The sequence below is a fragment of the Pseudoalteromonas sp. Z1A8 genome (assembly GCF_011378855.1).
Lineage (GTDB): Bacteria > Pseudomonadota > Gammaproteobacteria > Enterobacterales > Alteromonadaceae > Pseudoalteromonas.
The window spans coordinates 57,672-106,985 of sequence record NZ_WTLB01000009.1 but is presented as its reverse complement, the minus strand read 5'-3'; the positions used below and the strand labels follow the sequence as shown (position 1 = coordinate 106,985).

The following is a 49,314-nucleotide window of genomic DNA, read 5'->3' as shown; positions in this document are numbered from 1 at the left end:
TCCATAAAACAACTCAACAAGCGCGGCGTAAAGCCCCGCCCACAAATAACACCACCCCGTAGGCGGGAGTTTACCTCGCGCAGGTCTTATCGCGGAATTTACCTCGTGCAAATAAAACATAAGCTAAAAAAAAGCGCGGCATAAAGCCCCGCCCACAAATAAAACGCGCCCCGTAATCTGTAGGCGGGAGTTTACCTCGCGCAGCTCTTGAGAGTTTACCTCGCGCAGCTCTTGAGAGCTTACCTTCATGCATCCATAAAACAACTCAACAAGCGCGGCATAAAGCCCCGCCCACAAATAACACCACCCCGTAGGCGGGAGTTTACCTCGCGCAGCTCTTGAGAGTTTACCTTCACGCATCCATAAAACAACTCAACAAGCGCGGCGTAAAGCCCCGCCCACAAATATCACCTAACCCGTAGGCGGGAGTTTACAATATACAACCCTGTAGGTACGAATTTGCTTTGCGCTCAAGTAATTTAAAGCCAATAAAAAACACTGTCTCAAATTGAGAACAGTGTTTTTAAATGACTTACAAATTGTAACTTTTATTTATAAAAATCTTTATACCACTTAACTAATTCGTTAACACCTTGCTTAACATCAACCTGCGCTTTATAGCCTGTCGCATTAAATAAATCTGTAGTGTCGGCAAAGGTTTTATAAACATCACCTGATTGCATTTCACGGAAGTTCTTTTTAGCTTCAGTACCGAGCTCAGCCTCAATAGCTTCAATAAACTTCATTAAATTTATTGGGCTACCGTGACCAATGTTATAAACCGAATAAGGGGCAGAACTAGATGCTGGCGAGCCAGTTTCTACTCTCCAATCAGGGTTTGCAGCGGGTATAACATCGGCTGCACGTACAACGCCTTCTACTATGTCGTCTATGTAAGTAAAGTCACGCCACATATCGCCATTGTTGTTTATGTCAATCGTGTCACCAGCAAGTATTTTTTTAGTAAAAATATACGGTGCCATATCTGGGCGACCCCATGGACCATAAACAGTAAAAAAGCGCAGCCCTGTTGTAGGTAAGCTATACAAGTGAGAATAGCTATGTGCCATTAGCTCATTCGCTTTTTTAGTTGCAGCATAAAACGACACAGGATGATCAACACTGTCAGTTGTTTCAAACGGTGTTTTTTCGTTTAAGCCATATACAGAGCTCGATGAAGCATAAACCAAGTGCTTAACTTTATTATTACGACACCCTTCAAGCACATTTAAGTGCCCTACTAAGTTAGAGTCTGCATAAGCATCAGGGTTTTCTATTGAATACCTAACACCGGCTTGCGCCGCTAAATGGATTACTTTATCAAACTGCTGTACTTTAAATAACTCGCTCATTGCTGGGCGTTCACTTATATCAAGCTTAATAAATGTAAATGCTTCATGGTTTTCAAACTGCGCTAAACGAGCTAGTTTTAAATTTACATCGTAATAGTCATTAAGGTTATCAATACCAACGACTACATGGCCGGCCGCTAACAATTTTTGGCATGTTGCCGCCCCAATAAAACCAGCAGCACCCGTTACTAAATATTTCATAATTTCCTAATCTTTAAGCTGATAAAGTTGAAAGTTGAAAGTTGAAAGTTGAAAGTTGAAAGTTGAAAGTTGAAAGTTGAAGACTAAAAGCCTAATCCCAAGTTTCAATAGTTTTCATTAAGGCAGATATCATCTTTGATAACTGCCTAGACTCTTCTATCCAGGTTTCTGCTGTTTTTGTATCAACCTCACCAATTTTTAAGGCAATATATATTTGTGAGCGAAGCTCACCACAGCTACCTTTAGAGTAAGAGAGAAAACGGCAGTAATCTTTAGCTGTCTTTCTCTCATAACCCTCCGCAATATTTGATGAAATTGATAATGCTGAGCGTGTAATTTGATCTTTTAAACCAAATTGCTTACTTGCCTTAAAATAAATAAAAACTTCACAAGCTAAATCGGCAGAGCGCTGCCATACATTTAAGTCCTCAAATTGCACAACGCCCCCTAATATAAATTCACCTTAGTTTTTGACTTATACTTTAGCCTTTAGTCTTTAACATTTAACCTTTCGTCTTTAAACTTTAGTCTTTAACCTTTAACCTTTAGTCTTTAAACTTTGTTTATTAATCGCTACCAAACAAATCGCGAGTATAAACTTTGTCAGCAATATCGCTTAGCTCTTCAACCATACGGTTAGATACAACAACGTCAGATATTTGCTTGAATTCATTTAAATCTTTAATTACACGAGAATGATAAAACTCATTTTCTTCAAGCACTGGTTCGTATACAACAACCTCAATACCTTTCGCTTTAATACGCTTCATAATGCCTTGAATAGCAGAAGCTCTAAAATTATCAGATCCTGTTTTCATTACTAAACGATACACACCAACCACTTTAGGATTTCGTTTAATTATTGAATCAGCAATAAAATCTTTACGTGTAGTATTGGCATCAACAATTGCACCAATAATATTATTAGGTACATTTGCGTAATTTGCTCGTAATTGTTTCGTATCTTTTGGCAAACAATAACCGCCATAACCGAATGATGGGTTGTTATAATGATTACCAATACGAGGGTCTAAACTAACACCTTGTATTATTTGCTTAGAGTTTAATCCATGTGCTTCAGCGTAGCTGTCAAGTTCATTAAAATAAGCGACGCGCATTGCTAAGTAAGTATTTGAGAATAACTTAATAGCTTCCGCTTCTGTTGAATCAGTAAACAGTACTTCAATATCTTCTTTTATAGCGCCTTGCTTAAGTAAATTAGCAAATACTGTTGCGCGATCACTTTGCTCACCAACAACAATACGTGATGGATATAAGTTATCGTGCAGCGCTTTGCCTTCACGCAAAAATTCTGGTGAAAATATTAAATTACTAATTCCAAATTTTTCTTTAATACTTTGCGTAAAGCCAACAGGCACCGTCGATTTAATGACCATAACTGCATTTGGGTTATACGCTATAGTCTCTTTAATTACAGCTTCTACAGTACTCGTATTAAAGTAGTTATTTTCAACATCGTAATCAGTGGGTGTAGCAATTATTACAAACTCGGCATTTTTATAAGCAGCTACTTTATCTATAGTGGCTGTAAAGTCTAAATCACTGCGCGTTAAAAACGCGCTAATCTCAGCATCTACAATAGGCGACTGCTTATTATTTAAAAGTGCTATTTTTTGCTCATCTATGTCTAAAGCAACAACCTCATTGTGTTGTGATAACAGCATGGCGTTTGAAAGCCCAACATACCCTGTACCTACGACAGCTATCCTCATATTTATTCCCTTTGACTATTTACCCAGTAGGCTATTAATAATACGCTGGCTTGATAAACCATCACCATACGGATTATGCGCTACACTCATTTCTTTATAAAGCGATGGATTTTCAATAAGTTCACTTACTGCATCAACTATTTTATCCACATCAGTACCGACTAACTTTACCGTACCGGCAGCAACTGCTTCTGGTCGTTCGGTTGTCTCACGCATAACCAACACCGGCTTACCTAAACTAGGAGCTTCCTCCTGAACACCACCCGAATCAGTAAGGATTAAGTATGATTTATCCATTAAAAACACAAAAGGTAAGTAATCTTGAGGGTCGATAAGCTTAACATTATCTTTGTCGGCTAAAAGTCGGTTAACAGGCTCTTGTACATTTGGATTTAAATGCACAGGATAAACAAAATTGAAATCAGGATACTTAGTTGCAAGTTGAGAAATAGATTCACATATACGTTCAAACCCGCCACCAAAGCTTTCACGGCGGTGGCCCGTGACTAAAATATATGGTTTATCTACTATGTGAGTAAATTTTACATTCATTTGCTGCTGAACACTTTCTTTGGAAAGAACTTCCTGCTTTACTTTTAATAATGCATCAATCACGGTATTACCCGTAATGACGATTGAAGAATCAGCAATATGCTCACGTAATAAATTATCTGCAGAGGCTTGTGTAGGCGCGAAATGCTTCGCTGTTAAGACGCTTGTTAATGTACGATTTGCTTCTTCTGGCCATGGGCTATATAAATTACCTGTTCGCAGACCAGCCTCAATATGCCCTATATTTACTTGCTTATAAAATGCAGCCATTGATGCTGAAAATGTTGTTGTTGTATCGCCATGCACTAATACCCAGTCAGGTTTAAAGTCATCTAGCACATCACGTAAACCGAGTAATATCTTACTGGTAATATCGTAGAGATCTTGACCTGCTTTCATTATATTTAAATCATAATCAGGAGTAATTTCAAAAAGTTCGAGTACTTGATCTAACATTTCTCGGTGCTGTGCAGTAACACACACTTTAGATTCAATAGCAGGCTCTTGCGCTAACGCTAATACCAATGGTGCCATTTTAATAGCTTCAGGGCGGGTACCAAATACAGTTAAAACTTTCATTTACTTTCCTAGCAAAAGCCTGCGGACTAAATTCGGCAAGCTTTCTACATTTTTTAAATTAAAAAATACCGCGACTATCTACAACTGCTTTTTTAGCAACCAATTCAGGGGCGATAGCTTTAAATTGCTTATGATCGACTAAAACAGCTAGCGTATTACTCAATTCCAGTGCAGTTTCAAGACTTACCAACTCTACACCTAGTTCGGTTAATGACTCTGGTAGCTTATTTATATTAGGTTCTACTACCAGCACTTTAGCTATATTTTGTTGAGCCAACATTTTAGTAATATCAAGTGCAGGGCTTTCGCGCAAATCATCAATATCGGCTTTGAAAGCAATTCCTAAGCAAGCAACAACTGGTTTTTTAAACTGCTCAGCGGCTTCAATAATTTGATTTAATACATAATGAGGCTTGCTGTCATTAACTTCACGAGCTTGACGAATCAGCTTAGCTGTATCAGGCGCTGAACTCACAATAAACCAAGGGTCAACAGCTATACAATGCCCACCTACACCCGGCCCGGGGTTCAAAATATTAACTCTAGGGTGGCGATTAGCCAATTTAATGAGTTCCCACACGTTTATATCTAATTCATCACATATCATCGATAATTCATTTGCAAAAGCAATATTTACATCTCGAAATGAGTTTTCTGTCAACTTAGCCATTTCAGCAGTACGTGCATTTGTGAGTAAGCATTCGCCTTTTACAAATATTTTATAAAGTGATATCGCTTTCTCAGAACAAGCCTGCGACATACCACCAATAACGCGATCGTTTTCAACAAGCTCACGCAGTACATGACCAGGTAATACACGTTCAGGGCAATGCGCTATTTTTATATCTGCATTATCACCATGGGTTTGCGGAAAAGTTAAATCCGGGCGCGCTTGTTCTAACCACTTAGCAAGCTTCTCAGTCGCACCTACCGGTGAGGTCGACTCTAAAATAACTAAGTTCCCCTTTTCGAGCACAGGTGCAATTGCGTTAGCTGCAGACTCAATGTAAGTAAGATCGGCTTCGTAGTTATCTTTAAATGGAGTAGGCACTGCTACCATAAACGCATCTGCTTTTTCAGCTTGCGTAGTCGCACGTAAATTACCGGCTTTTACTACGCTGCGCACAACAATATCTAAGTCGGGTTCAACAATATGTACATTACCAGCGTTTATAGTATCAACAGCATGTTGACTAACATCAACACCAATTACATTTACACCGCGCGATGCTATCACCGCAGCGGTTGGCAAACCTATATAACCTAAACCAATAACAGATACATTTCTAAATAACATTAAAACCTCAAAATCTGAATTAAACAAAGTGAATTTGCGCGTATAAGTTACTATATTTTTTTTGTTAAATAGTAATATATATATTTGAGTAAATTACCTTGACGAAATAGGCGCGATGGTTGTGATAGCAATCTAAATAACCACTCTAAATTCAAGGTTCTAAAAAATAGAGGTGCACGTTTTACATTGTTTGTAAAAACATCATAAGTACCACCTACGCCCATAAAAAAAGAATCTGGCGCATACTTAATACATTCAAAAATAAATAACTCTTGTCGTGGAGAACCTAATGCTACACTAACTACCTTAGCACCAGACTTTATAATTTCATCAATAACGGATTGCTCTTGTTCTTTAGTGAAATAACCATCTTTATAGCCTACAACATCAACACCTAGCGATGTTAATTTTTCATAAGTTTGTAGCACTGTACTTTGGGTTGCACCAAGTAAAAAAACGGGTATTTGCTGCTCAACAGAACGAAGCATTAAACGCTCCCATAATTCACAGCCAGGAATTCTAGCAACTTTTGAACCTAAACGCTTTTGCATAACATAAGACACACCAATACCGTCAGGATAACGAAGTGTTGCATTTTGCAAAATACTCATAATATAAGGATCGTTTTTTGCGGCCATAATCTTTTCTGGGTTAATTGCTATACCCACGCCAGGTTGTATACCCTGAGTTGTCAAAATTGACGAGCTTATAAGTTCATCTATGGATTGGTAAGCAGCAACATCAATGCCGCCTATATTTACTTTATTTATCATTAAAGTTTTTCGCTTGTAACTTGGTGTACATATTAAATATTTGCTTTGCAACCACCGATAAACGATATTTTTGTGCTGTATTAGTTGCACTATCACTCATGCTTGCATATTGTTTTTCTGACATGCTTAAAATACGTTGTATTGCATTAATAGTACTTGAACAAACACTGCCGTCTTGATTTGGTATTAAAAAACCGTTTTTTCCATCTGCTACTTGCGTACTAGCGCCATCTGTTTGAGTGGCCACAACTAAAGCACCGCATGCCATAGCCTCACTCATCACCAAGCCAAACGATTCATTATATGATAAATTAATCAACATAGAACTTGAGTTATAAATTGTAACCAACTGCTGCGGGTTACAGCTATTAAAATATGAAATGCTCACATTTTTATTATTTTTAACACGCTCTATAAACGTATTATCGCCATCCCCTACTATTGCCACACGTATTTTACAAGGAAATGCGATTAAAATCTTCTCCAGTCTTTCAATTCCTTTATTTTTGTCAAGCTGGCCCACAAACACAACATCATACTGCTTCTCTTTAAAGCTACTTTTTTCATGTTTTTGATAAAAAACCTCATTCACACCAGCGCTTAATACAGTGCAAGGTACTTGCTTAAAAAAGCGTGCTTTTAGTTCATCGCTTACAAAAATTGATTCATCAACAAAATCAATACACTTTTTGTATATTCCACTAGGGGGGGAATAACTATAAATATCACTACCATGAAAAGTTACAGCAATTTTAACTTTCCAATTTCTTAGTATTTTGTAAGTAATAGCTAACAAAATATTAGGGAAGAAAAAATGAACATGAATAATGTCTAATTTTTTTACCGAAAAAATATATTTAAATAAAAAATGAAGTGCAAAAAGAGGATATCGAAATAAGCGCAATAAACCAGACTTCTTTTCTTGATCTAGATAAAAGTAATTCATATCTAAATCAGTATACTTTTTTAGGCTAGTATACTGGTTCATTATAAATCGCCCTGAATTAGGTTTATTTTTGCTTGGCCCCATATTAGACAGCAGTAGTACACGTATTGCTTTTTTCATTTTTTTTTATTTTCCATACGCTTGTTTTTTACGCCATAATTTGCACGTGATGGAATAAAATGGAACATTAGCCTATAAATCAATTGTATAGATGGAATTGTTACGGGGTTTGATAGTGGAGTATATCCTGATTCAACTTTGATTTTTTTATACTTTACAGCCACTTTGCTCCATATTTTTTTAAGCGCTCGGTAGCGAACCGCTTTAGCGTAATCTTGCTGTATAAAAGAATCAAAGATCCCCCTTGCAGCAAAAGGTGAAACAACAGTAAAAAATTGCGCAGCTAAAATATTACTGCCAAAAATAGTATATCTGCCACCTCTCCCATATAAAAACTCATAATAAGTCACTTTTTGGTAATCCGTTAACGCTAGGCTATCTGTACGTTGAACAAAGTCTTGCCACAAAATAGTAAATTCTTTATCGGTTAACTCTTTGTACCTTAAACGCATTAAAGTTTTTGCCTTAAAATTAATCACACTATAAATAAACGGAAATAACTTTAAAACTTCACCTCTTTTGCCTTTAAAATTTATATAAGTGCCACGCTGAAATAAATCACCTAAATAACCATCAAAAAATATTTTTGCTTGTTCAAAGTGTTGTGCTACAAAACTATAATTAGTTAATAGCCTTGGAATAGGGTTGAGTGTGCCAAAAGCCATTTCATCTAAAATAGCCTGCTCTTGTTCATGTAATGGTTGCTCACTATAATCAAAAGCTAAATACGTTTTAAAATCCTCACTAAAGCTGGCAGCTATTTCTCTCTCTGGTGAGTTATCTGGCCCATAAGTAAAGCCATATTTATAAGTGCCATTTGCCAATAAATACCTAGAATCAAGGCCGCTACTGATAGGTAATATTTTAGAGTGCTCTTGCCAAAGTGAAGTTAACTTTTTAACAGCGTCAGCTAATGAATCTAAAGGCTTAGCTTCATGAAATACGAAATAAGAGCGCTCACTCATCACTCCAACACAGCTCCCAGGGGTTAGCCTCTGCAAGCCATCAAAAAGAGTGTAATTACCAAACAAGTGGTTTTTCTTATTTAAAATACATTGCATGTCATGGTTGAGATGATGCGAATCATTTTTTAACACTTTAACGCTAGGGGCAACACGTAACTCAGTCGATAGCTTGTCGATAAAGTGCGTTGATAAACCAAGCGGATCGGTAAAAACAAACTCTTCGTGCTCATTTTGCCAAAAAAGCGTAAACACACCAGTCAAAACATTATTTAAAACGTCAATTCCTTGTGCCACTATATCGTTAGCTAAAAGAGTTAATGGGTTTAGCTGCTCTTTATAAATAAACCAGCCTGACATAATAAAAATATTATGCTCTATATGCTCATACGGTAATTGCGACCAATTTTCCTCGTCATATACAATGCAACCGGTGACTCTACACGCATGTGGAAAATCGAAAATACGGCTATTGTTTTTAGTCAAATAAAGTGACGACGGTAGTCGTTCTTTATCGCAATTAATATACATGCCACGCATCAAATGCCCCTTAATAATCCGAAGTAGTCATACTGACTGAAGAACGCTGCTGACGTTTCAATAAATAGTACTCAAGTGGCTTTTTACCAAAAAGACTGCCAAGTACCAGTTTCGCAAATACGCGCATTGATAGGGGTGACATTTTTAGGGCTTTAAAATAATGTGTTATTGCAGTAGTACGATTACCACTTCTTAGCTCAAAATCAGCAAGGCTTTCATATTGACGCGCAAGGCCTTTCTTTAAACCTAAACTTATATACTCAGCCTCATATTTAGCAATAACCGCCCTATGCCCATTCGCTTTTGAAATTGGGTTACACGATATACCATCATCCGCTAACTGATAGGTGATCAAAGGCTGCGCAATATGTATTGCTTTGTATTTTTTTGCTAGTCGAAGTAATAAGTCATAGTCTTGCATGCTGGGTAAGTTGCTATCAAAGCCATTAATTGATCGGATAGCTGTTGTTGATATAAGTAAAACGGAGGTACAAATCCCAAAGCCTTGCTTTAGCAGAGACAAATAAAAATCATCATCGCTTACACAAGTAAAATACCGCTTCCAGCCTTGATATTCTAAAAACATATCTGAATAGCAAATATCTGCATCGCTCGAATTTAAAGCAGCCACTTGAGTCTCTAATTTTGTATCAACCCATAAATCATCATCGTCTAAAAAAGCAACATACTCACCTTTGGCTGCATCTAAACCTGTGTTTCTAGCTTGGCAAGCGCCTTTATTTTTATCGTGGCGTATATAATGAATGCGCTCATCGTTAGCGTATCCAGCCATAATATCAGCTGTTAAACGTCTGTCTTCACCTGAAGGGTCATTATCATCAACAACAATAATTTCCAAACATGAATAAGTTTGACTTTTAACACTTTCAATCGCTTTTAATAAAGCCTCTGCGCGCTTAAAGGTAGGTATTATAACTGTAACTAATTTATTCATATTTAGGCCTAAATAAGAGGGTACAACTATTTATTACGGTATCCATCATAATAAATAACTTCGGTGTTCCAATAGTGCTTAAACATCACAAGGTAATCAAAGCCACGCCTCTCTAATGGGTGGATATGTTTATCACCTTTATAAAAAAATTTACTTTCGTTTATTAGCACTACATATGAAAAAGCAGCTATATGAAAACCCATCAATAAAAACAAAAACACGCCTGTGATCGACTTAGGTTTTATATATTGCAAAGCAAAAAGTAGCATTGGTGCGTAAAGTAAGTACAAAGGTAGAAAAATACGATGCAACTCCTCACCTATAAAAAACAGTGCCACCGAGCTGAGTAAGGTTAAGTAACTCATCATGTTAAACAACCTTAAATAAGCAACATTATTGGTTTTTAAATAACCGGGTAGTGCAATAAGGTTCACAACAATAAAAAACAACAACGAAGGAAGCTTTGAAAAATTAGGTTCAAATACTAATCGCGTCAGTATTTTATTCACCATATAATTATTAACCACAGAGCCGAGTACTTTAATGCTAACTACGCCCACTAGAGCCACTAATATAAACCCTAAAAATATGACAATAAGTTGTGACGCACTCCAGCGGCGAGTTAAATGTTTACTAAAAATAAGTAAAGGAAGTAATAAAATAAACGTAGAAAAGTGAACAAGCCCCCCTAAAATAAAAATAAGGCTGCCATGTTTTTTATTTTTTTGCGCATACCAAACTCCCATAAGTAAAATAGGAACTGCCATGCATGTACGTATCAAGTGCCACTGAAACTGAAAAAATTTATAAAACAAAATAATCAGTAAAAAACATAATAGCGGGCTTGGTCCATCAACTAACTTACAAAATTTCCAGATTAATCCATAAGTGATTAATACGGATAAAAAATAATATGTAAAAATATCGTTATCGGTAAACCAGGCTACAGCCCAGCTATAAAATCCAAATAAGGCATCACCATGCTTAGCATATAATAATGATACGCTAAGCATTCCAGAGAGTTCATCATAGCGATCATAAGCCATTAAATATGACGGCATATCGTCAGAGCCACCCCACAAATAACCTATAAACCTTGAGGCTATTAACATACTTAACGATACAGAAATAACACCAACTAACAAATTATCTAAACGCGTTTTTTTTACGGCAAATGCATACAAAAAAAGCCCAAGGACCCACAAAATAAACGGTAAAAATAACCAGCCTAAAAGCAATAGGCAGCTAGAAATGTATAACTTAGCGTTTACTTTGTTATATACGTTTAAAGTATTTGTATCATTACTACTATTCAATATGTTAACTCGCAAGTTCATATATTAAGAACGTGCATTTGAGGACTTATTCTCACGAATAAAGTGTATAAGCAATACAGTAATACATATAAAAAACACCGAAAAAACAGCTCCTAGAATACATATAACAGCTCTGTTCGGAGACGACTTTTGCTCTTCAACAATAGGGCTTTCTATTACCTTAAATGCAAACTCTTTTCTCACTTTGGCAAGCAGCATAGACTTTGTTTGCTCTTCAATAATAGTGTAAAAAACGTTTTGCATTTCAGCTATATTGGTATTGGCTAATTCTTCATTGAGATATTTAATACTTTCTTTGTTTTCCGCTATTTCGCGCTCTCTTACTGATTTATTAATTAGCGTAACGATGTTTTCGACATACGTTTTAGCAATACGCGGATCAATATGCTCATACGAAATTTCAACCAATCCTGTTACTTTGTCTTCTTTAACTGTTAGTTTTTTTACAAAATATTCATACGCTTCGTACAAAGTCGGCTCAAGTGTCTTTTGGGTTTCTTCGTCAACTAACCACTTACCATTTTTATAAATAGTATCATCAAGCTCAAGTTCCTCAGTATCTTTGTCCCACTTTTTTGCTGCAAATAAGTTTACTTTTACATTATTTTTTTCGATAAATTTATATAAAAAATCTTTTGATTTAATTATTTCTAAATAAACAGCTGTTTTGTCACTTGAGCCGCCTAAATTAATACCGGCTACGCTAGCTAACCCTCCAAACTGGCCTGCTAAAGAAGATAAGCCACTGCTTTGCTGCTCTTGCTGAGGAGAAAGTAACACTGACGATTTATACATATTAGGAAGCGTTAATGAATACGCCAAAATACCTGCACAAGATAAAAAAGACAGCACAATAATCAGCCACTTTTTGTTCCATAAAATTAGCCATAACTCAACAAGGTCAAGTGCATTACTATTGTCTGAGTTTGGTGTTGGAAACTGATTTAAATTTTGAGACATTAATGTGTTCCTGCTGCCAGTTTTAAAAGGTACTGACCGTAACCAGTTTTATTAAGTGCGTGCCCCTGCTCCACAAGTGCATCTTTTGTTAACCAATCTTGCGTATAAGCAATTTCTTGTAAGCAAGCAATTTTAAAGCCTTGTCGTTTTTCAACCGTTTGAACAAACAACGACGCCTCCATTAAGCTATCGTGAGTGCCGGTGTCTAACCAGGCAAAGCCGCGCCCTAATACTTCAACTTTTAAATTTTTATCTTCTAAGTATGCTTGGTTAATTGCTGTAATTTCTAGCTCACCGCGCTCAGAAGGTTCAACTTGCTTCGCTTTTTGTATTACCGAGTTGTCATAAAAATACAATCCAGTAACAGCATAATTAGACTTTGGATTTAATGGTTTCTCTTCAATTGAAATACCATTAAAGTGTTCATCAACCTCTACCACACCAAAGCGTTCAGGGTCGTTTACTTGATAAGCAAAAACGCATGCTCCTTGCTCAATTTTTGCCATCGCTTTTAATTTAGGTGAAAAATTAGCACCATAAAAAATATTATCGCCTAAAATCAAGCAAACTGAATCTTGGCCAATAAAGTCCTCACCAATTATAAAGGCTTGAGCTAATCCTTCTGGTTTTTCTTGAATTGCATACGTCAGATTTATACCAAAATTACTACCATCACCGAGCAGAGCTTTAAATTGAGCCTGATCATGTGGAGTCGTAATAATCAAAATATCTTTAATGCCAGCAAGCATTAATACCGACAGTGGATAATAAATCATCGGTTTATCATAAACAGGTAAAATTTGCTTTGAAACTCCTAGCGTAATTGGGTGTAGTCTAGAACCACTGCCGCCAGCTAAAATTATTCCTTTCATGTGTTTTCTCCTAAACGTTCTCGCTGATAAGTTCCGGCTTGTACTTGCTTACACCAATCAAGGTTCTCTAAGTACCACATTATTGTTTTACTAATACCCGACTCAAACGTTTCTTGCGGTTGCCAATTAAGTTGACTATCTATTTTTGATGCATCTATTGCATAACGTCTGTCATGTCCTGGTCTATCTTTTACAAACGTTATTAGCTCTTTAAATGATGTTAGGTTACGTGGTTTTTTTTCAATAAGCTTATCCAGCTCTAAACAAATAGTGGTGACCACTTCAAGATTGGTTTTTTCATTATGGCCGCCAATATTATACGTTTCGTCCACTTTACCCTCGGTAGCCACTTTATATAGTGCGCGGGCATGATCCTCAACATATAGCCAATCTCTAATTTGTGAACCATCGCCATAAATAGGCAATGCTTTACCTTCTAACGCATTTAAAATAACCAATGGGATGAGTTTTTCTGGAAAATGGAACGGCCCATAGTTATTCGAACAATTAGTAATAACAACGGGTAACCCGTATGTACGTTGCCATGCTCTTACTAAATGGTCAGAACTCGCTTTACTGGCAGAGTATGGGCTGCTTGGTGCGTACGCTGTTTGTTCGGTAAACAGTGGTAAATTTTGAGAAGTGCTAGGTGTTAAGTAAGAGGTGTTTTCACTCTTCACACTTTCCGCTTCACCCTTCACATCATCAGGATGGGGTAAATCACCATACACTTCGTCTGTAGAAATATGATGAAACCTAAAACCAGCTTTAGCGGTATCATTTAGTGTGCACCAATACTCACGTGCCGCTTCAAGCAAGGTATACGTTCCTACAATGTTCGTTTGAATAAAGTCACCGGGACCATCAATAGAGCGATCAACGTGAGACTCAGCCGCTAAATGCATTATTATGTCAGGCTGATAGGTTTTAAAAATGCTATTTAGGTGCACTCGGTCGCAAATATCGCCTTTTACAAAAGTATACCGCTTAGAGCTATCAATGCTTTTTAATGACTGTAAATTACCTGCGTAAGTTAGCTTATCTAAATTAATTACTTTATGTGGTGTCTCGTTTATTAAAAAACGAATCACAGCACTACCAATAAATCCTGCGCCACCCGTAACAACAATAGTTTTCATTAAAAGCCTTTATCTCTACTTATTTATTTTTTGTTTACTAAATATAACGTGTAAACGCAGCAGGTTATTATCGCAAAATAATCTTGCGTTTACCATATTCGCGCGCACTTGAAATTTCACTGTAAGCGTTTTAAATAAAGCTCCACAGTTAATAAACTACCTATTTTTTCAGGTTTTACTGTATCGCTCATGGTAAAAAAACTATTCACAGTTTCATCTACAAACTCACTGCCTAATAACTTTTTAACTTCACTATTGTCTTTACATAAGGTTTTTTTCACAAAGTGTTTAAATTGTGGCTCTCTTAACCACGTATCATAAGCAACATAATGCCTTTTGGGTGTTACGTTTCGGTATAATTTACGAGCTAGCGCTTCAAAAGCAGAGCCTTTAATTAAACCTTTTAAGCGTTGCTTTACAGGGCTTCTTGCAGGCTCAACACTTGTTGATTGCAACGAAATCGGCTTTCCTGTTTGCTGCCACGCAATCGTTTTAAAGTAATCAGGGTAATAACGCAGTAACATCGCATGATAAAGCTTGCCGTTACGGCGATATTCATCAGGTAACGAATACAAAAATTCCACTAAGTCATTATCCATAAAGGGTTTTAAATTATGTAGTTCATGGCTTAGTAAATCACTACCAGCACCAATAAAGCGCACACCCCGGTTATAAATTAAAACAGGGTCGTCATTAGCGTGTTTAAAATAATCATCTGTTATATTGGCATAGGGAGTATGTTCAAAGTAACGCAGGGCTAATCGTTGCTGTTGTGAAAGTGATGATTTATCCTCAGCAAATAAATAACTACCACCAAAGGTAACATCACCTAAATAACCGTTAAGTAAATAATTAGAATCAGCTGAAATATTACTTACCGAACTTAACGCATGCATATGTAAAATGTTTTTTAAGCCATCGGTTAGCCATACACCCTGCTCACGTCCTTCAAACCAGTTATGCTCATCAATACTTACCAATTGATTAGATACACCCGCAAGCTGTGCTACTTGTTTTGCCAATACAGCATCATCGCAGCCTGCTTCACCAAAGGTATAGGTTTTTATTGTGCCTTTAAAATGCTCTTTTGCAGCGGCTAGTAACACGCGAGAATCAAGCCCGCCGCTTAACGTTATAGCAAGAGTTGGTTGCTTAATTGTTTTTAAGCAGCGCGAAACTGCATTATCAAATAAGGTATAAGCATCATCTATTGCCTCATCAAACGTTATTGTATTATTTGTTTTAATATCGGCCCAACTCCAATATTGAGCGGTGTCATATTGTAAAGTAGTCATATTAATAGTTGTTATTGAAGCTGGGGCTAAACGTTTAATATTACTAAACAAGGTTTGTGTACCGAGCATATGCCCTACATCAACAAACGTTTTAAGAGCATTGAGATCAATTTGTTGCTTATAGTCAGGGTTTAACACAAGCGCTTTAGGTTCGCTTGCAAAGCCTTTAACTAAATTATTATCATCCCACATATAAAGTGGTTTTATACCAAAGCGATCGGTTACCAGGGTTATTTTTTGTGTTTGTTTATCAAAAATAACAAATGCAAAATAGCCATTTAATTGGCTACATAACTCACTTAAGTTACCAATTAAATACTGATTAGCTATAAGCTCAGCTACATCGCCTTGCTGGCAATCAATAGCATTTATTGAATACACATCACCCCATATATCAACGCTTAAATTTTGATTATTAAAATGATGATGTGCAATATCTGCCGTTGTTTTTATTAGCTGTTGATATTGCCCTTCTATACACCAGCTACTTGAAACTTTACCTGCCACCTCTAATAAACAAGGGTGAGTATCGGGTAATATATTTTTACCAATAAAACCTACTATGCCGGGCATTTTACTAACCTCTAATAAACTTAAATACTTTAATTAATTGTGGAGCTATAGCAAGCACATACCCAACACAAATAAACGCAAACAAATATACTGCCGGTAACATTAATAAAGGCTGTACACAAATCAAAATAAACAACGACACCATAGCAAATGCCAACACTGCTGGCGCAAGCGACAAAGCTAACCGCCCAAACGACAAGCCGCTCACTGGTTTTATTAAATACACCCAATGCAGCATAAATAACACAACTTGCAATAACACCAGCATCTTAACCATTTCAACAATGCCCAACTTAATGCTAAACACAATAATTAACGGCCTGACTATCGTTATTGCAATATTCCACCAAAAACCGCGTTTAACTTGCCCGCTTGCTCTTAAAAGTACACCGATAGGATTCATCATTGAAATAATAAGCATATACAAAGCTAACCAACGTAATAGCTCAGCATGCTCAAGCCATTGCTCACCAAACGTTAGGTTTAAAATTAAGCCCGGAAACAACGCCACAAGGCTATATAAAGGAATATTAATTAAACTAAGCAAACGTAATATCATGCTATATAACAGCGCTAAACTGTGTGTATGTTGATGATTAACCATGAGCGGAAACGCGACTTTATTTACAACCGGGTTAATAAGCTGTAGCGCAGGCCTAAATACAAGCGCTTTTACATAAGCATAAATACCTAATACTTCTGCACCTAATAACTTACCAATTAAAAGCTGATCTAGCTGAGCACTCATAAAATTAACAAAGCTTTCACCTGTTTGATATAAGCCATATTTAATAGGTTCCATAATACTATTTAACCGTAAACGCGTAAGCTTGGGCCGTAAATGTGTAAAACCAATTAACAAGCAGCTACTAAGCATTACTGCATTAATTAACTGCGATATAACAACCGAAAGCAAACGAAAATCAAATATAAGCAACGTAATAAGCACAATAAAGCTTACTACACTGGCAACTACCTCTATTTTAGCAATGCTATTAAAGCGCATAGCTTGCTGTAATAAAGCGAGAGGCTGCTGGCCAAAACTACGAATTAAAAATACCGGCGATAACCACCACAACAATAACGTAAGCGCCTGCATATCAAAAAAAAGCGCCACAGGAAACGCCATTACAAACACCACAGCTGAAATAAACAACCCCAGCAGCACGTTAACGATATAAAGCTGATTAAGTTGGTCTTTAACTAAATTTTTATGGAAAATAAGCGCATTTGAAATACCCGCGTCACCAAAAATTTGGGCAAAACTCACCACCAACTGCACAATAGCCAATATCCCCAGCTCCGCGGGAGTTAAATAGCGCGCCAGTACAATTAATTGCGCCAGCTGTAATACACCTTTGATTATGGTTGAAGACGCCGTCCACGACACGCCACTTAATGCATCGCGTGCTACGCTCATATTATTTTCTTACTAAAAAACAGACCCATTAAGCTACTCATGCAAGTTTTGTAACATAGCTTGCCATTTAGGTGCCAAAGCATCTTCTGTAAAGTGTTGCTGCATTAAGCTTGCATTTTTGCTCTCTTGCTTGTTTGCTAAATAGGCAAGCTCGGTAAAGGTAAATTTGGTGAGTTTTTGCGTTTTATATATGTCAAAACCAAGGGTTGATAAATGACTGTAGCTCGACGTACCATCAAGTAAAAACAAAGGCTTGCCCATAAGCAACATAGCATAAGCTACGTAAAGCCCTTGCTGCCTCTGTTGGGCAAACACAGTTAAATGCACCTCATTTAATAGCGCGTCGTATTGCTGTTTACTTAACATTGTTGTAATAGCATGTACTTTATTAGCAAATAGCGCATTTGCGTGGCTAATCACATCACTAACGTAATTTGGCTCACCACCATAATTAAGCGGCATTACTATTTGTATGTTGCTGTTTGCTAAATGCGTTAACTTATTAAGTGCATCAATATGGTTATTGCTTGGCGCTGCTGAGTTACCTACCAGTATTTTTAATGGTTGCTGCTCGCTAAACTCACTCGGCGTTGTTGTGCTAGCTACTTTCATACCTATCAGCGGGTAAGGTAGTACAGCTACATTTTTGCGCCACAGCACTGTTTTCGCTAATTGTGCATCGCCCGGGTTTAGTGCAAACACCTTATTAAAGCGCCTTATTACTAGCGCATGCAGCACATGCACAATACGCTGCTTAAGTGTGCGCCCCGGCTTTGTGTGGCGATACAGCTCCCCCCCCCATAACACACAGCTACTGCGTTTTATAATAGGATTAAAAAGCAGTTTTTTCCAAATATGCATATCAAATAAACCATGAAACACCACATTATCGGCTTTATTTAAGCTGTTAAATAAAGTAAATAGCTCGTCATTATTTGCATACGTTATAAAGCCCTCTACAGGCTGCGCCGATTTAACCCAAAATTGCTGTGTACAACTAGGCTTACATTGCAGCTCAAAAAATTGCTGCATGGGTAGGTAGTGGTGTGGAGTGTCGGCAAACACATGAATAACTTGGCTCATATAGTTTTACTCATATAGTTTTACTCATATAATTGGCTCACTGCTGCTTGCTATTATAGTAATTTAAAAATGTAGGCACTAAATTTAGTAAGTGTTTACTGCGTGGTTTTATGTATTTTGCTGGTTGACCGGCGTATATACCCCACGCTTGTAAGTCACGGTTAACTAGGGCTAAAGCACCTATAGCAACCCCCTCTGCTATATTTACATTAGGTAAAACAACACTGCCACAACCTATAATAACATGCTTATTAAGTGTAACAGGACCGTGCTCTACGTTAGTAAATTGGCTGTTAATTGTAGGATTGGTTAAGTACTCCCCAGAGTAATCGTCGCTACTTGAGTAAATAGCCACCCGGGATGAAATATTACAAAAGTCGCTAATGATTATTTTACCCGCGCCAATCAGCGAGCTGTAAACCGCTATATGTACATGGCTACCAATAGTAATACCGCCCTCACCTGCACTCAATACGCAAAAGTCATCAATACGCACGTTATTACCAATACTTATTAATCCAACGCCATAAAGCGATGCTTTAGTAGAAATACGCACATTTTTGCCAACACTTAAAAACCCTAAATCGAGTAGTTGTTGCTCTGTATATATAGCCAATTAAAAACTCCTTTTAATTGTAAAACCTGTATTCTTTAACTAGCCTGTTTAAGCGCTGTAATTAAGCATTCGCAAATTTCATCAACGCCACCAAGCGTTAAATCGGTATACATAGGTAAGCATAAAATACGCTCACTAATGTTATTAGCTATAGGAGTGCTACCTTGCATACCATAGGCGGGAACCAATGATAAACTCGGATAAAAATAACGACGTGTTTGTACACCGCACTCAGTTAATGCTTTTTGCACCTGCACGAGTACCGCTTCACTATTGAGTAAAACAGGCATATAAGCACCATTATTCTCGCCACTGTCATGCCATTGTTGCAACTGCACCCCGGCAATAGCAGCTAATCGCTCGGCATAGCGAGCAGCCAGAGCACGGCGCTGCGCTGTAATGTGCGGCAAGCCTTTAAATACACTTAACCCCATGGCTGCATGCATTTCGCTCATTTTAGCGTTTATACCAACAAATTCAGGGTGTTGTTGTGCGTCAAAACCAAAATTAATAAGTTGTTTTGCTTTTAAATAGTCGGCTTTGTGTTTAAAAATAATAGCGCCACCTTCAACACTATGAAATAGTTTAGTGGCATGCAAACTCAATGTTGCAGCGTCGCCATAGCGCAGTACACTTTCACCGTTAAGGTTACTAGCAAAAGCGTGGGCGGCATCGTAAATCACTTTTAAGTTATGCTGCTTTGCAACTTGCTCAATGGCATTAACATCGCACGGATTACCAAATACATGCACCCCAACAATAGCGCTGGCTTGGTTGAGTTGCATGGTACTTGCTTTGGTTATATCTATATTGTAAGTGTTAGGGTCAATATCAATAAATTCAGGGGTAATACCTGCAAAGCATAACGAGCTTGCAGTAGCGGCAAATGAAAAGGGCGTGGTTAATACGTTATTTTTTTTATGGGTATCAATATTAAGTGCGGCAAAGGCTACTTGCAGTGCCAATGTCCCATTAGCAACTAGCAATAAGTGTTCAACATTAAAATACTCTGCCAATTGCTGTTCAAGTTGTTGTAAGCAAGGGCCATTATTTGTTAACCAACAACGTGCAAAAATAGTCTCTATATGTGCAGTGTAATCGTTTAATACTGGTAAAAATGGCTTAACAATGGGGTATTTCACTTTGAATGCTCACAAAACTAAACAGTGTCGCAGTGTAGCAAACAACAGGAGGATTGTGAATTTTGAATTAAACATTAAACATTAAACATTAAACAGTCGCATTTAAATTAAATATTATTGGTCAGCATTAAAAAAGCGAGCCTAAGCTCGCTTTTTATTATAAACCAACTGGTTTATGTAAAACTAATTACTTAGTTTTTACACGATCACCGTCAGCTTTAGCGTAGTAAACACCAGTTACTTCGATGTCATTAGCTGGAGAGTTAACTACAACTTTCACGTGTGCATTACCAGTAACACCACTTTCAGTTGCAAAAGCTTTAACTTCAGCAGAAATGTTAGTAGTTGCTTTAGGTGTAGCAGTAGCTGTTAAAGTTTTAGTGTAAGTTTTTCCACCAGCTGTAATATCTACAGTGATTGCACCAGCTACAGAACCAGTGTTAGAAACATTGATAGACTGAGCATACTGAGCATCAAACGGCATGAAAACGATATTTTCATCAAAGCCATTTAGAGTCCAAGCACCAGCAGAAGCTGAAGCGATAGTCTTAGTAGCAGCAGCGCCTGCAGCAGTGTTGTATTTGATTGCAGAATCAATAGTGAACATTTGCGTAGGTAAGATTGGCGCTTTAGCGTTTGCTTTACCAAGAACAGTGAATGTTGCAGTCATTGGAGCTACAACACCAGTAGCAACTACTGTGATTGCATCGCCAGCTGTGTTAATTGTTGGAGTTGCTAGTGTACCACCAGTTGCAGTGAATGCAGCAGCTAGTTCAGCAGCGTCAATACCTGCGTCGCCATCGCTTTCCATCCAAGAGAAATTACCCTTGATTACGTGAGTAGCACCAGTAGTAGTAACTGGATTCACAGAAGCTACTTCAATCTTAGGAGTGATTACTAGAGTATCAGTAGTGATTGAATCGTTACCAGTAGTAAATTGCTTACGCTCATTTTCAACGTCAATTACAGCATCAAGTTTCTTAGTAGCTGAAGAGCTGATTTGTGAAACTTTAGTCGCAAGAGTAGCATTTTTTGTGCCTGCATCAAGAGCAATACCAGTTGAAGTTGCAGCCGAGTATGCTACTTCAACTTTACCAGCAGCAGTAACGCTAGTAGTTTTAAATTCCATTCCAGATAACTCAGCGAAACCGTCAGTAAAAGTTACTGGAGAAGATGCAGCAGTAATACGGAAGGTAACTGTATCAGATGTTACTGATAGAAGACCTGCACTTGCAGAACCAGTCTCAGGAGTTAATGCTAGATCTGGAGCGCTTTCTACTGTGTCAAACTGAGCTCCAGTAACATTGAACTTAATAGTATCACCAACAGTGTATTCAGCAGCTAGTTTTACTTTAACAGGTGCAACAGCAACTGAAGAAGCGCCTACAGAGCCTTCTACTGATATATTAGAAGAGGTTACTGTAAGTTCAGCCGCGTTAGCAAAACCAGCAACACTTGTAAGCGCTAGCGCTAGTAAGGTTTTTTTAAACATTTTTTATTCTCCAAAAGTTTCATGAAACAGGAACGTTCATTGTTCCCTTTATAATTATGGCTGACCATGCACCATAGGCCGTCACCTAAGTGACTACTAATCAGACCAAGAGTAGTCTAAACATTGTTAGTTTATTGTCAAGCAATTAACTAAGCTTAAACTAATTGATTAATGTTACCGTTTTATGTACCCGTTTACAACAACAAATAACCCTTTAAAATCAAGAGGGTAAAGTAGTGGCAACAGAAAAGCATAGTTTATAATGTTCTTTCAAATTATTAATGATGTTATTTAATGTGTAGTTAATAATTTTATCAGCAAATAAATTTAGTAAATATCTAACGTAGTGTAAAAAGTTTATCTACCAACAGATAAATTACTATAAAAAATAAATTTAACGATGCTTAATTTGTAAATAATATCATAAAGAATAATTTTACATCAAAAATAACAACTTAAAAAGCGCTTAATTATTACTTTTTAGTTACATCATCAACTTTATTCTCATCTAAATTAAGCTCTGTTAAACTCATTTTGAACTGGTTGTATACACTTTCCCACTCTGCCGTTGAGTTAACAATACGTGGAGTAACCAATACTACCAATTCTGTTTTATTAGTATTATTGTCAGTGCCATCAAACAAACTCCCAATTAATGGTATCGTCGAAAAAAAAGGGACGCTGCGATCGCTCAATGTACTGTTTTCGCTAATAAGGCCGCCAAGCATTATTGTTTGACCATTACCGGCTATTACTTCAGTTTGTAGTGATCGCTCAAAAATAATAGGATTACCTTCGGCGCCACTCGCACTTGCTTGATTACTTATTTTTTGGGTTATTTCCATAAGCACTACCCCTTGGGCGTTTACTGTGGGGGTTACTTGTAGGTCAATCCCAGTTTCTAGGTATTCTACCGAGGTGCGCGAGCCATTTACTGGGTCGGTTACTATATCGCCCACTATAGGGATGCGGTTACCCACTGTTATGCTGGCTTGTACACCGTCGCGCACTGCAAGGCTTGGGCGCGATAGCACATTAACATAGGTATTTTTTTGTAATAAATTAAAGGTAAGGTTACCCCGTGCGCCACTTAACACATAACTTAAGCCTGAGTCGTTATTTTCGAGGTTGAAGCCGCCCTGCTTATTTGCCCCTTGGTTAGTTAAGGCAAATTCAACCCCTTGCTTAAACTCGTCGGTTAGGGTTACTTCGGCAATCATCATTTCAAGCACTATTTGCTTTGGCATTATGTCTAGGCGCTTAATCATCGGCAATAAGTTGCGGTAGGCATCGCCGGTGGTATAAAAAATAAGGGAGTTAGAGCGCGAGTCTACCACCATTTTCATACCTTCTACGCTTACAGACGCATTTTGCTTAGTATTACTGTTTGCATTATTTGTACGGCTATTAACTTGCTGGTTTTGACTCGCCGCTGACGTATTACCACTTAAGCTTTGCGATGTGCCTCCACCTAGTAACGCTTGTAGGCTTTCACCTAAGTCTGACGCTCGGGCAAATTCGGGGTTAAATACAAAATACTGTTCTTGATTACCATCTGCCGGTTGATCTAACTGTTTTGACCAATACGCAACGCGCTTTATAAAACGTTTATCGTTAGTAAAAAACACCAGTGTATTGGTACGCTCTATAGGCACTATTGAAACAGCCTGTTCATTTGAGCCGTTAATGCTGACCGAAATACCTTCTTGTTTCATTAAGTCTTGTAATTGCTTACTTAGTTCGTCAACCGGTGTAAAGGTTGATTTGTACAACCCTATAGAACGGTTTCTAAATGCAGGTTGGTCAACCAATTGCATAAATTCAAGCGCTTTGATTATGTCGCCGCGCTTGCCTTTAAACATTATGGCTTGTTGATCAAACAATGGAGTGGCATTTACATTAGTTAACTGCTTTATGGTGTTTGCCAATGGTGTTTGCATACCGGATTTAAAAGGCGCTAGTTGTACAATTTCGTTAGCTGAATTTGGTACATCTTCAGGATTTGCGCCATAACCGTAAACTAAGTTACTCGACACTCCGCCTTCCGATTTATGAATATAATAAACGCCATTTTGATAGCGAATAAGTATATTACGCTCTTGCAGCATTTGCTCACTTAGGGTAAACAATTTACGTTTGGTAAGCTCGTCTTGCAGGTTTAATGTTACTTTATCTTTAGAGTTATTTAGTTGCTCACCTAAAATGTAATTTACGTTAAGTAGCTCACCAAATACGTAATGCAGGTAGTCTTTTACTAATAGGCTGTCGGCAGTTAGCTTAACGGTTTCGGTATTGCTAAATTGGTTTGCTAAATCGGTTTGCTCACTTTGGCTTGTTTTATTACTTGCCAATGGCTCAAGATAAGTAATACCGTGTTGCGCCGCCGTTTTTACAGCATCGGTACTTGGGTTTTCGTCATCGTTTGCGGAAACCACTACTACGGCATTTTTTTGTAAGTACGATGGCTTTGGCGATATACCGCTATTGGTACTTTTACAACCAGCTAATACGCTACTTGCTAGTAATCCTAAAATAAGTGTTTTGCTGTGTTTCATAATTTTTCCGTGCAATAGTGTATTGAGCAATTAACCGCGCTGGTACATTACTAAGGTAATATGTTGTGGCGCTTTGTTAAGGGCCACTTGCGTGTTTGACAGTATGCTAAGCGTATACCCTTGTATACTTTGCTCGTTTAAATATTTAACTAAGGTTGTTTGCTGCGTTTTAATGTTTTTTTGCTCTATGAGTGCATAAGGCGTAGGCGCAAAAATAACGGCTTTTAGCTTTAATTCTAAGTCGCCTGCAAATAAGCTAAGTAATTCGCCTTGTTGCTCTGCTTGCTGCGCGGCGGTTAAACCCTGCTCTGTTTGTACGCTTTTAGTTGGCTTGGCGTAACGGCTAAATAATGTAGTAAGCTCTTTGTGCGCATTGCTCGATAACAGCGGTAAAGGCTGAGTATTATTATTACTTGTGTCAAAGTTGTTTTGCGCATGTGGTGAGCTTTGTATAAAACGCCCGGTAAAGTCACTTATTAATAACAATACACATACGGCAATAACGCCAATAGTTAATTTGCTCATTGTGCCTCCTGCGTTTGCGTGTTGCTTTTAGGTGGCTGCTGCATATAAAACGCCAGCTCTATGGTGCCATCTACCCTTCCTAGCTGTTCGTCATTTTGACCTTTACTATTTATATTAAAGGTTTTTAGCTCAGCTTTGGGTGTTGCGCTTTCAAGCTCTGTAATTAATTTTGTAAAGTCGAGCATTTGCCCTTTTATGCTTAACCGTAGTTGGTGGCGCATTAGTTGCCCATTGGCCACTAAAATACTAGGTAGCCAATTGCTGGTGTTTATTTGTAGTTGGTGATTAGCAACGGTTTGTTCTATTTGTTGTTGCATGGCCAGTTTAAACTCGTCTTCGGGTTTGTAATTTATAAATAAACTATTAATGGCTTTTAGCTGCGTACTAATACGCTGTTGGCTTTGAGTTATTTGGGTTTGGTTAGCAATTACATTTTGCGATTTACTTACCCGCTTTTGTAAATTAGCTAAGTTAGCTAACTGCTCGTTTTGCCAATCAAATAACGGGACTAGTATAAATTTTAATACTATTAATAATGCAAGAACGCCCAGCGCTATTTGTTGTTTAGGCTGTTTTATGTCAAACATGGTTATTCAGCCTCGTTTATTGGGTTGCTTACTATTGGCTTTGCTTGGTCTTGTAGGGTGTTAAGTGTAAAGCTAATTACAAAGCTCTCGCCACGGCGCGCTTTACGCGATGGGTAGTCAAACTTGGCATTATTTACGCGTGGGTTGTTTATTATTATTTGTAGGGCGTCGGTGGCTTTATCGGCGTTGCCACGTAATATATAGCGGCCATCTTCAAAGCGAATATTACTAAGCTCTGCGGTGGTAAACAATTGCTGCAACACAAAAAATAATGAGCTGGCTATTTGCTGATTACTCGTAAATATTTGTAAAGTGCTGAGCTTGTCGCTTGATGTTTGAAACTGTTCAAGAGTTGTAAGCGCTTGGTTAACACTGCTTTTATTTTGTTCAAGCTGACTTTGCAAACTTTGCGTTTTATACACTAAATAACCACTTGTTAGCGCCCCATAAGCAATAAATAGCGCAGAAATAATAACGGCTATTTTTTTTAACTGCCCTTTACTAACCAGCCCACCGGGAAGCGTAAAAAATGAGGCTAATTGCTTTACAGGCAAAGCTTTTAAGCCTTTTATAAGGGTGTGTGCATAATGCGCAGGCTCATTAATATTAATAACGTGCTTGCAGGGTACGCCAAACATGGCGGCAAAACGCTCAGGGCTATTAACAAGCGGGCTTGATAAGGCCGAAAACACACTTTGCTGATGCTGCGTAGTAAACAATGCACTAAAAACATGAGTACTGACGACTTGTTCGGCCGCGAGTGTTTGGCTAATTAGCACGGTTTCGGGCAGGTTTAACCACGCTTTAGGCACGTTTGCAAAACGCCAATGCGTTACTTTGCTTTGATCTTGTTCAAGGGTGCTAATAATATAAGCACTATGCGTATTAGGTTCGCGATTAGCTGTTTGGCTGTTAATTTTTATTAAATTTACAAGCTCTTTTTTATTACTTATAGGGTAATTTTCACTTTGCTCTGAGTAGTGTTTACGCCCCACAATTTGTATTAATGCTGCGCTTGCGTTTAAATCGCTACTAGCCGGCTCTAAGGTAAATTGCTGTTGGTTATTTAGTGCAAAGCGGTGAGGCTTATCGCTGTAGTAAACTACATTTTTGCACAGCCATTTTTTTATCCACAATGTTAGTTTACTTTTTATCATTAAATGCTCTACTGCGCCTTAACTGCCACTATGTTGACCACCGGCTTGCCGGTTGGTTGCAAATGGTAATAAATTACTTTTTTTATGCTTGCGTCGCCCACGTGAGCTTGCAAGGTTACTTTAAATAAATTTGACGGATATAAAATAATATCTTCACTTTCACTAAAGCCCGTTACTTGCGCAAACTCTTGTACTGTTAACTGTTTTGCATTACGTAGCATAATAACATGGGCTGCTACGTCGCTACTTAATAATGCGTTAAGCAGCGAGTCGGGCGCTGTCATGGGGTTAAACGCCCCTTTTTTATATTGTGTTGTGTTCGCTTGTAATATATTTAACAGCTCAGGCTTTAAGCCTAAGTGCTTAAGCTCGCTTATATCGTGAATAGCGGCATGACGCGCGGTTACAGTGCTGGGTATGTAATCTGAGCGCGTATCTAAGTTTTGCCAATCTATTATTTGCTGCGAAGTTAGCTGCGCATCATAATCATTTAGGCCACTGTAGGTCAATAGTTGCCTTAACCTCTGCTTATTTGGGTAATGCAAATTAAGCAGCCCGCGTAAATCTTGCAAAGCAACATTTACATATTGGTTGTATGTAAACTGTGCTCCATAAAAGTTCCAACTGTTAATAAGCGTACTTGTGTTTTGATTATTTACTTGATTGCTTTTCTCTGGATTTTTTGGCTCTGTTAGTAAGGCATACAACACGTTGGCTTCTGCGCTGTGTAGCTCTACATAGGCTTGTGCTTTGTCGACCATTAAGGTGGCATTATGTACCTGATTGCGTGCCGACTGGGTAAAATATAAAGCAAGTATTGAAAGCACGGCCACAATTAACAATACTTGCACTAACGCTATACCCGCGATACTACGCTGCATTAAAAGTCACCGGCTTGCATGTAGTTACTAAACCAGGTGTTTGCCTCTTTATCTAACTGGCTATAAAACGTAAGTGGTTGCTGGTTTTTAACTAAGGTGACTTTTATTTTTTGCGGTGTAAGTTGTTGGTCAATCCCCGAGTAGGTGTTTTGCCAAGTGGGTAAAACACCGGGAGTTTGCATTGCCATTTCATCTAGATTTTTCCAGCCAAAATAATTTATAGTAACTTCATCTAGGTTAGTTAATAATATTTTTTGCCTAGTAAACTCTATATTTTGCTCGGTATTAATAAGCAATAACTCACTACCCGATATAGCTTGATAAACTAAATTATATTTTCCGTTTGGGGTTTGCACGGCAGTTAATCTAAATATTTCGGGATTTTGTGTATCTATAAGGCCGCGCTTGGTGATAGCTAACAAACTGTCACTGCCCCCTACAAAAAACATTTCGGGGCGACCTTTTTTATTTTTAATTAAGTAGGGCTCTACGCCATCAAGCGTGCTTTGCAATAAGTAAACGGCCTTGGTTTGCGCGGCATTTTGCTCAAAACTACCTAGCTCTTTGTTCCAGCGTGATGCTAATTGCATATACACGTAGTTGCCAGTAAACATAAGTAACGACAGTAACGTAACCGATATTAGTAGTTCTATTAAAGTAAAGCCTTGCTGTTTACGCATCGTGCCAGCTCACTTCGTTAAAGGTGTAGTTTTTTTCAATACCATGGCTGTTAATAACGAGGGTTACTTGCCATAGTTTAAATTGCGTTTTTACTGAGTTACCCTCACCAAACTCCAGTGCCATTGTGGGATCGGTAATTTTTTTTGTTTGCTGTACGTTTGCTTGCCACGTGTAAGTACTTTGCCATGCATTGCCTTGGCCGTTTAGTTGTGTTTGCTCGGCGCTTGCACTTTGTACTTGCTGCTTTATTTGGCTTAATAATGCGGGCACATTAGCCACTATATTAACGTGGTTACTGGCTTTTTCGCTTGATATAAATGCGCCACGGTAAATTAGCGATACGGCTCCCATTGCCATAAATAAAATAATGGTGGCAACTAGCAGTTCTATTAAGGTAAAACCGGTGCTGTTTTTATTTTTCATTTGCTGGCTCAAGCATAATAGACAAAGGCTCATTTCTAAAATGACCATTAATGTGCTCTGGTGTCACAAAGCCATTAGCATTAAAGTTAACCCACTGCTGAGTAAAGCTTAACGACTCTAACGTTTTAGTTTTAACTAATAGGTTACTTGGTTTTTGATATAAGTTTAAAGTATTACCAGTGAGCTCTAATGCGTAATTTTGTTGTTCTATAAATGCCTGAAAACCTATGTTTTTAATCCATTTTGTTGTGCTTAATAGCTCTGTTTTAGCCTCAGTTTTATCTACCGCTTTAATAGATATAGGCGCAACTATAGCAAGTAGCAAACCTACAATACTAAGTACAATAATAAGCTCAATTAGGGTAAACCCTTTATTAAACCTATAACTAACTAAATGCATTTAAAAACCTACGTCGTTTAACGAAACCATGCTCATTAGCATTACTACAACAATGCCACCTACAAACCCGCCCATAAATAAAATCATGAGTGGCTCTATAAGCGCGGTCATGTTGTCGGTCCAGGTTTCAAAGTCTTGACGAGAGCGATTAGCTATTTCTTCAAATACTATGTCGAGGTTGCCTGACTCTTCGCCCACTTCTAATAACGATATATAAAATGGTGGATACAATGATGTTTGTTGCAGTGTGGGGGTTAGCTGGCTACCACGCTTAACTTTTTTACGGGCTATATTCATTTCGTGATTTAACACGTGATTTTTAATATTACCAGTTGAAAGCTCAAGCGCTTGGTCGATAGGTACACCCGCTTTTAGCATTAAACTTAAACCGCTGTTAAAACGAATTCGTTCTACGGTAATAGTGGCGTTGGCAATAACTGGTAGCTTTAGTGCCGATTTATGCCACCACTTTAAAAATGCGGGCTTTTTAGAGGCCCACATAATTGCTGGCACAATAGCGATTATTCCTAATGCTAATAGTCCTTGGTATTGGTTCATCCATGCACTAATAGAGAGCATAACTTCGGTGTACCATGGCATGGTTTCTAGCTGGCTAAACATGTCGGCCATTTTAGGTATAATAAAATTAAATATAAAAAATATACTTAGTACACATACAAATAAAATAACGCAAGGGTAGGTAAGCGAGCCAATAATTTTACGTTGTAGTTCGCGTTTAAATTTTAGATCTTTAGCGAGCCCTGCAAATATTTCACTTAAGTTACCTGAGGCTTCACCTAACTCTATTAAGTTACAATAAAGATTATCAAAAACGTCGGGGTGCGCCCTACATGCCTGCGATAAGCTACTGCCTTTTTTTATTGTATTACTTATATCGCCTAACATTTTTGCCAGCGCAGCTTTTGCCTTTGTACGCCTTATAATGTCGAGGCCACGGTCAATTCTTACACCTGTTGCAAGCAATAAACTGAGCTCAGCGGTTAAAAATTCAAGATCAGACAACGATATTTTGCTATTAAACGATAGCCCAAACGATACTTGCTTTTTTTCTTCGGTTACTTCAAAGGCAAGTAACTTTTGGGATTTTAGCTTAGCAAGAGCATCTTGCTGATCGATGGCATCTATTTGCCCATGCGACTTAGCACCCGACCCATCGTAAGCTTTGTAATTAAATAGTGGCATTAACCAGCAACCCTAATTACTTCTGCTATGGTAGTTTGACCAAGCACCGCTTTATATAAGCCATCTTCTAATAATGTACGCCTATTTAAGCTTTGGTTATGCTGCTTTGCTTTAGGGATAAAGTCGGCATTTTTGGGCATGGCTTTTATTTCACTGTCGCAACGTAAATACTCAGTTACAGCCATACGCCCTTTATAACCGGTTTGGCTACAGTGCTCGCAACCTTTGCCTCGTTTTAATTCTATTTTTGGTAAGTTAAAACGCTCGGCAAAATTATTAAGATCGTATTTTTCTATTAGTTGTTGTGCGTTTGGCTCTGGCTCTGAGCAGTTGGCACATATTTTACGCGCTAGACGCTGCGCTACAATTGATACTAATGCGGCGTTAAGTAAAAATTCTTCAACCCCTAAGTCAAGTAAACGGGTGTATGCACTTGCAGCGTCGTTAGTATGCACCGTACTAAATACTAAATGCCCCGTAAGCGCCGATTGCAGTGCAATTTGAGCCGTTTCTTTGTCGCGTATTTCACCTAACATTATTATGTCGGGATCTTGTCGTACTACTGAGCGCAGGCCTGCCGAAAAGTCAAAACCTATATCGCTATTAACCTGCACTTGGTTTATACCCGGCAATTGATATTCAACCGGGTCCTCTAGGGTAATAATTTTTACATCGTCGTTATTTAACGCATTTAAAAAGGTATATAAGGTGGTGGTTTTACCCGACCCTGTAGGGCCTGTAAGTAATACCACTCCGGAGGTGGTTTTTATGTCTTCTAAAATCAATTGATTTATATCTGACGATAAACCAAGAACTGACATGTCGTAACGTACGTTTTCTTTGCGTAAAAAACGCATTACTACCGATTCGCCGTCGTTTAATGGAAGTGCCGATACACGAATGTCGATTTCTTGATTGGCAATTTTCATTTCTATTTTGCCGTCTTGCGGACGGCGTTTTTCGGCTATATCCATACCCGAAAGTATTTTTAATCGAGTTATTATTGGTAATTGCTTTCGAGCTGATATTGTTTCAGCTTCGTGTAATACACCATCTACACGAAAACGTGCGCGGTAGCGCCCTTGATACGGCTCAAGGTGCATGTCGGAAGCACCTTGACGCAGTGCTCGGCTAATAAGCGAGTTAAGTAAATTTACCGTTGGTGCTTCTGTTGCTAACTCTTTAAGGCGCTCTTCTTCGTCAAGTGGGTTGTCGTCAAAAATATCGGCTGTGGGTTCTTCGTATTTAGCTATTAGCAGCTGTATATCAACTTCGTTTGCTATAAATAATGAGTACGCTTGGTTATTTTTAATTAACCATTCGTTCATTACTTGGTTTAGCGGATCCTTACAGGCAAATTCAATATGCTGAGCATCTTCGCTAATAGGCACCCAGTTTTGCGATATAAAAATATCGAGTATTGGTTTATCTATCATTAAAGGAGCAAAATTTGCATATTGCTCATTGGTAAACAAAGGAATATCTAAGTATTCACTTAGCAATAATGCAACTTGATCCTCTGGCAAACTTCCCATATTAACGAGAATCTGTTCAAGTCGGCCACTGTATTTTGCTTGGTAGCTTGTTGCACGTTCAAGATCGTGCGGATCGATGCTAAATTTGTTAAGCAGTAGGTCATGTAGTTGCATTATTGATGAATGATGTCCGCGTTATTTTCTGTGCCACCTTCTTTGCCATCACTGCCATATGATTTTAAGCTGTACGGATTACCTTCTGTACCTGGTACTTTATATATGTATGGGTTTCCCCAAGGATCTAGCGGAACATCTTTTGGCAAATAAGGACCATCCCAACGAGGCTCATCGCCTTGGCGTAGCTGCGATAGTTCTGTTGGGTATTTACCTAAATCAAGACGGTAAGTGTCTATTGCTGTTTCAAATGATGACATTTGCGCTGCTGCAATTTTTCGCTCAGACGAACTTAATTTTGAGAAAAACTTAGGTGCTACTAACGACATTAGTAAACCTAAAATAACAATAACAACGAGTAGTTCCATCATTGTAAAACCGTGATTTTTTTTCATAACTCTCTCTTAATTCACTTATGCTTAATGTTTTTTCGTCTTAAAAAACGGGCTACTTTCCAGCAATGTTGCAACGTTAACGCATAAAGTACAAACACAAATATAAATAACGCTAGCATTAACCATTCTGGCACTTGGAGTATTTCACCTAAGATTCCAATTGAGCTCATAATCACTGCAAATAATAATATGACACTTAAAGCTCGACGAGGGCTAAAGCCTACTCGCATAAATATGTGATGCAAGTGATCTCTATCTGCATGAAATGGAGATATCCCCTTTCGGGTACGACGAATTATAATTGCCAACATATCCATTAGCGGAACTGCAATAATCCAAAGTGCCGTTACAGGCCTAAAAGCGGGCTCACTTGCTTGTGTACTTACCATTAAAAACCAAATAACACTTAAACCGATAAACATTGAACCGGCATCGCCCATAAATATTTTTTTGTTTTTATGACCCTTAATACCCAAATTAAATGCTAAGTACGGTGCTACAGTCGCAACTATGATGAGAGGTAAATATGCAAAAGCATAATTACCACTTAGTAACATTAAAATAAATACTGAGAGTAACGTTAATATACTAAGCGAGCCTGCTAATCCATCGATACCATCTATCATATTGAAAGCATTTATACAGGCTATAACACTAATGATTGTAAATATAATGCCAAACCAACTTAAATTAACATCACCTAAAGAAAAGAGATCTCCGAGGTTTTGTATATATACATCACTGCCCAAAATCATAACTAGCGCGACAACTACCTGTACACACAACCTAATTTTTACACCCAGTTGGCGGTAGTCGTCAACAACGCCCAATATAACAATTGCACCAGCACACACTAAATAACTAATAACTTGTGTAGTAAGTGGATAAAATACCATAACAGATATAAATACCGCTAAAAAAATCGATAACCCACCAATTAGCGGTATTGCTCCATCGTGCTGCTTTCGGTTGCATGGCATGTCTACTAAACCAAATTTTACGGCTAGTGGTGTTATAGCAAATATAACTATATACGAAAAAATAAATGCGAAAAACAACATAACAAGTTCAAATATCATAGCGAAGGCCCAATTTCTCTTTAGAAATACACTTCATGTTTACAGTGAACTAATAGCAGCCAGCGCTACACCCATTTGATAAAGGATCTGTGTAGCTGTACTCCACATAGTTAAGTTGTCTACGTGCTCAGTATCTAATGGTACAACAATGGTATCACCCGGATTTAATTCATCTGCTTTATTTGCAGCAAACCATGAGCCTTCATTTGGCACTTCTACCAAACCACTGGCTTTAATTATATATATACGATCTTCATCTGCACGCTGCTTAAATCCACCACTACGATTAATATAGTCGTCAAGCGATAGTCCCGAATTGTAAATGTGTGAGGTAGCAAAGTTAACTTCTCCTACCACGCTTATACTATTACTTTTTGTTGGAATATAAAGCACGTCTTGATTCTGTAATGGTAAATGCTCTTTACCTTGCTCAATAGCTGGTAAATCTATAACCAAACGCCCAACCGCTTTAACTTTTGCTAAATCAGCGATTAAACTATCCATATCTTTATAGCTAAGAGATGAGTCAGTTATAGAGCTGTTAAAGCTTTTAGTTGCTATATCTCGCCTTAAATCTTCTGATAATTTATTAAGTTGCTGCTGCTCTTGAAATCGAATAGATTCACGAGTAAAAATAGCACCTTGTGGATATGAAAACTCAGTAAACCCACCCGCTCTTTTTAATACACTTGTTAGATCTTCGCCTTTACGAATACTGTAAACACCTGGAAAGCGTACTTCGCCCACAATCTCAATTTGTAAATCTTTTTGCCAATTTGGAATTGGATAAATACTAATTGAGTCTTTACTTTGGATTACAAACTTTTCACTACTATCTTTTGCAAGAGCTTTATTTAAATTAATCTTTACATGATTTAATACACTTTTATCTTTATTGTCGTAACGTGTAATTTCTGCTTTTTCAAGGTATGTTGACTCTTTTAAGCCACCTGCTGCGAGCACTGCTTCTTTTACAGTCGCATTTACTGGCAGTGGATAAACACCACTAAAATGAACTTCACCACGGATCCCAAATATTTTAACTTGGCTTGCATAAGTAGATTGCTGGTTAAGCTTGGCAATAATTGGCTTCAATAACTTTTCGCGGCTAAAAACAGCATAGTCACTTTCTTTTAGCTCTTTTTCTTGGCTATTAAGAAGGTCGGTAATATTAGTGATTTTTTTACTTTCTTCTTCTGCCAACTGCTCAGCTAACTCTTTTTCTAATGAGCCACCTAAATCGATAAATTCATAAAATTGTTTTTCTTCATATTTATCCCACAGTTTTATTTTTTCGCGTAATTCTAATTGCTCTTTTGTAAGAGCAACTGTTTTCAATGCCGTTTCTTCTTCTTCTTTTGTTTGAAAACGACTAAAAACAACAACAATATCTCTTGGCTGTAGTTCTATATCATTTTTTTTGTTTTGTTTTGAAACTTCAAGTGGAGAAAATTGGTGTATTTCTATATCGCCTTTTTCATTAACTTCCCTAACAACTAATGCGTAGTCGTAGTCAGCAGTTGGTAATAAATCACTTTTTATTGAAGTGAATAAACGACTAATTCTATCCCCTTGTTGCCAAGAGTAGTTACCAGGGTAAGTAACCGCACCTAATAGTGTTACTGCATTATCTAGCTCATCGCTTGATGCCGGAACTTTTATCGTGTCGCCATTTTTAGGCTTATACTGCGAATTTTTAGTTAGATCTAACTGTAAAATAGTCTTTGAGCTATTGCCTGTGAAGCGTTCAATAACTGTTTTTTGTGGATAAGCTTGTGCATTAAAACCACCTGCCATTGCAATTAATTCATCAATTGACTCAGAACCTTTAAGTTCAAAAATAGCAGGGCGACGAACCTCACCGCTTAAGGTAACTTGCTTCCCTACTGGTGGGATAAATACGACATCACCAGGTTTTAAAATAGCATCATGTGAACTATCCCCTTTTATAAGGAGATCATACAAATCAAGTGTTTTAATCGTTTTTCCAGCGCGCTTAAGCTGAATATTTCGTAATGATCCGATATCTGAAAGCCCGCCACTTACAAATAATGCATGCGTTATAGATGATAAAGAAGGAATTGTATAAGCGCCTGGTTTATAAGCTTCCCCTAAAACCATCACTCTGATAGTGCGTGTTTCGCCCATAGAAACGAATGCCTTTACACCTATCATTTCTTGTTCGACTTTGCTTTTTATTAAGTCAACAACTTCGTTATATTGCATACCAGCAACATTAACAGGCTGAAGCTTGTCTATCGCTAAACGGCCTTCTCGGTCGACTATAACTTCACCATTAAATGACTCTTTACCATATAGATTAATCGTAAAGGTGTCACCCGGGCCTACCATGTAAGTATTTGGGACTAATGCATTTTCGGAAGGAGCAAACGTAGTAGGTTCTCCAGAGAAAAGTTCGTAGCCGAATGCTTTTATTTCTTCTTCTTTTGGCTTGAATTTTTCTTCGTCGGTTAATTCTTCAGTATCTTTCTCTTCTAAATTTCGAGGAAATACTGAGGGTGATTTTTGTTCACCAGTTTCGTTATCTAGCGTTTGACTACCATCTAAAAAACCAAGTGAATCTAAATCTATACCGTATTTTTCAGCTAACGCTTTTTGTTGTGCCTTTGGTAGTTTTTTAAATTGTTCTAGTTGTTGCTCAGTTGGCGCAACACCTTGACCACTTCCTTGCGCAAATGTTGGTGTAGCTATTGCAAAAACTAGCAGTACCGTAATTAATTTAATTAACTTCACAAAGTTTCCTTCCAGTATAAAATAAAGATAGCCGCGGCATACTACATCATTTTTTAGGTAAAAAAAATGGGTAAGCATGCTTACCCATTATATAATTTCATAATGATATTAGAAACTATAAACCAATGTGAATGACGTTTCAGTATCTGTACTTTCTTTATCATCAGCAACATCTGAGTTGTTGGTAACATTAAAAGCAACTTTCATTTGTAACGAGCCGTTTATTTTTGCAAGTAATGCAGTTTCTGAACGAGTTTTGGTGTTTGTATCACCATATTCAACAGCAACTAATTGCGTAAAACGTGCATTTTCAGAAATTTGCCAGTTGTAATCTAATTTACCTAAGGCAATTACTTCACCTTCAAATTCACCAGCAAGGGAGTTACCATTATCATCAACTTCAGAGCTGTCATCTGGGTATTCAAAGTATTTATAACCAGGACCTACTTCAGCATTTAACCACATCGTTTTTTCGTTTAATAAACGTAAACCATAACCAGCAGAAATTACTGACTCACTTCTATATGCTCCAAAATAATCTGAAACGTGTGAACCATAAATGAATAAATGAGAATGATCTTCATTTAATTTGTAATTACCTTGCGCAGAAATAGAGTACTTTTCATTTGTACGCTGTTTGTTTTTGTCCCCGTTAGCATCTTCAACTTCATCTTCTTTATAGATGCCGTCTAGTTTGTATTCGTTGTTCCAGTTTTCAAGATTGTGCTGAACTTTAATACCACCTTTAAGTGTGGTTGTTTCTGTATTACCGCTTGTGATAATAGCACCAAGCTCACTGGTAACTTCCCACGTTTTTTGGTCTGCGTCTGCAGCAAATGCGTTAGTTGCAGCAGAGGCTGCAACTAAAATTGATAAAAGCTTTAATTTCATTAAAAAATAACCTTTGTATAAAATGTGTATCTATTTTATTAAACCGCTACTTGTTAGAGCAAGCAAAACAACTCATTAATTACATTAAAATTTTCATGCAGAAAATTCCACATGAAAATTTTATATTTTTGAGTTGCTTTACTACTACAACAATTAAGACGAGCTTTAATTAAATAGGTATTTAAAATTAGTCTTGCTTGTGAAAATGAACATCCATTTGTGGAAACGGGATAGCAATATTAGCTTCGTCTAATGCAATTTTAATGTTTTCCATTAGAGACCAGTATGTTGGCCAGTAATCAGCAGCGTTAACCCAAGGGCGAACAACAAAGTTTACGCTAGAATCACCTAACTCATTTACAGCTACAGTATAAGCTGGATCTTTAAGTATGCGTGTTTCTGCATCTAATACAGACTTCAATACTTCTTTAGCTTGACGTAAATCAGCATCGTAACCAACACCAATAACTAAGTCGATACGACGAGTAGACTCTCGCGAGAAGTTTGTAATAGCACCTGACATTATTTGAGAGTTAGGTACGATGATTACTTTGTTATCTGGAGTACGTAGTTCAGTTGAGAAAATTTCGATTTTCTTAACGGTACCCATTTTATTACCAGCTTCAACAAAGTCACCTGATTTGAATGGGCGAAGTAAAATAATTAGTACGCCTGACGCAAAGTTAGATAATGAACCTTGTAACGCTAAACCAACAGCTAAGCCGGCAGCACCTAAAATAGCAATGAATGATGTTGTTTCAATGCCAATTTGCGAAAGCGCCATTAAAATGGTTACTGCGAACACAAGAGTGAACACGATGCTAGCAACAAAAGATCCAACTGCCTTATCTACTTTCTTCTTAGCAAAACCTTTTTCGGTTAAGTTAGAACAAAACTTAGCAACACGACTACCAATTAAAAAGATAACAAGCGCAATAGCAGCTTGTATACCGTAGTGTAAGATTAGGCCTGAGTTATCGTTAAGCCAATTAAGTACTGAATCCATATTTACTCCAAATGTTTTTTATTAAGCGTTTTCGGACATTATTATACATTAATTTACAATTTATTCTCATGAAATAATGAATTAATACTATCAAACGCAACTTAATTCGATTTTTTAGAGGTGATTCTGTGCTAAATATACCGCTTGGTATGGATAAATATTAATTGCCCAATGCTGATTACATTTACATAGTTTAAATTATTTTAATTTATTTCACTTTTGGGCTTCACAACATTTAATATTTTATGTATTATGCGCGCCACACCAAACATGGTGTGTGTAGTGGCGGTTGTAGCTCAGTTGGTAGAGCCCCGGATTGTGATTCCGGTTGTCGCGGGTTCAAGCCCCGTCAATCGCCCCACTTTTTCCCCTGTTTAATTTCTGCAATAAATACTATCCTTTTTATATTTAAACCAAAGTTCACTCAATAAACTGACCTTTATTATCTCAAATTTACTCCAAAAATCTCGATTAACAATTATTTAATAACGCACTACTTAACTTTACATACAAATAGAAAGTGCTACCTTATTAAAGATTAATAGCAATTAGTATTAGCTAATAGTTCATCATTTTACGGGATATTAAAATAAGTATGATCAAGCAAGTTTTTTTTATTTTACTACTTAGTTACTTTGCTTTATTTAGTTTGAATGCTAAGGCTCAAGATAGCATTTCTTATGTGAAATTATTAGGTGAACTAAAATATCTAATATCAGAAGAAAGGTATTCTGAAGCCTATCAAAATAGTCAGAAAAATTATAAATACCTGGGTGAGCCTGATTTTGACTATTTATTAGGGGTTTCAGCACTTAACTCAGGACTCTCGGCCCCTGCTGTATTTGCTTTTGAACGAGTCGTTGAATCAAAACCGCAATGGTATGAAGCTCGTTTATATTTAGTCAGATCTTATATTGCTGCAAATAATTTACCCGCTGCCAATTCTCAAGCTTCAGTATTAATAAATACAACCACGTCACCAAATAGAGTGAAGACGGCCGCACGAACTTTATTAGAAATCACACAGCGTAAGCAACGCTTTGCTCAGCGCTCATATAATCAAAGTATTGAAGTTGCTTATGGTGTAGATGGAAACGTTAACGCAGGTACATCTGAAGACACTATTTTAATTCCTAATCTGGGTGAGTTTTTACTATCACCAGAAAGTAAAAGTACCGACGATAACTATGTAAAGTTAAATTATAAAGGCCATTACTCACACCCTATTGATCAACGTAGTGCGCTTTCTTTGGGTGTAAATGCTGATTGGTATAAATTTAATAAGTTATCTGAGTATGACCGTATAAATACAAGTTTTGTAGGGCGCTACCAGCAACAGCTAGATAATATTCGTTGGTATGTGCAAGCAGGCATTACCCCTTTATTGTTGGATGGCGATTTATATAGAACAGAAACATCGCTTACAGCTGGCTCAACTTACCAATTAGATAAGCAACTAAGTTTTTTTAGTGCTTTATCAATTGGTACTATGAATAACACGTTTGATGAAAAGTTAGACAACTCGTTCTACGCACTAAATATCGGTGCTAGTTACATGTCGCAGAGGTGGTATCAGAGTGTTAGTGCTAATTTAAAAAATGAAAGCGCTAACATAAATAATGGTGATTTTAATGCTAGAAATATTAGTGGCATTTACTACCAAGTAACCGCTTTGCTTGCTAAGCAATGGCAGTTGTCTGCTCAAACTGGCTACCAATGGATTAGTTATCAAGATGAGCACCCTTTGTTCTTACAAGATCGCAACGATAACTTACTAATACTTTCAAGCTCATTAAACTACTCGGTTAATAAAAGTTTAGCTGTGCAACTAACGTTAAACTACCAAGACAAAACAAGTGATATTTCTTTATTTGAATACGACCGCTTTGACACAAACTTAAGTGCGAGCTACTCATTTTAATTTAAGGTACTTATGAAACATTTAATTCCAGCATTAGCCACCTTACTTTGTGTGAGCTTTTTATCTCAGGCAAATACTGTAGCTGCAGGTAAAACTATTTTAGCCCGAGGTGAAGTACTAGCAACTGATGCAAGTTCTGCCCAGCAAAGAAACCTAAAGCGACGTGACACTGTATTTGGTGTAGATAGAATAACCACAGGCGAAAAAAGTAAGGCACAGTTTTCGATGTCTGATGGTGGCCTGATCGCATTAAAAGAAAATTCTGAATTAAATATTGCTAGCTATGAATTTGATACTGCCACGCAGCAAGGTTCAGCCTCTATAGAATTAATTAAAGGCGGACTACGCTCTATCTCTGGTGTTATTAAAAAAAATGGAGGCGCTTATAATGTTAAAACGCCGGTTGGATCGATTGGTATTCGTGGTACGCATTTTGAATTGCAACTTCTCGGTGGTGATATGTATGTAGCCGTTTGGGATGGCGCTATTGACCTTACACTGAATGATCAAAGCGTTGTCTCGCTTGGAAGCAATGAACCTTTTTCTTTTGCACACATTACCTCTTTAGGTGATGTTATAAAAACAACGCAAGCACCGGCTGTTTTTACCCAAAACATTGTTGCTATTAATAGTGACAATGAAGCGAATTCAGAATCAGAGCAACAATCATTAGCTGCAGATAATACTTCAGAAAATAATACAGATGCCGATACACTGCTTGCTGATGTATATGTAGAGCAACAGTTTCAGGCGCTCAGTAATGCATCTTTAATAGATCAAATAGCGCAGCGCCAAGGTATTTTAAACTATCAAGCAACACGCTTTGATGTTTTATCAAGTTTAGGTGAAGTAAGTGATTTTTCTATGTCTATGTCGGTAGATTTTGACAACGGTACAGTACCCGATGGTGAAATAAGTTTTAACGATGCAGGCGGAAACTGGTATGCCGCTTATAGCGGTTTTATTGATTTAACCAAGCTAGATTTAGCCGTTACTTTTGCGTCGCATAACAATAATAAAGCCGCCGGTGAAATTGATGCTATTTTTTTAAATAACGCAGACACTATTACAGGTGATTTTAGCCTAAGTGAAATAAGTAACCCCGCAGTAAATGCCTCAGGTGCTTTTAGATTAGAGCCTTAAATAATTTGAATACAAAGCTTTTTATTGGAGTATGTAGAATGACAGCAAAAAACCTTTTTTTGCTCGGTTCAATGGTTTTTTTGCTCAGTGCCTGTGGCGGCTCTGAAGAAACGTCACAGCAAGAATTAGTGTCATCGCCTATTGGAAAAGCCCCCTCTACTTCACCAGCAGGAACACTTAATTTATCCGGTGTGATAGGTGAAACTATCACAACTAAAACTCAAGTTTCTGGTGCTATCTCTTCTAGTCGAGGTATTGTTGGTTCAGCAACAGCAAATGCTCAAGCCACAATTTCGCTTTCGCAACCGAACGAAGTTATACAAGGCAATATTACCTTTTTACTTGCTGTGTCAGACCCTGATGGCATAAATGCTGTAAATTTGGTACTCCCAAGCGTCAACAAAAGCTTAGCCATTTGCACACAAGAGTGTGGAACTAATTTTGAACAATCTATAATAGGGCTAAGCCCTTACTTTTATGGTCTTAATGCAGGCGATTTGCGCCTAGAAATATGGATCACTGACAGCCTTAGTAATCAGGTACTTGCAGATGCAATTACGGTTAGCTGGCAACCTTATCAAATTGAAGGCGTGACCGCGCAAAGAGACGGACAGACCATTAATTTATCATGGCAAGCAAATGAAAATTTAAACCGTTATAACGTTTATTTAGCAACCGAAGCGGGTGTAACAACAACGAATATAGATGACTTAGAAAACGGCCAACAATTTTTAGGTTTATCTGGTACCACCTACAGTGTTAACAATTCATTAGCCGATAAAAGCTACCAAATTTTACTTACTGGAATCGACGGCAGTGGAGAAAGTGGTTTTGCAGAGATAATTAATGTAGCTCCTGTAGGAGGCGAATTAAACTTTGCCCCAAATGCAGTTAATGATCAATTTGAAGTTAATGAAGATCAAACACTGGAAAATAATGTGTTAACTAATGACACAGACCAATTTAAAGGCGAACTTAATACAAATACAACTCCCTTGGTGAGCCCGCAGCACGGTAGAGTTACAATTAGCCCAAATGGAGCGTTTACTTATACCCCACGAACTAATTTTAATGGCATTGATGCATTTAGCTATCAGGTAATTAATGAGCTTGGGATGATTGATACTGGCATTGTACAAATAACAATAAATGCCGTAAACGATGCGCCGATAGCACTTGATAACACTTACAATATAAATGCAGACGGTACTTTGTTAATTACAGCCCCTGGTCTATTAGCTAATGATAGGGATATAGACTTAGACCCACTAACCGTAGATACATCTCCTGTTACTTTACCAAATAAAGGCAGCATAACGCTTAATGCAGATGGTAGCTTTGAATATGTAGGTACTTTAGGTATGCAGGGCGAAGATAGTTTTGAGTACCGTATTTTTGATGCCCAAGGTGCTCAAGCAATAGCTAAAGTAACTATTGTTGCTTTAGAACAAAACAGCCCGCCAACGGCTTCAAACGATAACTATAGTTTGAGTGAAGATACGACACTTGCTATCAGCGCTAATTTGGGATTACTTGCAAACGATACAGATCCTAACGACGATAACTTTATAATTGATGACACTTACTTAGTATCACCTATTCATGGCCAGTTGCTATTAGCTACCAACGGTAGTTTTTCATATATTCCAGATGCTAATTATTATGGTATTGATGAGTTTCAATACCAAGTAATTGATACTTTTGGTGCAACTGCTATTGCAACTGTAACGCTCACCATAAATAGTATGCCAGATAACCCTTCGGCTCAAAATGATGAATATCAATTTCAATATAATCAAACTTTAAATGTGACTGCTGAAAATGGTTTGCTAAAAAATGATGTGAATATAGAGCCAGGCCAACTTACTGTTAATACCTCTCCGGTTATTGACGTGCAAAGTGGTATTCTAACTTTGAGCAGCGATGGCTCATTTACCTACCAGCCAAACTCAGATTCATTGGATGTAGATAGCTTTACATACTCAGTTTCTAATGAGCAAGGACTAGAAGCTACAGCGCAAGTAGTATTGAGTAAAACGGGCTCAAACTCTCCAGCAAAAGCCAATGATGATCAATATACGTTTGCCGAAGACAGCCCTAGCATAATATTTAATGTATTAGAGAATGATACTGATGCTAATGGCGATATAATTACACTTACAAACGTTACAAACACGGTTGGTACAGCAAGGATTGTAAATAATAGTATTAAGTATACCCCTGAGCCTAATTACTTTGGCGAAGTAACTCTAAGCTATACAATTTCTGATGGAATTGCAGATGATTCGCCGCTATCAAGTAATGCAACTGTAATACTTACAATTACACCCATAAACGACACTCCTATCGCCTTATCAGATAGCGCCTCAATGGTAGAAGATGCATCGCCCATATTAGTTGATGTACTCGCTAACGATACAGATGTCGATGGTGATAACTTAACAATTACAAGTGTTGCTACCGAACTAGGCATGGCTTCTATTGTTGGGAATAAAATAGAATATACACCAACGCCCAATAGTAACGGTGTAGCTATTGTTTCTTATACACTATCAGATGGTAACGGAGCGAGTGCCAGTGCCAATTTACAAATAACTATATCCCCGACTAACGATGCGCCAGTGGCTAATTCAGATAGCATTACAATTGCTGAAGATACTCAGGGAGCGCTAATAAATGTGCTCAGCAACGACACAGATTTAGACGGTGACAGCTTAAATATCAGCTCAGTTATGAGTGATATAGGCAGTGTGTCAATTTTTAATAACCTGGTTCAATATACACCAAGTGCTAATGAAAATGGCACAGCGACAATTACTTATACTTTAACAGACGGCATCGCAAGTGCCACAGGGACGCTAACTGTTACCATTACACCAATTAATGACGCGCCAATTGCAAACCCTGATGCAGCCACTGTTTTAGAAGATGCTACAACAACCAATATTAACGTATTAAGCAACGATACCGATGTAGATAATGATTCTCTGTCTATTAGCTCAGCAAGCACAAGTACGGGCTCGGTGTCTGTCGCGGGTAGTAACTTAGCTTATACCCCAGATGCAAACTTTAACGGACAAGCTACTGTAAATTACACCCTAACTGATGGTACAGACTTAACTTCTGGTGTATTAACTATCACTGTTACACCAGTGAACGATGCCCCTATTGCCAACCCAGATACAGCCACTATTTTGGAAGATGCCACAGCAACAAATATAAATGTGTTGAGTAACGATACGGATGTAGAAAACGATACACTTTCCATTAGTGCTGCAAACGCTACAACTGGCACTGTGTCAGTTTCTGGCAATAATATTGTTTACACACCTGAAGCCAATTTTAACGGCCAAGCCATTGTAAATTACACCCTAAGTGATAGCGTAGTTACAGCCGCAGGCGTATTAACTATAACGGTCACCCCGGTGAACGATGCCCCTATTGCTAGCCCAGATACAGCTACTATTTTAGAAGATGCTACCGCAACAAATATAGATGTGTTGAGTAACGATACAGATGTAGAAAACGATACACTCTCTATCAGCGCAGTAAATGCGAGTTCTGGTTCGATTTCAAGCTTAGGTAATGATGTAATTTATACACCAGATGAAAACTTTAGCGGCCAAGCCATTGTAAATTATACCCTAAGTGATGGCGTAGAGTCAGCCGCTGGCGTATTAACTATCACTGTAACACCAGTGAACGATGCCCCTATTGCGAATCCAGATACAGCCACTATTTTAGAAGATGCTACCGCAACAAATATAGATGTGTTGAGTAACGATACAGATATAGAAAACGATACTCTTTCCATTAGTGCTGCAAACACAACAACTGGCACGGTATCAGTTTCTGGCAATAATATTGTTTACACACCTGGAGCCAATTTTAGCGGCCAAGCCATTGTAAATTACACCCTAAGTGATGGCGCAGAGTCAGCCACTGCCGTGTTAACTATAACGGTCACCTCGGTGAATGATGCCCCTATTGCTAATGCTGATAGCACGACATTGAATGAAGATGCACCTGAAACTATTATTGACGTGTTAAGTAATGATACCGATGCTGACGTAGCTGATACTCTATCAATAACTGCGGTAACTGCTGATATAGGTACTGTAAGTATTGAAAGTAACCAAGTTAAGTTCACCCCCGACTTAAACAACGAAAACACAGCAACGGTAACGTATACAGTAAGTGATGGTACAGATGATGTTCAAGGCACCTTAACAATTACTATTACACCAATTAACGATGCCCCAAATGCATTAAATCAAAATTTCACAATTGATGAAAATGCAACTGACGGTGAAGCAATTGGTACTATTACCGCTACTGATGTTGAAAATAACACCCTTAGCTTTAGTTTAAGTGGCGGCGATACAGGATTATTTACTTTAAATAGTGCCAACGGCTTACTAACTGTAAATGGTACAAGCCCGTTTAATTTTGAAACTGACACGCAGCACACAATAGATATTGATATTACTGATGATGGCACGCCAAATAAAACCACGACCGTAACCATCACTGTAGATATTACTGATGAAGTAGATCCGCTCATCCCAGTCGAAGATGATATTTTTGGTCGCCCTCTCAGCGGTGAGATTGAGCTTTCAGGTGCTTTTTCTGATGGTGAATTCAAAGATAGTATATTGCTTAATACTAACCTTTACTTTGTTGGCTACAACAATAATTTAGATAAAGATATTGTTATTGCGTCCTATACAAATACAGGGGCTGTAAACACGGCATTTAACGGTAATGGCTTTAAAATAATAGACCTAGGCAAAGACGAAGAAGGCACCGCTATTATCTCTGGCAATGGGGAGCTATTTATTGGCTACTCAAGCTTTGATGGTACAAATACCGAAGCCTGTTTATTAAAAATGAGCGCTGTTGGCACTATAAGTACTAACTCTGGCGACGGTAATACAGGCACTAAATGTACAGCACTTGCTAGTAATTCTGTAATAAACGATCTTGAATTCACCGATAATAAAGTACAAGGCGTGGGTTATTCGTACAATGGCTTAGAAAAAGATAGCTTGTGGCTTAAATACGATATTTCTTCTTTAACCTTTGAAGCCGGCACGCCAAGCACCGTCGATGTAAGTGGTAGAAATCGTGATGACGAATCGCATGCAATAAAAAACTTTGGTAATTCAGATTTGCTCATTGTAGGTAGTGCTATTGGTGAAGAAAACGATTTAGATGCGACAATTAGGTATATTCTCCCTGATGGTAGGAACAACAGTAATTTTAACTCTGGTAACACACTGATAGTAGATTTATCAGATGAAGAAGGTGACGATGAGTTATTTGCTATTGCCGGCATAGACGCCATTAATTTTACCGCCTTTTTAGGGGGTTATATCACACGTTCTTCAGGTGAAAAAGAAGCGGCTGTAATTGCAATTGATAATTCAGGTGATATTGATGACGATTTTGGTGATGATGACGGTATCGCACTATACAACATAGATGGGAATTCAGGGAATGGTAACGGAGGCGATATCATTACTGGATTAGAATATGAACCTATGAGTAACAAAATCATACTCTCAGGTACTACAGGGCTAGATGCGAGTGATGAAAATAAAATTGAGCAATTATTTACAGCACGCATTGATCTAGGTGATGGAGAGCTAGTTTCAAGCTATGGTGATTCAGGAATTAATATAATCTCAACTGGAAACAGTAACCAATCTGCAAAATCATTAACTATTGATGAAAATGATACCTTATGGCTCGCTGGTAAATTTAATGACTCAACGAATGAGCCTTTTATAGCTGCAATAACTAATGAAGCAAGCCTATTTACTGATTTTTCAACTGATGGTTATACAAGCTTAAATAATGTAAATATTAGCTCTGATGATCAATCAATGAAGGTGTTAAAACTTAAAAGCGGTACCCATACCAATAAATATATAAGTGCTTCTGTTGCACAATATAACTCAAATAATAAACTCATTTTAACCCGTTTTACCAGTGCAGGGCTTATTGATACCAGCTTTAGTGTTGATGGTAGTAAAGTAATAAGTATAAATGTAGCCGATAAAAAGGTTACTTTAGCTGAGCTCGGTGATGGCAATATTATTATTGCAGGTACACTAATTAATGGTGCAAGTGAATCAGGCTTCATAGCAAAAGTAGACCAAAATGGTTACCTTGATGATAGCTTTGCAACTAATGGCATTTATACAACAACGGACCTTATAGATACTAAAGTTAACTTTGCTGATGTAGCAATTGATAGCAGCGATCATATTGTTGCCGTCGGCTCAGCTATATATTTGGGTGTTACAAATTCATTTGCAGCTATGCTAAAAAGCGATGGCAAGCCAGAAAATAGTTTTGGTACTAGTGGGACTTATTTTGGCGACGAAAATGAAAATTTTGAAGTTTTATACATAGATGCAAACAAAGATATATTTATCGGTGGTAAATTTGCCTCTGGTAGCGATTCACAGTTACTGATGCTTAAAATAGATGATGATGCCAATGAAATCTTTAGCTACCTTGATACCCGCTCAGCTGTAGATGTTACCAATAGAGCCGCTAAGATTTTAGCCGATAGCTCAGCAAACCTATATTTGATTGCAAATAATGGAACTACGCCTGATCAAGCAACTATTATAAAGTTATTAACTGATGGTAGCGAAGACTCAAGCTTTGCAGTTAATGGTGTAGGCCAATATCAATTAGCATCAAGCGGTAATATTAAAGTAACTGATGCAGCGTTAGATAGTGCTGGTAATATTATTCTCACAGGAATGAGTGACTCTAAAGGCATGATTGCGCGTATTTTAGCTGATGGAACAATAGATACTTTGTTTGGCTCAAACGCACTTGGCTATTACCAGGCAGAGCAATGCGACAATACTCATCAGTTTTCATCTATGCTTTTACAAACAGATACAGAAGTAGTGGTTAGTAGTACATGCTTTGATGGCACTTCTAATAATATAAGTCTGTCTAAATTTAATTTTTATACCGATGGAGTTAAACCCTAAATTATGAAAGTTGAATTTTTTGGTGTTCGAGGCTCAATGGCTTCAGCTGGAAGTAATACGCACATTTTTGGGGGGAACACCTCATGTGTGTATATTGAACAAAATAATGGCAAAGATCTCATTTTAGATTCTGGTACCGGTATTGTAGAACTCGGCACTCGTTTACTAAAAACACAAAGTCCTATCAATATTTTGCTAACTCATAACCATTGGGATCATATTCAAGGGTTTCCTTTTTTTAAACCTATTTACCAACCCAACCGCGACATAACTATTGCTGTGGGTAACGTTGATGATAAAAAAAGTAAAGATGCTATATTAAAGCAAATGAGTGGTTCGTACTTTCCGGTGTGTTATCAAGATTTACCTGCCAACATTACGCTTAATACTGATTTATCTTCTCAAAAGCAGTTCACTATAAATGACTTTTCAATTTCGACTGCGCCACTAAATCATCCAGGTGGCGGAACTGCTTATTGCATTAAAGCAGACAAAAAAAAGATAGCTTACGTTACCGACAATGAGCTAATCCCGCAAAAAAAAGCCAAAACAAGTATTAGCGAATGGGTCAATTTTATTGAAGGTGCTGATTTACTGATCCATGATGCTCAATTTATAGATGCAGACTTGCCTCTTAAACATGGTTGGGGGCATAGCACTATAGATCAGGTTGCTGAGCTTGCTATAAAAGCGAGTATTAAAAATGTGGTTATTATTAGCCACGATCCATCAAGAACCGATAAGCAGTTATTAGCTATAGAAAAATATTTACACACGCAGTACGCTCAACAGGTAAAAATAGAATGCGGCCGAGAAGGACGAGTTTTTGACTTTTAGTCTATCAAGGAGCGTTACTCATTAGCTCCTTAAAACCAATTACTTCAAAGCACTTTTTTATTGGCGCTGTTATTACATTATTAATTGCATCAATAGAGCTATTTTCAACTGGGTCGCTCGCAAAGTTAGTGAACCGTGTAGAAGGTATAATATACGACTCTCGGTTGCTACTAACGCTTTCAGAGACGCCTAGGCGCATTGATGAATCAGTAGTAATAATTGATATCGATGAAAAAAGCATGCAAGAACAAGGTCGCTTTCCTTGGAGT

General features: G+C 37.7%; 39 protein-coding genes and 1 tRNA gene (1 of these 40 cut by a window edge). 6 read left to right on the top strand and 34 right to left on the bottom strand.

Annotation, left to right across the window (positions count from 1 at the left end; all coding sequences use genetic code 11):
- Positions 1-548: 548 nt before the first annotated feature.
- From GQR55_RS05720 to GQR55_RS05555, 34 genes are all read right to left on the bottom strand, one after another.
- Positions 549-1,553, bottom strand: a complete 1,005-nt coding sequence (locus GQR55_RS05720; RefSeq protein WP_166419802.1) for an NAD-dependent epimerase — start codon at positions 1,551-1,553, stop codon at positions 549-551.
- Positions 1,554-1,644: 91 nt separating this feature from the next.
- Positions 1,645-1,992, bottom strand: coding sequence for a four helix bundle protein (locus GQR55_RS05715; protein WP_166419801.1), 348 nt, complete (start codon positions 1,990-1,992; stop codon positions 1,645-1,647).
- A 127-nt stretch (positions 1,993-2,119) separates the two neighbouring features.
- Positions 2,120-3,286 (bottom strand): nucleotide sugar dehydrogenase, encoded by a 1,167-nt coding sequence (locus GQR55_RS05710; RefSeq protein WP_166419800.1) that lies wholly within the window; start codon positions 3,284-3,286, stop codon positions 2,120-2,122.
- 15 nt (positions 3,287-3,301) lie between these two features.
- Entirely contained in the window at positions 3,302-4,417 is a 1,116-nt protein-coding gene (wecB, locus tag GQR55_RS05705) for a UDP-N-acetylglucosamine 2-epimerase (non-hydrolyzing) (RefSeq protein ID WP_166419799.1), read from the bottom strand.
- A gap of 58 nt (positions 4,418-4,475) precedes the next feature.
- A complete protein-coding gene (gene wecC, locus GQR55_RS05700) occupies positions 4,476-5,714 on the bottom strand; it encodes a UDP-N-acetyl-D-mannosamine dehydrogenase (RefSeq protein ID WP_166419798.1) in 1,239 nt (412 codons plus the stop codon).
- A gap of 50 nt (positions 5,715-5,764) precedes the next feature.
- The gene (locus GQR55_RS05695; protein WP_166419797.1) at positions 5,765-6,487 is read right to left on the bottom strand and encodes a WecB/TagA/CpsF family glycosyltransferase; all 723 of its coding nucleotides are present in this window, start codon (positions 6,485-6,487) and stop codon (positions 5,765-5,767) included.
- On the bottom strand, positions 6,477-7,553 hold the full coding sequence (locus GQR55_RS05690; RefSeq protein ID WP_166419796.1) for a glycosyltransferase family 4 protein: 1,077 nt from the start codon (positions 7,551-7,553) through the stop codon (positions 6,477-6,479). The genes GQR55_RS05695 and GQR55_RS05690 overlap by 11 nt, the downstream gene beginning before the upstream one ends.
- Complete coding sequence (locus GQR55_RS05685; protein ID WP_166419795.1) at positions 7,550-9,055, bottom strand: hypothetical protein; 1,506 nt, start codon at positions 9,053-9,055, stop codon at positions 7,550-7,552. The genes GQR55_RS05690 and GQR55_RS05685 overlap by 4 nt, the downstream gene beginning before the upstream one ends.
- 10 nt (positions 9,056-9,065) lie before the next feature.
- Positions 9,066-10,010: a glycosyltransferase gene (locus tag GQR55_RS05680; RefSeq protein WP_166419794.1), complete on the bottom strand. Its 945-nt coding sequence runs from the start codon at positions 10,008-10,010 to the stop codon at positions 9,066-9,068.
- Between the two features lie 26 nt (positions 10,011-10,036).
- The gene (locus GQR55_RS05675) at positions 10,037-11,326 is read right to left on the bottom strand and encodes an EpsG family protein (RefSeq protein WP_231616497.1); all 1,290 of its coding nucleotides are present in this window, start codon (positions 11,324-11,326) and stop codon (positions 10,037-10,039) included.
- A gap of 24 nt (positions 11,327-11,350) precedes the next feature.
- A complete protein-coding gene (locus GQR55_RS05670) occupies positions 11,351-12,307 on the bottom strand; it encodes a Wzz/FepE/Etk N-terminal domain-containing protein (RefSeq protein ID WP_166419792.1) in 957 nt (318 codons plus the stop codon).
- On the bottom strand, positions 12,307-13,179 hold the full coding sequence (gene rfbA / locus GQR55_RS05665) for a glucose-1-phosphate thymidylyltransferase RfbA (RefSeq protein WP_166419791.1): 873 nt from the start codon (positions 13,177-13,179) through the stop codon (positions 12,307-12,309). Before rfbA ends, GQR55_RS05670 begins: the two co-directional genes overlap by 1 nt.
- On the bottom strand, positions 13,176-14,318 hold the full coding sequence (locus tag GQR55_RS05660) for a dTDP-glucose 4,6-dehydratase (protein WP_166419790.1): 1,143 nt from the start codon (positions 14,316-14,318) through the stop codon (positions 13,176-13,178). Before GQR55_RS05660 ends, rfbA begins: the two co-directional genes overlap by 4 nt.
- A 116-nt stretch (positions 14,319-14,434) precedes the next feature.
- Entirely contained in the window at positions 14,435-16,186 is a 1,752-nt protein-coding gene (locus GQR55_RS05655; protein WP_166419789.1) for an asparagine synthase-related protein, read from the bottom strand.
- Positions 16,187-16,190: 4 nt separating this feature from the next.
- Complete coding sequence (locus GQR55_RS05650; RefSeq protein ID WP_166419788.1) at positions 16,191-17,606, bottom strand: MOP flippase family protein; 1,416 nt, start codon at positions 17,604-17,606, stop codon at positions 16,191-16,193.
- Between the two features lie 33 nt (positions 17,607-17,639).
- Positions 17,640-18,689, bottom strand: coding sequence for a TDP-N-acetylfucosamine:lipid II N-acetylfucosaminyltransferase (locus GQR55_RS05645; RefSeq protein WP_166419787.1), 1,050 nt, complete (start codon positions 18,687-18,689; stop codon positions 17,640-17,642).
- 37 nt (positions 18,690-18,726) lie between these two features.
- Complete coding sequence (locus GQR55_RS05640; protein WP_166419786.1) at positions 18,727-19,305, bottom strand: acyltransferase; 579 nt, start codon at positions 19,303-19,305, stop codon at positions 18,727-18,729.
- Between the two features lie 35 nt (positions 19,306-19,340).
- The gene (locus GQR55_RS05635) at positions 19,341-20,447 is read right to left on the bottom strand and encodes a DegT/DnrJ/EryC1/StrS family aminotransferase (protein WP_166419785.1); all 1,107 of its coding nucleotides are present in this window, start codon (positions 20,445-20,447) and stop codon (positions 19,341-19,343) included.
- A gap of 187 nt (positions 20,448-20,634) precedes the next feature.
- On the bottom strand, positions 20,635-21,939 hold the full coding sequence (locus GQR55_RS05630; protein ID WP_166419784.1) for a hypothetical protein: 1,305 nt from the start codon (positions 21,937-21,939) through the stop codon (positions 20,635-20,637).
- 473 nt (positions 21,940-22,412) lie between these two features.
- Positions 22,413-24,494 (bottom strand): secretin N-terminal domain-containing protein, encoded by a 2,082-nt coding sequence (locus GQR55_RS05625; protein WP_206012037.1) that lies wholly within the window; start codon positions 24,492-24,494, stop codon positions 22,413-22,415.
- A 30-nt stretch (positions 24,495-24,524) separates the two neighbouring features.
- Positions 24,525-25,019 carry a hypothetical protein gene (locus GQR55_RS05620; protein ID WP_166419783.1) on the bottom strand — a complete coding sequence of 165 codons (495 nt, stop codon included), beginning with the start codon at positions 25,017-25,019 and terminating at the stop codon, positions 24,525-24,527.
- Positions 25,016-25,606: a GspMb/PilO family protein gene (locus GQR55_RS05615; protein ID WP_166419782.1), complete on the bottom strand. Its 591-nt coding sequence runs from the start codon at positions 25,604-25,606 to the stop codon at positions 25,016-25,018. Before GQR55_RS05615 ends, GQR55_RS05620 begins: the two co-directional genes overlap by 4 nt.
- Positions 25,607-25,608: 2 nt before the next feature.
- On the bottom strand, positions 25,609-26,763 hold the full coding sequence (locus GQR55_RS05610) for a hypothetical protein (protein ID WP_166419781.1): 1,155 nt from the start codon (positions 26,761-26,763) through the stop codon (positions 25,609-25,611).
- A gap of 8 nt (positions 26,764-26,771) precedes the next feature.
- Positions 26,772-27,644, bottom strand: a complete 873-nt coding sequence (locus GQR55_RS05605; RefSeq protein ID WP_166419780.1) for a type II secretion system protein GspK — start codon at positions 27,642-27,644, stop codon at positions 26,772-26,774.
- Positions 27,644-28,324 (bottom strand): prepilin-type N-terminal cleavage/methylation domain-containing protein, encoded by a 681-nt coding sequence (locus tag GQR55_RS05600; RefSeq protein ID WP_166419779.1) that lies wholly within the window; start codon positions 28,322-28,324, stop codon positions 27,644-27,646. Before GQR55_RS05600 ends, GQR55_RS05605 begins: the two co-directional genes overlap by 1 nt.
- Entirely contained in the window at positions 28,317-28,748 is a 432-nt protein-coding gene (locus GQR55_RS05595; protein ID WP_166419778.1) for a prepilin-type N-terminal cleavage/methylation domain-containing protein, read from the bottom strand. Before GQR55_RS05595 ends, GQR55_RS05600 begins: the two co-directional genes overlap by 8 nt.
- Positions 28,738-29,148: a type II secretion system protein gene (locus GQR55_RS05590; RefSeq protein WP_166419777.1), complete on the bottom strand. Its 411-nt coding sequence runs from the start codon at positions 29,146-29,148 to the stop codon at positions 28,738-28,740. Before GQR55_RS05590 ends, GQR55_RS05595 begins: the two co-directional genes overlap by 11 nt.
- Positions 29,149-30,351 (bottom strand): type II secretion system F family protein, encoded by a 1,203-nt coding sequence (locus tag GQR55_RS05585; RefSeq protein WP_166419776.1) that lies wholly within the window; start codon positions 30,349-30,351, stop codon positions 29,149-29,151.
- Positions 30,351-32,000 (bottom strand): GspE/PulE family protein, encoded by a 1,650-nt coding sequence (locus tag GQR55_RS05580; RefSeq protein ID WP_166419775.1) that lies wholly within the window; start codon positions 31,998-32,000, stop codon positions 30,351-30,353. The genes GQR55_RS05585 and GQR55_RS05580 overlap by 1 nt, the downstream gene beginning before the upstream one ends.
- The gene (gspG, locus tag GQR55_RS05575) at positions 32,000-32,395 is read right to left on the bottom strand and encodes a type II secretion system major pseudopilin GspG (RefSeq protein ID WP_165724825.1); all 396 of its coding nucleotides are present in this window, start codon (positions 32,393-32,395) and stop codon (positions 32,000-32,002) included. The genes GQR55_RS05580 and gspG overlap by 1 nt, the downstream gene beginning before the upstream one ends.
- A 14-nt stretch (positions 32,396-32,409) precedes the next feature.
- Complete coding sequence (wecA, locus tag GQR55_RS05570) at positions 32,410-33,474, bottom strand: UDP-N-acetylglucosamine--undecaprenyl-phosphate N-acetylglucosaminephosphotransferase (protein ID WP_166419774.1); 1,065 nt, start codon at positions 33,472-33,474, stop codon at positions 32,410-32,412.
- Between the two features lie 39 nt (positions 33,475-33,513).
- The gene (locus GQR55_RS05565; protein WP_331460739.1) at positions 33,514-36,228 is read right to left on the bottom strand and encodes an SLBB domain-containing protein; all 2,715 of its coding nucleotides are present in this window, start codon (positions 36,226-36,228) and stop codon (positions 33,514-33,516) included.
- Positions 36,229-36,336: 108 nt separating this feature from the next.
- Entirely contained in the window at positions 36,337-37,119 is a 783-nt protein-coding gene (locus GQR55_RS05560) for a DUF481 domain-containing protein (RefSeq protein ID WP_166419772.1), read from the bottom strand.
- Positions 37,120-37,306: 187 nt separating this feature from the next.
- The gene (locus GQR55_RS05555; RefSeq protein WP_166419771.1) at positions 37,307-38,125 is read right to left on the bottom strand and encodes a mechanosensitive ion channel domain-containing protein; all 819 of its coding nucleotides are present in this window, start codon (positions 38,123-38,125) and stop codon (positions 37,307-37,309) included.
- A gap of 285 nt (positions 38,126-38,410) precedes the next feature.
- On the opposite strand from GQR55_RS05555, the gene GQR55_RS05550 reads away from it, so the two are divergent.
- From GQR55_RS05550 to GQR55_RS20340, 6 genes are all read left to right on the top strand, one after another.
- Positions 38,411-38,486 (top strand) — tRNA-His (locus tag GQR55_RS05550).
- Between the two features lie 234 nt (positions 38,487-38,720).
- A complete protein-coding gene (locus GQR55_RS05545; RefSeq protein ID WP_166419770.1) occupies positions 38,721-40,046 on the top strand; it encodes a hypothetical protein in 1,326 nt (441 codons plus the stop codon).
- A 12-nt stretch (positions 40,047-40,058) separates the two neighbouring features.
- Positions 40,059-41,189, top strand: coding sequence for a FecR family protein (locus tag GQR55_RS05540; protein ID WP_166419769.1), 1,131 nt, complete (start codon positions 40,059-40,061; stop codon positions 41,187-41,189).
- Between the two features lie 38 nt (positions 41,190-41,227).
- On the top strand, positions 41,228-48,208 hold the full coding sequence (locus tag GQR55_RS05535) for an Ig-like domain-containing protein (RefSeq protein WP_166419768.1): 6,981 nt from the start codon (positions 41,228-41,230) through the stop codon (positions 48,206-48,208).
- 3 nt (positions 48,209-48,211) lie between these two features.
- Entirely contained in the window at positions 48,212-49,045 is an 834-nt protein-coding gene (locus tag GQR55_RS05530) for an MBL fold metallo-hydrolase (protein ID WP_166419767.1), read from the top strand.
- 128 nt (positions 49,046-49,173) lie between these two features.
- Positions 49,174-49,314 carry the start of an adenylate/guanylate cyclase domain-containing protein gene (locus GQR55_RS20340; RefSeq protein WP_346774252.1) on the top strand. 1,971 nt of this gene lie beyond the right edge of the window, so the window shows 141 of its 2,112 coding nt (coding positions 1-141); its start codon is at positions 49,174-49,176; the stop codon falls past the right edge of the window.

Coding starts and splice junctions, on each gene's coding strand:
- GQR55_RS05720 (WP_166419802.1), bottom strand. CDS start 1,553: ATGAAATATTTAGTAACGGGTGCTGCTGGTTTTATTGGGGCGGCAACA.
- GQR55_RS05710 (WP_166419800.1), bottom strand. CDS start 3,286: ATGAGGATAGCTGTCGTAGGTACAGGGTATGTTGGGCTTTCAAACGCC.
- wecB (WP_166419799.1), bottom strand. CDS start 4,417: ATGAAAGTTTTAACTGTATTTGGTACCCGCCCTGAAGCTATTAAAATG.
- wecC (WP_166419798.1), bottom strand. CDS start 5,714: ATGTTATTTAGAAATGTATCTGTTATTGGTTTAGGTTATATAGGTTTG.
- GQR55_RS05695 (WP_166419797.1), bottom strand. CDS start 6,487: ATGATAAATAAAGTAAATATAGGCGGCATTGATGTTGCTGCTTACCAA.
- GQR55_RS05690 (WP_166419796.1), bottom strand. CDS start 7,553: ATGAAAAAAGCAATACGTGTACTACTGCTGTCTAATATGGGGCCAAGC.
- GQR55_RS05685 (WP_166419795.1), bottom strand. CDS start 9,055: ATGCGTGGCATGTATATTAATTGCGATAAAGAACGACTACCGTCGTCA.
- GQR55_RS05680 (WP_166419794.1), bottom strand. CDS start 10,010: ATGAATAAATTAGTTACAGTTATAATACCTACCTTTAAGCGCGCAGAG.
- GQR55_RS05670 (WP_166419792.1), bottom strand. CDS start 12,307: ATGTCTCAAAATTTAAATCAGTTTCCAACACCAAACTCAGACAATAGT.
- rfbA (WP_166419791.1), bottom strand. CDS start 13,179: ATGAAAGGAATAATTTTAGCTGGCGGCAGTGGTTCTAGACTACACCCA.
- GQR55_RS05660 (WP_166419790.1), bottom strand. CDS start 14,318: ATGAAAACTATTGTTGTTACGGGTGGCGCAGGATTTATTGGTAGTGCT.
- GQR55_RS05655 (WP_166419789.1), bottom strand. CDS start 16,186: ATGCCCGGCATAGTAGGTTTTATTGGTAAAAATATATTACCCGATACT.
- GQR55_RS05650 (WP_166419788.1), bottom strand. CDS start 17,606: ATGAGCGTAGCACGCGATGCATTAAGTGGCGTGTCGTGGACGGCGTCT.
- GQR55_RS05645 (WP_166419787.1), bottom strand. CDS start 18,689: ATGAGCCAAGTTATTCATGTGTTTGCCGACACTCCACACCACTACCTA.
- GQR55_RS05630 (WP_166419784.1), bottom strand. CDS start 21,939: ATGTTTAAAAAAACCTTACTAGCGCTAGCGCTTACAAGTGTTGCTGGT.
- GQR55_RS05625 (WP_206012037.1), bottom strand. CDS start 24,494: ATGAAACACAGCAAAACACTTATTTTAGGATTACTAGCAAGTAGCGTA.
- GQR55_RS05620 (WP_166419783.1), bottom strand. CDS start 25,019: ATGAGCAAATTAACTATTGGCGTTATTGCCGTATGTGTATTGTTATTA.
- GQR55_RS05615 (WP_166419782.1), bottom strand. CDS start 25,606: ATGTTTGACATAAAACAGCCTAAACAACAAATAGCGCTGGGCGTTCTT.
- GQR55_RS05610 (WP_166419781.1), bottom strand. CDS start 26,763: ATGATAAAAAGTAAACTAACATTGTGGATAAAAAAATGGCTGTGCAAA.
- GQR55_RS05605 (WP_166419780.1), bottom strand. CDS start 27,644: ATGCAGCGTAGTATCGCGGGTATAGCGTTAGTGCAAGTATTGTTAATT.
- GQR55_RS05600 (WP_166419779.1), bottom strand. CDS start 28,324: ATGCGTAAACAGCAAGGCTTTACTTTAATAGAACTACTAATATCGGTT.
- GQR55_RS05595 (WP_166419778.1), bottom strand. CDS start 28,748: ATGAAAAATAAAAACAGCACCGGTTTTACCTTAATAGAACTGCTAGTT.
- GQR55_RS05590 (WP_166419777.1), bottom strand. CDS start 29,148: ATGCATTTAGTTAGTTATAGGTTTAATAAAGGGTTTACCCTAATTGAG.
- GQR55_RS05585 (WP_166419776.1), bottom strand. CDS start 30,351: ATGCCACTATTTAATTACAAAGCTTACGATGGGTCGGGTGCTAAGTCG.
- GQR55_RS05580 (WP_166419775.1), bottom strand. CDS start 32,000: ATGCAACTACATGACCTACTGCTTAACAAATTTAGCATCGATCCGCAC.
- gspG (WP_165724825.1), bottom strand. CDS start 32,395: ATGAAAAAAAATCACGGTTTTACAATGATGGAACTACTCGTTGTTATT.
- wecA (WP_166419774.1), bottom strand. CDS start 33,474: ATGATATTTGAACTTGTTATGTTGTTTTTCGCATTTATTTTTTCGTAT.
- GQR55_RS05560 (WP_166419772.1), bottom strand. CDS start 37,119: ATGAAATTAAAGCTTTTATCAATTTTAGTTGCAGCCTCTGCTGCAACT.
- GQR55_RS05555 (WP_166419771.1), bottom strand. CDS start 38,125: ATGGATTCAGTACTTAATTGGCTTAACGATAACTCAGGCCTAATCTTA.
- GQR55_RS05545 (WP_166419770.1), top strand. CDS start 38,721: ATGATCAAGCAAGTTTTTTTTATTTTACTACTTAGTTACTTTGCTTTA.
- GQR55_RS05540 (WP_166419769.1), top strand. CDS start 40,059: ATGAAACATTTAATTCCAGCATTAGCCACCTTACTTTGTGTGAGCTTT.
- GQR55_RS05535 (WP_166419768.1), top strand. CDS start 41,228: ATGACAGCAAAAAACCTTTTTTTGCTCGGTTCAATGGTTTTTTTGCTC.
- GQR55_RS05530 (WP_166419767.1), top strand. CDS start 48,212: ATGAAAGTTGAATTTTTTGGTGTTCGAGGCTCAATGGCTTCAGCTGGA.